Here is a 56,993-nt window from a genome sequence, read left to right on the forward strand (position 1 = left end):
GGTAAACCCGCTCCTCCAGGATCTCATTTCCCGTGTAGGAGCGGGTTTACCCGCGAAGAGGCCGGCACTGGAAAAAAATCTACATCGGCAACAGCCGATCCTGAATCACCTCTTTCATCACCAGCGTCGAACTCAGCCGTTTCACATTGGGAATGCTGGTCAACTGTTCGTCGTACAGCTTCTGGAACGCCGGCAGGTCCTTGGCCACCACATGCAGCAGGTAGTCCGGGTCGCCGAACAGCCGCTGCGCCTCGACGATCTGCGGGATCTCGCCCAGTGCCGCCTCGAAATCCGCCACCGGCTGGCGGGTCACCTCGCGCAGGGTCACGAATACCAGCGCGGCGAAGTTCAACCCCAGCGCCGCCGGGGCCAGGCGCGCGTGGTAGCCGAGGATGGCGCCGGACTCCTCCAGTGCCTTGAGCCGCCGATGGCAGGGCGACAGGCTCAGGCCCACGCGTTCGGCCAGGTCGGTCACGGACAGGCGCCCGTCTTTTTGCAGTTCGGCAAGGATCTTGCGGTCGGTGCGGTCCATTGAGAAGAATCTTCCAGTGATTGGTGAATGAGAGGCAATATACGAAAGAAATTCCCCGCGCGAAATGCGTAGGCTTTCTTCACGTACCCGCCCCGTGAAGGAAGACCCAAGTGGCAATCAGTGTATTGACGGCGTTCTGGGCCGTATCGATGTTGTTCGTCATCACCCCCGGTGCCGACTGGGCCTATGCCATATCGGCAGGCATGCGCGGGCGTTGGGTGATGCCTGCAGTGGCGGGGATGCTCTCCGGGCACTTGCTGGCGACCCTGGTGGTAGCGGCTGGGGTGGGTAGCCTGATCGCCGGCCATCCACTGGCGCTGACCCTGCTGACCATGGCCGGTGCCTGCTATCTGGTCTGGCTCGGTGGCAACCTGATGCTCAGCCCGGCAGTGCCGCAAGCTGCGCGCAGCGAGGCGGGCGAGACAGGCTCGCGCTGGGCGTTCAAGGGTTTCTGCGTGAGTGGCCTCAACCCCAAGGTGTTCCTGCTGTTCCTGGCCCTGCTGCCGCAGTTCACCGACCCGCAGTCGAATTGGCCGTTGCCGCTGCAGATCCTGCTGCTGGGCCTGGTGCACCTGTGTAGCTCGTTGATCGTCTATTCGCTGGTGGGCTATGGCGCCAAGGCGGTGCTCGCCAGCCGACCGCAAGCCGCCAGGTGGGTAGGCCGGGTATCGGGGGCGGCGATGATCCTGGTCGCCGTGGGTCTGGTGGCGGCGCAGATAGGCTAGCCGCTGAACGGGACGTTCCGTTGATCGTTTTGCCGCAGCGGGTGGAACGATTTGTTTAACGCGCATCTCCTATCCACAGATGGATGGCAATGTGCTCGGGACGCCCAGAAATGGTATTGCTGCAACAACCAGAAACCGACCTCGCTGACCCTAAGCTGAGCTTCCTGTCCAACGGGGGAGCCATCGGTCACCTGCTGCGTGCGATGGACTGGAGCGAATCGCCCCTGGGCCCACCTGCCGGTTGGTCCCCGCACCTGCAAGCGGTGATGGCCACGCTACTGCCGGCCCAGGCCCAGTTCGTGCTGTTCTGGGGCAGTGCCTACGTGGCGCTGTACAACGAAGCCTACGCACCGACCATCGGCACCAAGCATCCCCACGCCCTGGGGCAGCCTGCGCAGGAACACTGGAAGGAACTGTGGGATGACCTCGAACCGCTGCTGCGCGGCGTGCGCGAGACCGGCCAGACCTATGCGGCCAAGGACCGGGCCTTCTACATCGAACGTCGTGGGTTGGGCGAGACCGTGTACTTCGATGTGTCCTATTCCGCCGTACGCGAGGCCGACGGCTCGGTCGGCGGCGTACTGTGCCTGGTGACCGACACCACCGAGCGGGTGCGCTTCCAGCAGCACCAGGCGTTCTTGCTGGAGTTGGGCCAGACCTTGCCGGGCCTTGGCGAAGCAGAACGGATCGAAGCCTATACGGTGCGCCGCCTGGCCGAGCAGATGGGCGCGGCGCGGGTGTGCTTTGGCGAGGACCTGGGAGATGACATCAGCTTCCGGGTCACCCAGGATTGGGCCGAGGGCGTGCCGTCGCTGGTTGGCCAGCACTGCTACCAGGCATTCGGCAGCACCTTGCGCGAGCAGTTGCTGGCGGGGCAGGTGGTGCAGCAGGCATACGACGGCACGATGGCGCAACAGACCGGACTGAGCGCATCCCTGCATGTTCCGGTGTTGCGCGCCGGGCGCCTGGAGGCGATGCTGGGGGTGCATTTTTGCGCGCCGCGCCAGTGCCACGAGGACGAATGCCAACTACTGGAAGAAGCCGCCAAGCAGGCCTGGGCGGCCATCTCCCATGCCCGCGCCGAGCGCGCGCTGCACCTGCTCAACGAAAACCTCGAGGAGCGCGTGGTGGCGGCCCTCGCCGAGCGTGAGGCGGCGCTGCAGCAACTGCACGAGGCGCACAAGCTGGAAATGATCGGCCAGTTGACCGGCGGCATCGCCCACGACCTCAACAACATGCTCACACCGATCATCGCCTCGTTCGAGCTGATGCGCCGCCACCCTCATTCCGAGCGTGCGCCGCGCCTGATCGATGGCGGCCTGCAAGCGGCCGAGCGCGCGCGCAACCTGGTCGGGCGCCTGCTCAGCTTTGCCCGACGCCAGACCCTGAAGCCACAGGCGATCTCGTTGGCAGCGCTGGTCGAGGACATGCGCGAGCTGATGGCGCGCTCACTCGGCCCGACCATCACCGTGCAGTTGCAGCTCGACCCGGCCTTGCCGGCGGTGGTGGTCGACCCACACCAGCTGGAACTGGCCCTGCTCAACCTGGTGGTCAATGCCCGCGACGCCATGGCCGATGGCGGCACATTGCGCATTGCCGCCGGCGTCGGCAGCGGCGGGCCGGCTGTTCCCCCTGGGCTGGCGGCAACGACCCAGGCCTGGCTGCAAGTCAGCGACAGTGGTTGTGGCATGGACGAGGAGCAATTGCGTCGCTGTGTCGAGCCGTTCTATTCGACCAAGGGCGTGGGCAAGGGCACTGGCCTGGGCCTGCCGATGGTCCAGGGCCTGGCCATGCAGTCGGGCGGTGGCTTCGCCATTCGTTCCCGCCCTGGTCAGGGCACCGAGGCGACCCTGTGGTTGCCGGTCAGTGAGGGCGCCGCGACTTCTCCGGTCAGTGCGCCGGTCGAATTGCCGTTGGCCGAGCGCTGCAGCCGGGTACTGCTGGTGGATGACGAGGCCATCGTCCGCCACGCCACGGCATTGCAACTGGCCGACCTGGGTTATGAGGTGGTCGAGGCGTCCAGCGCTGGCGCTGCGCTGCAGTTGGTGGAGCAGGGGCTGCGCGCTGATGTGCTGGTGACCGACCACATCATGGCCGACATGACCGGCGTGCGCTTCGCCCAGAGCCTGCGGCTGCGTCAACCCGAGCTACCGGTGCTGATCATCACCGGCTACGCCAACCTCACCCCCCGTGAGCTGAAGGGCTTCGAGGTATTGCGCAAGCCGTTTCGCGGCGAGGAACTGGCACATAGCCTGGCGCACTTGCTGGCGCCCAGAGGCTAGGGTTCTTGGTACAAACGCTAGTCGTTCAACACCGCGCCCAGTGCCTGGCAGACCTGCTCGGCCGAATAGGGCTTGGCCAGGAAGGCAAATCCCTGATGGCCACCTTCGGCGATTGCATCGCTGTAGCCTGAGGTGAGGATCACCGGCAGCGTCGGTCGGCGCTCACGCAGTATCCTGGCCAGTGCGAGTCCGCCCATGCCCGGCATCAGCACGTCGGAAAACACCGCGTCGAACCGATCGTCGTCATCGGCCAACTGCAGCAGCGCCTCTTCGCCCGAGTTCGCCCAGCACACCTGATAGCCGTGATCTTCGAGAATCTGGGCGATGAACCGGCCTACCTCAGGGTTGTCCTCTACCACCAGGATGTGCCTGTGCGTCGGGGCCGCCTGGGGCTGCGTCGGGTGCTCGAGTGGCTTGAGAGGTTGCTCGGCCGGTGCCGCCACCTGCGGCAGGTACAGGGTGAACTCGGTGCCTGCGCCCGGCGTGCTGAGCACCTGTACGTCGCCACCGGACTGCTTGGCGAAGCCAAACACCTGGGACAAGCCCAGGCCCGTACCCTCGCCGGGCGCCTTGGTGGTGAAGAAGGGATCGAAGATCCGATCCAGCAGATCACTGCCAATGCCCACGCCGCTGTCGCGCAGCGATATCGCCACGAAGGGGCCGGCCTGCGCAGGCTGGCCACGCAGGCTGGGCAGGCGCTGGGCAGGCAGCAGGCTCAGGTGCAGGGTGCCCTGGCCACTCATGGCGTCGCGGCCATTGAGCATCAGGTTGATGACGGCGGTTTCCAGTTGGCTGAGGTCGGCGTGGACGTAGCACGGTGCCTGGGGCAAGGTCAGGGCGACGTGGATCCGGGCACCGGTGGTGGTGTCGAGCATCTCGGCGATGGCCTGCAACCGCTCGCCGGCCTCGAACACTTCCGGGCTCAAGGCCTGGCGCCGGGCGAAGGCGAGCAGTTGGCCGGTCAGCTTGGCGCCGCGGTCGACCGTATCGGACACAGTCTTGAGGTAGCGCTGGCGCAGCGGTTCATCAAGATTGGCGCGCTGCAGGAAGTGCAGCGATGAGCGGATGATGGTCAGCAGGTTGTTGAAGTCGTGGGCCACGCCGCCCGTCAACTGGCCGATGGCCTCGAGCTTCTGGGTCTGGCGCAGCACAGCCTCGGTATGTTGCAACTGGGCGGTACGTTCCTCGACCCGCTGTTCCAGGGTCGAGTTCAGCCCTTCCAGTGCCGCCATGGCGTCGCGCAGCTCGGCATTGGCCTGGACCGGCTGGATGTGCGCCCAGCAGCGCTCGGTGACGTGGCCGATCAACGATTGCTCGTAGGCGCTCCAGGTCCGCGGTTGCTTGTCGTGGATGGCCATCAGCGCGGTCAGGCGCCCGCCCTTGATCAACGGCATGCAAACGACCGCGGTGATGCCCATGGCCTGGAAGGTCGCCGCCTCGCTGGCGGCGATTTCCTGCAGGTTGTCGTTGATCACCAGTGGCAGGCCTGCCTTCAGGCGTTGCACCGCCAGCGCGCCGAAGTCGGCCAGGCGGTACTGGCCAAGCAAGTGCGGGGAGCCCGGCGCCACCCAGTCACCGCAGATGATGAAGCCGTCTTCGTCCGGGTCCATCACCGCATAGGCGCAACTGGACAAGCGCAGGTGCTCGCCGAGCAGGCGTGTGGTGATGGCCATGATCTGGTCGGCGTCGGTGGCGCTGTCCACGGCCCGGCTCAGATTGTCGAGAAAGCTCAAGCGTTGGTTGGCGAGCACGCTGGCGGTGGTTTCGGTCACGGTATCGATCAAGCCCAGCACATTGCCGTCCTGGTCACGGATCGGGCTGTAGCAGAAGGTGAAATAGGCGCGCTCGGGGGCGCCGTTGCGGTCGATGGTCAGCGGGAAATCCTGGATGAACACGGCCTCGCCGGCCAGGGCGCGCTCGGCGATGCTGCGGATCTCGTTCCATGCCTCCTGCCAGATTTCGCTGAAGGGCCGGCCCAACGCCAGTGGCTTGTTGCCGAGGATGGGGGCGAACGCATCGTTGTGCAGGGTGAGCAGGTCAGGCCCCCACATCACCGCCTGGGGGAAATGCGAGCCCATGCACAGCGCGACGGTGGTCTTGAGCACATCGGGCCACTGTTCCAGCGGGCCGAGGGGCGTGGCGGCCCAGTCGTGGTTGCGTATGCGCTCGGCCATCGCGCCGCCGCCGTCTAGCCATCTAGCCATGTGCTTTGCCGAATCCTTGCCTTGGGCTTACTAGAGTGCACTGTCAGCCAGCTGCTTTACCAGCGCCGCGACGGCTCAGCGCATGAAATGCACCTTGCCGGTGTCGTCATTGCCCATGTAAATGCCATACACCCCGGCCTGGCGTTCGAGGATATACCGCTCGAGGATCTGGCGGATGGCCGGGTAGTAGATTTCTTCCCAGGGGATCTCGTCGGGCTCGAAGAACTTGTAGGCCAGGGTCTCGGGCCCATACTGCCCGGTTTCCTCGGTGGCGATGGCGCGAAAGATGATGTACACCTCGCTGATCTGCGGCACGCTGAAGATCGAGTAGGGCGAGACGATTTCGCCACGCACGCCGCTTTCTTCCCAGACTTCACGCAGCGCCGCCTGTTCGGTGGTTTCTCCGGCTTCCATGAAGCCGGCCGGCAGGGTCCAGGTGCCCGGGCGGGGAGGGATGGCACGCTGGCACAGCAGGTACTTGCCTTCGCGCTCGATGATGCAGCCGGCGATGATCTTCGGGTTGATGTAGTGGATGTAGCCGCAGCCGGTGCAGTGCAGGCGCTCGTGGGTGTCGCCTGTGGGAACGCCCCGAGCCAGTTCCGTGGTGCAGTGTGGGCAGTAGCGCGGGGCGTTGGGCATGGTCAGCGGCCTATACGGGTCTTAGATACGTGGGTCCTTAAGGGCCAGGGGCTCGACCATGTCGCGCACCTTGGTGTTGCCGTCCTGCTTCTGGCGCAGGTAGTCCAGGGCCACCTTGGCGGCGGCGCGGACGTGATCGACCGAAGCCTGGTGGGCCACCAGCGGGTCGCCCCCCTTGATCGCCTCGACGATCTTTTCCATCTCACGGTTGCTGGCGCCGCGGCGGTTCTCCTGCGACACCGAGGTGGCGCGCAGGTAGCTGATGCGCGCTTGCAACTGGCGCAACTGCTGGGCCGCGACCTGGTTGCCGGAGCCTTCCAGGAGCACATCGTAGAAGCCTTGCACCGAATCCAGCACTTGTTGCAGCTCGCCTTCTTCCAGGGCTTCGCGGTTGACCTCCAGCGCACGCTCCAGGGCACGGATGTCCTTGGCCTTGGCGTTGAGGGTGAACAGCTGGACGATCAGGCCTTCGAGCACGCAGCGCAATTCGTAGATGTCGCGGGCGTCTTCAAGGGTGATGATGGCCACGCGCGGGCCCTTGGCGTCGGCGAACTCCACCAGCCCTTCAGACTCGAGGTGGCGCAGGGCCTCGCGGACCGAGGTGCGGCTGACGCCGAGACGGTCGCAGAGGTCGCGCTCGACCAGGCGGTCGCCAGGCAGCAGGTGGAAGTTCATGATCGCGCCACGCAGCTTGTCGAGCACGATTTCACGCAGGGTAACGGGGTTGCGGTTGACCTTGAAGCTGTCGTCGAGGGGCTGGCGTTTCATCAAGTGCGCTCTGAATGAGGCTGTACGCAGCCAGGGCCGGAGCACCGCGAACCACGGGTGCTCCTTGCAATGGTTCGAACAGCCCGCTGTTAACGGGTTGACTCCGCGTCGGCTTCGGCGAACGCTTCGCGGGCCAGGCGGAAACTGTCCACCGCCGCAGGCACGCCGCAATAAATGCCAACTTGGAGCAGGATCTCGCGAATCTGTTCACGGCTCAGGCCATTACGCAAGGCGCCGCGGATGTGCAGCTTGAGCTCGTGGGGCCGGTTGAGCGCGGAAATCATGGCCAAGTTTATCATGCTGCGCTCTTTCAGCGAGAGGCCTTCGCGGCCCCAGACGTGGCCCCAGCAGTACTCGGTCACCAGTTCCTGCAGGGGTTTGGTGAATTCGTCGGCGTTCTGGATCGAGCGATTGACGTATTCCTCGCCCAGCACCTGGGTGCGGATCTGCAGGCCTTTCTCGTACTTTTCATTGCTCATGCGCAGTACTCCGGAATTGAAACAGGGACATCGGTGTTGGCTTCTTCGCGGGTAAGCCCGCTCCTACAGGGAGGACCAATGCAATACCTGTAGGAGCGGGTTTACCCGCGAAGAAGCCAACACCGATTTCAGGTTCAGCCCAGCGGCGGCAGGCCGCCCAGCTTGCCCTTGTGGTACACCATGGGCGTCACCGGCTCGGCCGGCAGCACCAGGTTCTTCACCGCGCCGACGATGATCGCATGATCGCCACCGTCGTATTCGCGCCACAGTTCGCATTCGATGATCGCCGTCGCCTTGGGCAGCAGAGGGTTACCCAGCTCGCTCAGGTGCCACTCGATGCCTTTGGCCTTGTCCTTGCCCTTGCCGGCGAAGGCGTAAGCCTCGGCGGTCTGGTCGGCGGACAGCAGGTGGATCGCGAAGCGCTTGCTGTCACGCAGGATCGGGTAGGTGTCGGAGGCGTAGTTGGGGCAGAACAGCACCAGCGCCGGGTCGATCGACAGCGCGCTGAAGGCGCTGGCGGTGATGCCGACGATGCCGCCGTCGGCGTCCAGGGTGGTGACCACCGTGACGCCGGACGGGAAGGAGCCCATCACGTCTTTGTAGATGCCGGGTTCGATCATTTTCGTGCTACCTCTCAGCGCATCACAAACGGGTCGGGCATCGGCGCGGTGGACAGGTTGATCCACACGGTCTTCAGCTCGGTATAGGCGAGCACCGAGTCGATGCCGCTCTCGCGGCCGTAGCCGCTGTTCTTGAAGCCCCCGATCGGCGCCATGGCCGAGACCGCGCGGTAGGTGTTGACCCAGATGATCCCGGACCGCACGTCACGGGCCAGGCGATGGGCGCGGCCCAGGTCGCGGGTCCAGATACCGGCGGCCAGGCCGAACTGCGAGTCGTTGGCGATTTCCAGGGCCTCTTCCTCGGTCTTGAAGCGGATCACCGCAGCGACCGGGCCGAACACCTCTTCCTGCATGATGGTCATCGAATTGCTGTCGCACTCGAACAGGGTAGGCTCGTAGAACCAACCGTCACCCTCGACTTCGGCGCGCTTGCCACCCATGTGCAGCTTGGCGCCCTCGGCCTTGGCCGCCGCGACCAGGCCTTCGACCACCGCCAGCTGTTGCGCGGTGGCCATGGGGCCCATCTCGCTGGCGTCGTCCTGTGGGTTGCCGATGCGGATGCGCTTGGCGCGGGCGATCAGGCGCTCGACGAACTCATCGAAGATCTCGTCCTGCACCAGCAGGCGCGAGCCTGCCACGCAGCTTTGCCCCGAGGCGGCGTAGATGCCTGCCACCGCGCCATTGATGGCGCTGTCCAGGTCGGCGTCGGCGAAGATGATGTTGGGCGACTTGCCGCCTAGCTCGAGCGACAGCTTGGCGAAATTCTCAGCGCTGCTGCGTACCACGTGGCGGGCAGTGGCGGCGCCGCCGGTGAAGGCGATCTTGCGTACCAGCGGGTGGCGGGTGAGGGCGGCGCCGGTGCTCGGGCCGTAGCCGGTGACGACGTTGACCACGCCCGCCGGGAAGCCGGCCTCCAGAGCCAGGCGGGCCAGTTCGAGGATGGTCGCCGAAGCGTGCTCGGAAGGCTTGAGCACGATGGTGTTGCCGGCGGCCAGGGCCGGGGCGAGTTTGATCGCGGTCAGGTACAGGGGGCTGTTCCACGGGATGATCCCGGCCACCACGCCTATCGGCTCGTGCACGGTGTAGGCGAACAGGTCTGGTTTATCCAGCGGCAGAGTGCCGCCTTCGAGCTTGTCGGCCAGGCCTGCGGTGTAATGGAAGAACTCCGGCAGGTAACCGACCTGGCCGCGGGTCTCGCGGATCAGCTTGCCGTTGTCACGGCTTTCCAGCTGCGCCAGGTGTTCCTTGTTCTCGGCGATCAGGTCACCCAGGCGACGCAGCAGTTTGCCGCGCGCGGTGGCGCTGATGCTGCGCCAGGCCTTGCTGTCGAAGGCGCGTTGGGCGGCCTGCACGGCCAGTTCGACATCGGCTTCGTCGGCGTCGGGCAGTTGCGCCCAGGCCTGGGCAGTGGCCGGGTTGAGGCTGTCGAAGGTCTTGCCGCTCTGGGCATCGAGCCATTGGCCGTCGATGCACATCTGGAAACGAACGAGGGTCATGCAACAATCCCCTTGGCGGATTCGGTGAGGGTGCGGGCTTCCTTGAGGAAGTCCAGCAGCATCTTGTTGACTTCACGCGGAGCTTCGACCGGCATCATATGCCGTTGCTCGGCGAGGACCACGCTTCGCGCGCCAGGAATGCTGGCGGCCAGTTGGCGGGTCATGGCCGGGGTGGAGCCGGCGTCGAGTTCCCCGGTGGCGATCAGCGTCGGCACCTGGATGCTGCCCAGGTCGCCTGCGCGGTACATGTCCTGGGTGGCGAACAGCGAATACGTGGTGTGGTAGCCCTGCGGGTCGTTGTTCGCCAGCACCTGGCGAATCGCCGCGACCTGGGCCGGGTTGGCGGCCTTGTATTCACGGCTGAACCAGCGATCCAGTGCGGCGTCGACGTTGGCGTCGGGCCCCTGTTCAGCCGCCTGGGCGGCGCGGGCGATGACCCCGGCACTCTGCTCGGGGGTGCGGTTGAACACGCTGTTGAGCACCACCAGCGCGGCCAGGCGCTGCGGGTAGTGGAGGGCGAAGGCGCGAGCGACCAGGCCACCCATGGAGAAACCGATCACGGTGGCCTGCTTGATCTGCAGGTGGTCGAGCAGTTCGGCGAGCTGGGCGGCGTAGCCTTCCAGGCCGGTGTCGGCAGCAGGCAGCGCGCTCTGGCCGTGGCCGAGCATGTCGTAGGCGATGACGCGGTAGTCGTTGGCCAGGCCGACGAACTGCCCGCCCCACATTTCCTTGTTCAGGCCCACGCCGTGGATCAGTACCACGGGTTGGCCATGGCCTTGGTCCAGATAGCTGGTCCCGGCCGGTGTACGTTCAGCGACAGGCTGAATCATGGAGGGCGCTCCTTGAAGGTCGGGCGTGGCGCTTGCACGCAACGCCCCGGCCCGTCTGGTTGTCGTTATTGAGCGTTGGCTTTCTCGGCAGCCAGTTCTTCCAGGTCGATGTAGCGGTTGCCGATGCGTGGGTGCAGGCGGCCGCCGTCGGCAGCGCCCAGGACCACGACGATCTCGTCGGCACGTGGGGCGTCTTCGATCTGCATTTCCAGGGTGATGTAGTGCGAACGCAGGCCTTCGTCGTCCTTCTGCATCATCGGGATCTGGATCGAGGTGCCCGGGCCGCCGCGTTTGTTGGTGAAGCTCAGGTAGCTCTTGGCCTGTACCGCTTCGCGGTAGTGGTTGCCGAAGCGCAGGGTGTGGATCACCGCGGAGGCGTGCTCGATCTCGCCGTCGGCACCGACCACGGCAGCCTTGCCGTAGGCCTCAATCTTGTCGGCACCGCCGATGGCGGCAGTCAGGCGCTCGACCATCAGGGCACCCAGGTCCGAGCAGTTGGCGCGGATTTCCGGCTTCAGATCTTCAACGAAACCGCGACCGGCCCATGGGTTCTTGATCACGACGGCCAGGCCGACCATGGTCACCGGTTTGTCGGTGGCCTTGCCGCCTTCGATGCGGGTCTCTTCGGAGTAGGTGACGATCTTGCGGATTTCGAAACTCATGGGTGGCTCCTGGTGAGGGTTATCAGCTCTTGTTGTCTGATGGTATACCATAATATTTGTTGCGCAAGAGGGGGGTCGAAAAATCTCTTGCTGGGGGACGAAAGGTGGGCTGATCCCCTGAATTCTCTGGTGTCTGTGCTGGCCTCTTCGCGGGTGAACCCGCTCCTACAGGTGCGCCGAAGCCCTGACGGTATGTGCTGTACCTGTAGGAGCGGGTTCACCCGCGAAGGGGCCAGCACAGACACCACAAAAAAGCCCGCTCACGCAGGCCACAAGGCCCACGGGAGCGGGCGCGTCCCGCAACGACTCAGGTAATGGGAATTCAGGCGAACGCCGGCACCACTTCCTTGATGAACAGCTCGAGCGACTTCTTCTTCTCGGCGTGAGGCAGGCTGTTGTCGCACCAGAAGCTGAACTCGTCGACGCCCAGTTCCTGGTAGTACTTGATCCGCGCGATGATCTCTTCCGGCGTGCCGATCATGGTGTTCTTGCGGATGTTCTCCAACTGGAATGCCGGCACCTCGGCGAACTTCGACTCAGGGCTTGGCTCGAGGAAGCCATTGACCGGGGTGGTCTTGTTGCCGAACCAGGCATCGAAGGTGCGGTAGAAGCGCGAGATGGCTTGGGCGCCGACCTTCCAGCCGTCGGGCTCGGCCGGGCTGTGCACGTGGGTGTGGCGCAGCACCATCAGTTGCGGGCGCGGCACGTCCGGGTTGTTGTCGCAGGCGGCCTGGAACTTGTTCTTCAGGTCCAGCACTTCTTCGTCGCCCTTCATCAACGGGGTGACCATGACGTTGCAGCCGTTGGCCACGGCGAAGTTGTGCGAGTCCGGGTCGCGCGCGGCGATCCACATCGGCGGGGTGGCGTTGAACGGTTTCGGTACGCTGGTGGAGGTCGGGAACTTGTAGACTTCGCCTTCATGGGCGTAGTCGCCTTCCCACAGTTTGCGCACCAACGGCACCATTTCACGCAGGGCCTTGCCGCCGTCGGTGGCCGGCATGCCATTGGCCATGCGGTCGAATTCGAACTGGTAGGCGCCACGGGCCAGGCCCACTTCCATGCGACCGTTGCTGATCACGTCGAGCAGGGCGCATTCGCCGGCGACGCGGATCGGGTTCCAGAACGGCGCGATGATGGTGCCGGCACCCAGGCGGATCTTCTCGGTGCGCGCGGCCAGGTAGGCCAGCAGCGGCATCGGGCTTGGCGAGATGGTGTATTCCATGGCGTGGTGTTCGCCGATCCACACGGTGCTGAAACCGCCGTGCTCGGCCATCAGGGTCAGTTCGGTCAGGTCTTCGAACAGCTGGCGGTGGCTGACCTGTTCATCCCAACGTTCCATGTGCACGAACAACGAAAATTTCATGGGGCATTCCTCAACGCTTGAAAGTGTCAGGCGCCGGCCAGGGCAGGCGCCAGGTGTCTCGATTCAGGATAGGCTTCAGGCGAAGGCCGGCAGGCTGGCCATCTTGCCGCGGCAGTAGACCATCGGCCGTGGGGCTTCTTCAGGGACGATCAGGTTGTGCACCTTGCCGACCATGATGGCGTGGTCGCCACCTTCGTATTCGCGCCACAGTTCGCATTCGATGACGGCGGTGGCGCCGGCCAGGATGGGGTTGCCCAGCCCGCTCAAGGACCACTCGATGCCAGCGGCCTTGTCCTTGCCCTTTTTCGCGAACGCATAGGCCTGGGCCTGCTGTTCACCGGAGAGCAGGTGAATGGCGAAGCGCTTCTGCTTGATCAGCACGGGGTAGGAGTCGGAGGTGTAGTTGGGGCAGAACAGCACCAGCGGCGGGTCCATCGACAGGGAGGAAAAGGCGCTGGCGGTCAGGCCGACGACCGAGCCGTCGTCGTCCAGGGTGGTGATGACGGTAACGCCGGACGGGAAGGAGCCCAGGACGTTCTTGTAGACGGTTGCGTCGATCATCTGAAAGTACCTCTAAAAGGCTGCGGTGGTCCGCGGTTTTTATCGTTGATGTGTCTGATGGTATACCGTAATACCTATTTTGCAAGCGGAATTTTCAGCCCTGGTTTTTCACGATGAACGGCTCAACGCCGCGTAAACCGTGGGGTCGAGCGGTGAGACGGTTTGTCGCAGGGGTTGCGCGAGCAGATCAGCGGGCGTTTTTTACTGCGGATCAGTGTTGTCAAAAGTTTGGAATACCATAATATGGTCCGCAGCTGAGAGGCCGCCTAGATGCGGTTTCCTTACAAAGATAAAAACGACCTTTCGAGCTGAATCCTATGTCCCAACCGTCGTCGCAACACCAGTTTGTCGAGAATCACACGGTCGATTACGTTCCACCTGCCGAGCGCCATGGGAAGGCGCGCGACCTGTTCACCCTCTGGTTCAGTACCAACATCGCGCCACTGCCCATCGTCACCGGCGCCATGGTGGTCCAGGTGTTCCACCTGAACCTGTTGTGGGGGCTGATCGCAATCGTGCTGGGTCATATGATCGGGGGCGTGTTCATTGCCCTTGCCTCTGCGCAGGGACCGCAGCTGGGCATTCCGCAGATGGTCCAGAGCCGTGGCCAGTTCGGTCGCTACGGCGCCTTGCTGATCGTGTTCTTCACCGCGCTGATCTATGTCGGTTTCTTCATTTCCAACATCGTCCTGGCGGGCAAGACCATCCACGGCATCGCCCCGAGCGTGCCGATGCCGGGCGCGATCGTGATCGGTGCCCTGAGTGCGACGGCCATCGGCGTGATCGGCTACCGCTTCATCCACATCCTCAACCGCATCGGGACCTGGGTGATGGGTTCGGCGCTGCTGGCCGGCTTCATCATGATGTTCGTCCAGGCGCTGCCTGCCGACTTCTTCAGTCGCGGTGCTTTCAACCTGTCGGGCTTCATCGCCACCGTGTCGCTGGGCATCATCTGGCAGATCAGCTTCTCGCCGTACACCTCCGACTACTCGCGCTACCTGCCGCGTGAAGTGGGCATCGCCAAGCCGTTTTGGGCCACCTACTTCGGTGCCACGCTGGGCACCATCCTGTGTTTCAGCTTCGGTGCGATCGCGGTGCTGTGCGTGCCGGAAGGCACCGACGCGATGGACGCGGTCAAGCAGGCCACCGGCTGGCTGGGTCCGATCCTGATGGTGCTGTTTCTGTTCAACATCATCAGCCACAACGCCCTCAACCTGTATGGCGCGGTGCTTTCGATCGTCACCGCGATCCAGACCTTCATCGCCGAGTGGACGCCGAGCATCAAGGTACGGGTGATCCTGGCGTCGGTCATCCTGGTGGGTTGCGCGATGGTGGCGTTGAATGCCTCGGCAGGCTTCATCGGCCAGTTCATCGGCCTGATCCTGGCACTGCTGCTGGTGTTGGTGCCGTGGGCTTCGATCAACCTGATCGACTTCTACCTGATCAAGAAGGGCCAGTACGACATCGCATCGATCTTCCGTGCCGACGGCGGTATCTATGGCCGCTTCAACCACCACGCGATCATTGCCTATGCCTGCGGCATCCTGGTGCAGTTGCCGTTTGCCAACACGTCGCTGTATGTGGGGCCGTATTCGAACATCGTCGAAGGGGCCGACCTTTCGTGGCTGTTCGGGCTGTTGGTGACGGTGCCGCTGTACTACTGCCTGGCGACTCGCGGCAAGGCGGCGGAGAAGGTGGGGCGGGTTGTGAGCGTCAACGACTGATCGATTGTTGTTGCGTTAACTGGGGCTGCTTTGCAGCCCTTCGCGGCACAAGGCCGCTCCTACAGGTATCGCGCAGATATCTGGGATGTGCGCGGTACCTTGTAGGAGCGGCCTTGTGCCGCGAAGGGCCGCAAAGCGGCCCCGCTGTTCACAAGTTCAAACCTTGAACTGCGCCACCATGCCGTTCAAATCCACCGCCAACCGCGACAAATCCTGCGCCGCCGCACTGGTCTGGTTCGCCCCCGCTGATGTCTGCATCGCCAGGTCGCGGATATTCACCAGGTTACGATCCACCTCTCGCGCCACCTGCGCCTGCTCTTCCGAGGCACTGGCGATCACCAGGTTGCGCTGGTTGATCGAGGCGATCGCCTCGGCAATCACTTCCAACGCCTGCCCAGCCCCCTGCGCCACTTCCAGGGTACCGGTCGCACGCCCCTGGCTGCTGTGCATGGCGGTTACGGCACGCTCGGTGCCGTTCTGGATGCCGGCGATCATCTGCTCGATCTCGGCGGTCGATTGCTGGGTCCGGTGGGCGAGGGCGCGCACCTCGTCGGCTACCACGGCGAAACCACGGCCCGCTTCACCGGCACGCGCCGCCTCGATCGCGGCATTGAGCGCCAGCAGGTTGGTCTGCCCGGCAATCGCCCCGATCACATCCAGCACCCGGCTGATCTCGCTGGCGTTGCTGGCCAGCTGTTCGATCTCGGCAGAGGTACCGGTCACGTCCTCGACCAGTTGCTGGATCGATGCCAGGGCCTGGTTGACCTGGTCGCGGCCATCGCGGGTGCTGTGGTCGGCGCCTTGCGAGGCATCGGCGGTGCTCACGGCATTGTTGGCCACTTCCTCGACGGCTGCGGTCATCTGGTTCACGGCCGTGGCGGCCTGGTCGATTTCTGCGCTCTGCTGATGCAGGCCGCGGCTGGTGTCCTCGGTGACGGTGTGCAGCTCTTCCGAGGCGGAGGCCAGCTGGTCGGAGGAGGCGGCGATCTTGCGGATGGTTTCGCGCAGGTTCGTCTGCATGCGGCCCAGGGCGCGTAGCAGCAAGGCAGGCTCATCGCGGCCTACCACCTGGATGTCGCGGGTCAGGTCGCCGGTGGCCACGCGCTCGGCCACGGCCACGGCTTCGGCCAACGGTCGGACGATGCTGCGGGTGAGCAGGGTGGCGATGGCGACGAGGGCCAGCACAATCACCAGCAGCGCGCCTATCAACACTTCGAATGCTTCGTCAGCCACATTGCTGCTGCGTTGCGACGCCTGCTCGGCGCCCTTGCCGTTGTAGTCGATCAACGCGGCCATGGCTTTCATCATGTTGTCAGCATACTGGCTGAGCGGGCCGCTGATCTGCTGCTCGGCTTCGGCCATGCGGTTGGCGGCGATGTCCTGCAACACCTGGGCCTGCAGGCCGACGTACTGCTGGTGGGCCGCCGTGAAGGTGTTGAAGAGGGCCCGGTCGTCGGCTGCGATGATAGTGCTGTCGTAGCTTTTCAGGCTGGTTGTCAGGCGCTGGGTGATGCCCTTGAGCATCTCAAGGTTGCGGGTGCGCTCGCGTGAGTCGTTGTCCAGTGCCGCACGCAGGGTAACGGCGCGGGCGCGACCGAGATCGGTGCTGATTTCACTGAGGGCCACCACGGCGGGTATCCAGGTGATGCGGATCTCGTCGGTGGCTTTGTCCATCTGCCGGGTTTCGTACAACGCGGTCAGGCCCATGCCCAGGACCAATACCCCCAACAAGGCAAACACACTGGCTGCGCGCGTGCCGATCTTCATGTTCCTTAAGTACATCGAATGCTCCTTGGCGATGACGTGCAGGCGTCAAGAGCATGGACGAAGGCCGGGATCACCGGAGTGAAGCCAGGCTCTCGATGCGCTGCGGATTGAGTGGTTGCCTTACCCTCGGTAGGTTTTCTTTGGAATGATGACATATGGCCAGCAGCCGTGACCAGTCATTCACAGTAACGACATGTCTAGACAGATCCGTCAGTTTTAGGACGGACCTGACAGACATTTCCTATCAAACGATCGCGATCAGCGGATCCGCTGCCGCCAGTGCCACGTCGCGATCAGCGGCGGGAGGATAGATCCATACCGAGTTGATCTGGCGCTTGAGGTCCTTGCCCTCCTGGCCATGCAGTTTCAGCTCACGCTCCCAGCCTTCGCTGAACGCCGCGCCCCATTCGCCGAGGTCCAGGCAGGTGACGTACTTGGGTTGGCGGTACAGCACCGGCTGCACGCCGAGCAGATCGGCCATGGCGTTGTTACCGCAGTGGCGGCCCATGGGGATGGCGTGCTGGCAGGTCATCAGCGCGTGGTTGCCGGCATCGTCGACGGCGGCCCAGGCGGTGTCGCCAGTGGCGAAGATGTGGTCCTGGCCAATCACCTTCAGGTGGCCGTCGACCTTGAGCCTACCGAAGTTGTCACGTTCGCCGGCCACTTGCGCGGTCAGCGGGCTGGCCTTGACGCCCACGGTCCAGATCACCGTGTTGCTGGCGATGTGTTCGCCGTTGTCCAGGGTCACGCCGTCGGCATCGACTGCTACCACCGAGGCTGCGGCCAGCCACTCGACGCCAGCCTGTTCGCAGGCGGCGACGATCGACGGCGTGATCCCCGCGCCCAGCGCCGCGCCTACCTGAGCGCCACGGTCGACCACTACCACCCGTACCGGCGTGTCGGCGCCGAGGATGGCACGCAGGCGAGCGGGCATTTCAGTGGCGGTTTCGATCCCGGTGAAGCCACCGCCGCAGACCACCACCGTATTGCGCGCTGGCGTGGCGGGTAGGGCGGCGAGGCCGACCAGATGCTGTTCCAGGCGCATGGCCGACTCCATCTGGTCGACATCGAAGGCATGCTCGGCCAAGCCCGGTACCGCTGGCCGCGCCACTTGGCTGCCGGCAGCGAGGATCAGGCGGTCGTAGCCGATACGTTGGGCCTGGCCGTTGGCATCGGTATAGCTGACGCTGCGTGCCTGGCTGTCGATGGCCTCGGCATTGCCTGCGATGAAGCGCACGCCCACGGCTTCGAACAGCTCGGCCAAAGGCGCCTTCATGCCGTGCACGTCGGCTTCGTAGAAGCGCGGGCGGATGCGCAGCTCAGGCTGTGGCGCCAGGACGGTGATGCTCAGGTCGTCGCGCTGGGCCTGGTCGAGCAGGCGAGCGGCGCTCAGGGCGCTCCATACACCGGCAAAGCCGGCACCGATGATCAGGATGTTCGATTTCATGAAGATGCTCCGCAAGGTTCATGAGGGGGAATTATGGACTTCGAGCGACGCTGTCGTGCTGCCCGAATAACTACGACTGTAATTGTCGTAGTTATTGGCGGCAAGCGTTTTTCGTAGACGAGGGTCGACAGGGCGCTTGCAGGAATCGTTGGGAACCGCTTGTGCAGAGGCCGCAAAGGGCATCAAACAAGGTAGCGACGCCGACGAGTGGTTATGGCGTGCTTTGCCAATCCCTATGGTTGAGCGTAATATTTGCGACAGATTTGGTCGGAGATTGATATGTCGCTGTACAGTGCTGGCGTTGAATATGGCATCCATTGCCTGCTGTACCTGGTGGACGAGCGCGGAGACACCCGCGAGTCCAGCGTGCGTGACCTGGCGGCGTTGCAGGGTGTGCCCCAGGAGTACCTGGCCAAGGTGTTCACCAAGCTCGCCCGGGCCAGGCTGGTGGTGGCCACCGAAGGCGTGCGCGGCGGTTTTCGCCTGGCGCGGCCGTCGGACGAAATTACCGTGCTGGATATCGTCAACGCCATCGACGGACCGAAGAAGATCTTCGACTGCCGCGAGATCCGCGAGCGCTGCAGCTTGTTCGAAGGCTCGCCGCCCGGCTGGGCGACCGAGGGTACCTGTGCCATTCATGCGGTGATGCTGGGGGCGCAGAAGCGAATGGAAGAGGCCCTGGCGCAGCAGACCATTCTGGACCTGGCGCGGCGGTTCGGGCGCAAGGCGCCGGCGGCGTTCGGGCAGCAAGTCAATGAGTGGATGAGCGAGCGGCGGGAGGCCAAGGGCGGCGGGGATATTCCCGTAAGCCAGGTTTAAGGCCGGAACGGGTCAACGCCCCTCATGCTGGCGCCGATACGCCCCCGGCTGCACCCCGACCACCTTGGCAAACGCCCGGGTGAACGCCGCCACCGACTGATACCCCACCTGCGCGCCAACCTGCTCCACGGTATTGCCCGCCCGCAACAACTGGCAGGCATGGCGCATGCGCAGTGCCAGCAGCACCTGCCCCGGCGACTGCCCGGCCAGCTCATTGAAGCGCTTGAAGAATGCCGAGCGCGACAACCCCGTACAGGCTGCCATGCTCTCGAGCGTCCAGGCCTGCCCGGGCTGCTCGATCAACTGTTCCAGCAACCCGGCGAAGGCGGGCTGGCGGGCGAGGGCGACCAGCCCGCCCAGTGGCTGCCCGGTATGTACCTGTTGGCGCAACGCGTACAAGAACAACAGATGCGTCAGCCGCTCCAGTAGCGCTTGCGACGGAGCCGGTGCGCGTTCGCATTCCTCCAGGATCAGCCCGAACAACGCCCGTGCCGCATGTCCGGCTGGCTCGTCGGCGCGCAGCAGAATCCAATCGGCCAGCCCCTCGACGATCAGTGACGACAACCCGGGGCGAAAGTCAAAGAACCCACACACCAGACCCACGCCATCTGTCGCGTCCGGTTCCAGCGGCTGCATGGCCTGGCGCGGTCGGGCGCAGGCGTCGCCCAGGTCCTGCTCGCTGGAAAGCCGATACCCCAGGTCGCGCAGCAGGAATACCGCATCCCCGGCCACAAGAGACACGGGCTCGGCCCGCCCATCGAGGTGCAACCAGCATTGTCCCTGCACCACCAGATGGAAACTGGCCCGGCCCATGCCCTGGGTGCTGGCATGCCAGCCGCCGCAGTAGCGGCCGACATGGAACAGGCTGGCATCGAGTTCGAGGCCTTCTAATAACCAATCGACGAGATGGCTGGATGAAATCATCTAATGCAAAGACTCAGGAGCAAGGAAAGGCGACTGATGAATATGGAGGGTAATTCTTATAACCAACAGACTGTACAGACACACATCAAGGAGACTACTCCATGTCCTCGCGCATTACTTTACACACCCTGCAGAGCGCCCCGGAAGCAGCCCGTCCTTTCCTCGAGAACGCGAAGAAGAATTCAGGCTTCATTCCCAACCTGCTGGGGGTCCTGGCCAACGCACCTGCGGCGCTGGAAACCTACGTGACCGTGTCGGCACTCAACGGCAAGTCCGAGCTGACCCTGGCCGAGCGCGAAGTGGTCCAACTGATCGCCGCAACCCAGCACGGCTGCGACTTCTGCGTGGCCGGCCATACCGCCGTGGCGCTGAACAAGGCCAAGCTGCCGGTCGAGGTGGTCGATGCCCTGCGCGCCCGTGGCGAGCTGCCGGATGCCCGCTACGAAACCCTGGCCGAGTTCGCCCGTGAAGTCATCGCCACCCGTGGCAATGTCAGCGAGGCTACCTACCAGGCGTTTCGCGAGGCCGGTTTCAGCGAGGGCAACGCCCTGGAAGTGATTCTGGGCGTGAGCCTCGCAACCTTGTGCAACTTTGCTAATGTGTTCGCCCAGACGCCACTCAACGACGAACTGAGCAAGTACCGCTGGCAGCCTGACGCGTAACCAGCCTCGGTGCCGGCCCGGCCGGCGTTTTCAAAGGAGTAGGGACATGCTTGATGCTGCATTTCGACAATGGCTGGATGCCAATGCCGAGGCAATCGACCAGGGCCAGTGCGACCCGCACCAGGTCCTGGCGCAAATCGCCGAGTCACAGTTGCTGCGAGTCGGGGTCGACCCGGCTCAGGGCGGCAGCGGCGGTGAGATCACCGACGCGGTCGAGGCCATTGCCGCCATCGCCAACCGTTCACTTGCCGCGGCCTTCGTCTGCTGGGGGCAGCGTGCCTTCATCGAGTACCTGCTGCAAAGCCCCAACCACGCGCTGCGCGAGCGTCTGCTGCCGGGCCTGCTGACGGGTGAGCTGGCGGGAGCCACCGGCTTGTCCAATGCCATGAAGTTCCTTTCCGGGATCGAGGCGCTGCAGGTACGTGGCCGTCCGGATGCCGCAGGCTGGACGCTGGAAGGCCGCCTGCACTGGGTGACCAACCTGCGCAAGTGCGGCTTCGTGGTGGCAGCGGCCATCGAAGATGACGCCGGGGGCTCGCCCTTCGTGCTGGCCATTCCCTCCACCAGCCACGGCCTGGAACGCTCCGACGACCTTGAACTGATGGGCTTGCAATCGACCAATACCGCAGCGCTGGCCTTCCATCAGGTGGAACTGGGGCGCGACTGGCTGTTGCACGAAAATGCCCGGGAATTCCTGCCCCAGGTACGCCCGGCGTTCCTGGCACTGCAATGCGGCATGGCCATCGGCCTGGCCCGGCGTTCGCTGGACGAGGTGCACGAGCACCTGCACGGGCGTCTGTCATTCCTGGAGGAGCATCGCCAGGTACTCAAGGATCGCCTTGACAATACCGTGGCCGAACTCATGCACGGCTTGTTGGAAGGGCGCTTCCAAAGCCAGCCGGCGGCGTTGTTCAAGTTGCGCATCACCCTCGCCGAGAGCGCTGCCGATGCCGTACAACTGGAATTGCAGGCCAGCGGTGGCAAGGCCTACCTCAATGCCTTCGGCGAAGGCTTCGCGCGTCGCTGGCGCGAGTCGGCCTTCGTGCCGATCGTCACGCCGAGCCTGGTGCAACTGCGGGCCGAGCTGCATCGCCAGGCGGCTGGCGCATGAGCCAGGTGTTGCTCGAGGCGTGCGAGATCAGCCTGGGCTACCCGCGCGATGGCGGCTGGCAGGAGGTGCTGGCGCGGTTCGACCTGCAACTGGCGCCGGGCGAGGTGGTGACCATCCTCGGCCCCAGTGGCGTCGGCAAGTCGAGCCTGTTGCGGGTGCTGGCCGGCCTGCAGGCGCCGCGTGGGGGCCGCGTGACCTTGCACGGCGAGCCGTTGCAGGGCCCGCATCCGCGCCTTGCGGTAGCCTTCCAGGACCCCAGCCTGTTGCCTTGGCTGAGCCTGGAAAAGAACGTCGCCTTCGGCCTCGACTTCGCCCGCCAGCCCAAGCTCGCCGCCGCCGAGCGGCGTGCGCGCATCGACCATGCGATCGAGGCCGTGGGCCTGGCCCATGCGCGCAACCAGTACCCGGCGCAGCTGTCCGGCGGCATGGCCCAGCGCACGGCGCTGGCGCGCTGCCTGGCTCGCCAGCCAGAGGTGTTGCTGCTCGACGAACCCTTCGGCGCGCTGGACGAAGTGACCCGCGCCGACATGCAGCAATTGCTGCTGCAGTTGATCGCCACCCACAACACCGCGGCGGTACTGATCACCCACGACATCGACGAAGCCCTGCTGCTGTCCGATCGCGTCCTGCTACTGGGCAACCACCCAGCGCAGGTGCTCGGCCAGTGGCCCATCGACCTGCCGCAACCGCGTGCGCAGCGGGTCGAGGAACTGGGCGCGCTGCGCATCGAGATTCTCAAAACCCTTCGGCGGGCAAGCCGCACAGCCGACCCTTCACCTTCCCCGTTGCCTTCGGAGCCTGTCCATGTGCATGGATGACTGCTGTTCCTCTTCTTCGCGTCGCGACTTCCTCAAGCTCAGCGCCATGCTCACCGCCGCCGGCGCCTTGCCATTGCTGTCGAGCCTGCAGGCGCGGGCGGCCGCCGAGCCGGACGCGCCGGTGCGCATCGGCTACCTGCCGATCACCGACGCCACGCCATTACTGGTGGCGCACAACAACGGCCTGTTCGAGGCCGAAGGCATCAAGGCCGAGCGCCCGGTGTTGTTGCGCAGTTGGGCGCAAGTGATCGAAGCGTTCATTTCCGGGCAGGTCAACGTGATTCACCTGTTGTCGCCGATGACCGTATGGGCACGTTACGGCAGCAAGGTGCCGGCCAAGGTGGTGGCCTGGAACCACGTCGGCGGTTCGGGCCTGACCGTGGCTCCCGACATCACCGAGATGAAGCAGCTCGGTGGCAAGACCGTGGCCATCCCGTTCTGGTATTCGATCCACAACGTGGTATTGCAACAGATGCTCGACGACAACGGCCTGACCCCGGTGTCGAAACCCGCCAACGCGCAGCTGGCGGCCAACGAGGTCAACCTGCTGGTGCTGCCGCCTTCGGACATGCCGCCGGCCCTGGCCAGCAAGCGTATCGCCGGCTACATCGTCGCCGAACCGTTCAATGCCCTGGCCGAGAACCTCAAGGTCGGCCGCGTGCAACGCTTCACCGGTGATGTCTGGCGCAACCACGCCTGCTGTGTGGTGTTCATGCACGAGCACGACCTGAACAACCGCCCGGAGTGGTCGCAGAAGGTGGTCAATGCCATCGTCAAGGCCCAGCAGTGGACCCGCGACCACCGTGCCGAGGCTGCCGCACTGTTGTCCAAGGCCGGCCCCAACAAGTACACCCCGCACGAGCCCGCGGTGCTGACCAAGGTCCTCGCGCCAGCTGCCGAGGACCGCGCCAGCTACATCGCCAGCGGTGCCATCGTGCACCAGCAATGGGATGAAAAGCGTATCGACTTCCAGCCTTACCCGTTCCCCAGCTACACCGAGGAGCTGGTCAAGCGCCTGAAGAACACCCTGATCGAAGGCGACAAGGCGTTTCTCGCCGAGCTGGACCCGGCGCATGCCGCCCGCGACCTGGTAGACGACCGCTTCGTGCGCAATGCCATCGCCGCAGTCGGTGGGCCGTCGGTATTCGGCATCGCCGACAACTTCGAGCGTAGCGAGGAGTTCGGGGTCTGATGCGCAAGCACGTCGTACACGCCGGTCTGGGTTTGGCCGGCCTGCTGGGGTTGTTGCTGTTGTGGTGGGCCGGGGTGCGTTTGTTTGGCGAGGCCGATGGCCTGTCGGCACGCTTCGCGCCTCAGGCGACCTTGGCCAGTCTGGTCGAGTTGCTGGGGCAGGGCGAGGTCTATGGGCACATCTGGGTGAGCCTCAAGCGCATCCTCGTCGGCCTGCTGCTGGCGCTGTTGATCGGTGTGCCGCTGGGCTTGCTGGTCGGCAGCTACCGGCACCTGGAAGCTGCCACCACGCCGGCGTTCCAGTTTTTGCGGATGATTTCGCCGCTGTCGTGGATGCCGGTGGTGGTGATGCTGATGGGTGTGGGCGACCAGCCGATCTATTTCCTGCTGGCCTTCGCCGCGCTGTGGCCCATCCTGCTCAACACCGCTGCCGGGGTGCGCCAACTCGATCCGCGCTGGCTGCAGCTGAGCCGCAGCCTTAGTGCCACGCGCTGGGAAACCCTGTGCAAGGTGATCATCCCCGGCGTGATTGGCCATGTGCTGACCGGCGTGCGTCTGGCCATCGGCATTCTGTGGATCGTGCTGGTGCCGTGCGAGATGCTGGGTGTCAGTGCCGGGCTGGGCTATTTCATCCTCGATACCCGCGACCGCCTGGCCTATTCGGAACTGATGGCGATGGTGCTGTTGATCGGTGTGCTGGGCTTCATGCTCGACGCCCTGGCGCGGGGGTTGCACCGTCGTTGGGTGCATGGTTGAAATTGAGGGCGGTTGTCTTGGGATAGGCGGCGACGCTGAGATCGAGCGCCGCCACGTCACCCACGGCGAACCCCAAAAACAGACCCACAGCATCAGATCGACAACCGCACCACGCGATTGTCCAGCGAAGCCGGCTCCTGCGCCCGCCGCTTGTTCACCACCAGCTCGCCGATGGCGATCAGCCGGGTCCGCGTGACGTTGCGTGAAAGCCCCAGCAACTGCGCGGTGTGCACCTGGTTGTAATGGCAGAAGTGGTACGCCGAACGCAGCAGCGCATGCTCCACTTTCTCGTACAAGTCGCCAGGCTGCTCCTCGTACAACCGGCTGAACGCTTGTTGCAGCAAGTCGTCGATGGCATTGCCGGCGGGCGCTTCGTCCTGGCGCTCCAGGCGCAGGTGGGACAGGCGCAGGTCTTGCGCCTGGATCACCCCGTCGCCGCAGGTCAGCAGGCTGTGATGGATGACGTTCTCCAGCTCGCGGATGTTGCCAGGCCAGGCATAGTCGACCAGCTTGGCCTGGGCCTTGGCGCTCAGCTCCACCGGGCCGTAGCCCAGGCGCTCGCTGTAGCTGCGGATGAAGTGCCGGGCCAATGGCAGGATGTCGCCGGGGCGTTCGCGCAACGGGTGCAACTGCAAGGTCACGACGTTCAGGCGGTAGTACAGGTCTTCGCGGAAATGCCCGGCATTGATGGCCTTTTCCAGTTGCACGTTGGTGGCGGCCAGCACCCGCACGTTGATCGGGATGCTCTTGCGTGAGCCCAGGCGCACCACCTCGCGCTCCTGCAGCACGCGCAGCAGCTTGACTTGGATCGGCAAGGGCAGGTCGCCGATTTCGTCGAGGAACAGCGTGCCGCCGTTGGCCTCCTCGAACCAGCCCGCCTTGGCCGCCAAGGCGCCGGTGAAGGCGCCTTTCTCATGGCCGAACAGCTCGGCCTCGACCAGCGATTCGGAAAACGCGCCGCAGTTGACCGCGACGAAGGGCCCGTTGCGCCGGCCGCTGAGGTTGTGGATATGGCGTGCGACCAGCTCCTTGCCCGTGCCGGTTTCGCCGATGATCAGGACGCTGGCCTCGCTGGGGGCGACCTGTTGCAAATGGGCGAGCAGCGCCTGCGACCTGGGGTCTTCGAAGACCTGTGCGGTCGCCCTGATCGAGGTAGCCAGTGTCGGTGACGGGGGAAGGGTCAGCAGCTGCATGGGGAACCTCAGGAATAGAAGGACGGTGCCGGGCGCTGGCCGCTGAGCGCCCACTCGCCGAGCTCGTGGATGCGGTAGTCCACCGGGTCGTGCAGGGTTTGCGTGCGCAGGTTGCGCCAGTGCCGGTCGAAGCGCAGCGATGCATGGGTGGCGCGGGCGCCAGTGACCTCGAACAGGCGGTTGCAGATATCCAGGCCGTGGCGGGTCGCCGCGACTTTGGCGGTGCCGATGGCCAGCGCCAGGTCGCCACGTTCCTCGGCGCTCAAGGCCTGTTCCTTGGCCCAGGCGGCGTCGAGCTGGCGCGCAGCGCGCTCGATCAACAGGCGCATGCTCTCCAGGCCCACCCAGAACTCGCCGTAGTGCCGCAGGATGTAGGGGTCCTGCTCGGGCGTTGCGGCGCCGGAGCGGTACCATGGGCGGCTTTCCTTGAGGGTGTACTGGCGGGCCTCGTTGAAGGCGCCCTCGGCGATACCGAGGAACAGGTTGCTGAAGTGCAACTGGGCGATCAGCGGGCGCAGCGCGGCGAACGGCGTGCTCAGCGGGCCGGGATCGAGCAGCAGTTCGTTATGCTCGACCCGCACCCGCTCGAAGGTGGCGCTGCCACTGTCGGTCTGGCGCTGGCCGATGTTGTTCCAGTCGCTGTGCAGGGTGATGCCGGTGCGCCCGCTGGGGATCGCCGCGATCAGCAACTTGCCGCCGGCGCGCTCGTCCACTGCCGAGGCGATCAGCATTTCCGAGTCGCTGGCACCGGAGCAGAAGCTCTTCTTGCCCGAGAACTCACACCAGCCATCGAAGTGCTTGACCTGGGTACGGGTGTCCAGCGGGTTCAGCGCATTGCCCCAGAACCACTGCTTGCGCGCGGTCTGCTCGAACCAGGGTTGCCACTGGTCGGGCCTGGCGAACAGGCGCACGGTGGCCAGCATCAGGTGGTGGAAGCCGAACACGTGGGCCAGCGAGCTGTCCACCCGGGCGAATTCGCGAACGACTTCGAAGGTGTCGTGCCAGCTGGCGCCTTGGCCCCCGAATGCCTGCGGGATGACCAGCGACAGCAGGCCGCTGTCACGCAGGGCATCGCGCTCGGCCTTCGGCGTGCCACCGCGCTCGTCGCGCTCGACAGCGGTTTGCGCGAATTGCGCGGCGAGGCCTCGGGCGATGCTCAGTGCGGGGCGGCGGGTGGCGGTTACAGGTGCATTCATGGCCGCTCCTCAGGCGCTCTTGCGCAGCGCGTGGTGGGCGCCGGGCAAGGCGACGACGATCAATGGGATGCTCATGGGCAGGTCTCCGGTTCTTGATGAGTGGGGACTTTGCTTGAGCAATCGTCGTGCCGTGATTGGATTTTCTTTTGGATCAACAGGTTGCATCCTTTTTATGGTGCAACCGGTGTTGCCAGGTGGGCGTTGGGTGTTGACCGAGTGTTGCGCTGCGGACAGTTGGCCGGGTGTTGGCGGCTGTACAGTTGGGAGTGTTATAGAGGATTTGCGGTTGGTTAAAAAAGAATAAGAAAGAATATTCTTATGGCTTTTTTCGGTTTGGCTTGGGTGGTGTAGGGGGGCGGATATCGAGCGCCGCCCGCGCGGCGCTTCGCGGGTAAACCCGCTCCTACAGATTGGTCCGAGGGTCAATCATGCCTACGAATGCGGCCCCGGTTTGGCCGCCGCCACCCCGGCATACTCGGGCTTGAGGTGCCCCTGGTCATCCAGCAGGTAGGCATCCATCACTTCGCGCACCACCGGCCCGGCGACGCGGCCACCGGCCTCGCCGTTCTCGATCATCACCGCCACCACCACGCTGGGGTGATCGGCCGGGGCGAAACCGACGAACAAGGCATTGTCGCGATGTCGCTCGAGGGTCTTGTTGCGGTTGTAGCGCTCACCCTGCTTGATCGCCACCACCTGCGCCGTGCCGCTCTTGCCGGCGATGCGGTACTGCGCGCCGGCAGCGGCGGCGCGGGCGATGCCGCGCGGGTCGTGCATGACCATCTGCATGCCCTGGCTGACCTGGTCCCAGGCGTGTTTGTCGTGCAGCACGATGTCCGGCATCGGGTTGGGGTCGATCGGCGTCTCGCCGCCCACGGTCATCGCCAGGTGCGGGCGATGCCACACGCCCTTGCTCGCCAGCAGGCTGGTGGCCTGGGCCAGCTGCAACGGTGTGACCTGCATGTAGCCCTGGCCGATGCCGAGGATCAGGGTCTCGCCCGGGAACCAGGCCTGGCGGCGGGTGGCGCGCTTCCACTGGGCCGACGGCATCAGCCCGGCGGCTTCCTCGAACATGTCCAGCGAGACCTTCTGGCCCAGGCCGAACTCGGCCATGTAGTCATGCAGGCGGTCGATGCCCAGCTTGTGCGCCAAGTCGTAGAAGTAGGTGTCGTTGGAACGCATGATGGCGGTGTACATGTCCACCCAGCCATCGCCGCTGCGGTTCCAGTTGCGGTACTTGTGGTCGTAGTTGGGCAGCTCGTAGTAGCCGGGGTCGAACACCCGGCTGCCCGGCGTGATCACACCGCTGTCCAGGCCGGCGATGGCCACCTCCGGCTTCACCGTCGAGCCCGGTGCGTAGAGCCCGCGCAGTACCCGGTTGAACAGTGGCCGATCGATCGAGTCGCGCAGCGCGGCGTACTGCTTGAAGCTGATGCCCTTGACGAACAGGTTGGGGTCGAAGCTCGGGTTACTGACCATGGCCAGCACGTCGCCATTGGCCGGGTCCAGCACCACCACCGAGCCACGGCGGTCGCCCAGGGCCTTCTCGGCGGCCAGTTGCAGGTGACTGTCCAGGCTCAGCACGATGTCCTTGCCGGGGGTCGGGGCCTGGTGGTTGAGCACGCGCATCACCCGGCCCTGGGCGTTGGTCTCGACCTCCTCGTAGCCGACATGGCCGTGCAACTGGCTCTCGTAGAAGTGTTCGATGCCGGTCTTGCCAATGGACTGGGTACCCCGGTATTCGGTGCTGTCGAGGGTCTTGGCTTCTTTTTCGTTGATGCGCCCGACGTAGCCCACCGAGTGGGCGAAATGCTCGGCCAGCGGGTATTCGCGGATGAACTGCGGCTCGACGTCCAGGCCCGGCAGGCGGAACTGGTTCACCGCCACCAGGGCGATCTGCTCTTCGGTCAGGCCCACCATCAGGGTCACCGGCTCGAAGGGCTTGCGCCCGCGGCGCAGGTCCTTGTCGAACTGCTTGCGGTCATCCTCGCCCAGGCCAAGCACCTGGGCGAGGGTGTCGAGCACCTTGGCCGAGTCGCCAGCGCGCTCGCGGGTCATGGTCAGGTCGAAGCTGGGCTTGTTGTCGGCCAGCACCACGCCGTTGCGGTCGTAGATCAGGCCGCGCTCGGGGGCGATGGGCAGTACGTGCACGCGGTTGTTTTCCGACACGGCGGACTGCTGGTCGTGCTGCACCACCTGCAAGACGTAGAGACGGCCAATCAGGATCGCGACAAGGCTGAACACCAAGGCAGCGCAGGCCAGCAGGCGGCGGTTGACCAGGTGCTTCTCTTTCTCATGGTCCTTGAGGGGGATCGGTTGCGGCATGGGAATTCTGTGCGGTATCGGCAGGGCAGGAACGATGCCCAGCGGCCCCAGGGGCCGGGAATGCTACGCAACCCTGGGGCACCCCTCAAGGCGAGGCATCGAACGGCATGGGGCCAGCAAGCGCAGAGCGCCCGCGAACAGGGCGCTCACCGGGAATATGAAGATTTGTTCATATGCAGCTTCAAGCTCGCCTTGCAAGCGCGAAGCCTGCCCCTGCGCTAACGTGAGAGCTGCATGCCTACAGAAGGCATTGACCAGGACGTAATGGGGGCGGGTGGCGCTGGAGTGATTAATAGCTCTGTGCCACTATTCGCCGTCGCGAAGCGGAGTCGGCAGCCATGAACAACCCTGGGCGCGGGATATCCCTGCAATTGGTGGTGGCGCTAGCCATCATGCTCGGCATCTTGCTGCTCGGCGCGGGGCTGGCCTGGCAGGGCTACCAGGGCATGCGCCAGGCGCTGGTCGCGGCTGCGGGCGATACCGCCCAGCAAGTGGCCAGGACCATCGACGAACGCGCCCGGCGGCTGATCGAACCGGCCCAGAGCAGCATCCGCATGCTGGCCTTCAACCCCGCCGCCAGCAACCTGGCACAACGCCTCGAAGGGTTGCCGCAACTGGTCGAGAGCCTGGCGGCCAACCAGATGGTCAGTTCGGCCTACATCGGCCAGCCCAATGGCGAGTTCTTCCTGGTTCGGCGGCTGCGCGATCCGCAGTTGCTGCAGCAGTTCGAGGCCCCGGCGGGCACCGTTTACCTGGTGCAGAGCATCACCCGCGGTGACGACGGCGCGATGCATGGCGAGTGGCGCTTCTACGACCATGCACTGCACTTGCTGCGTGCCCAGCCCAAGCCGGACTACCACTACGATCCACGCCACCGACCCTGGTTCATGGCGGCCTCGGCGCGCTCCACCATCGTCCTGACCCGGCCGTACGTCTTCTTCACCACTCGCGAGGTCGGGGTGACTCTGGCCCAGCGCAGCATCGATGGCGCGTCGGTGATCGGCATGGATGTCTCGGTCAACGACCTGGCCACCGAGAGCCGCGACCTGCGCATGACCGCCGGCACCGAGATTGCCTTGATCGATGACCAGGGGCAGGTCGTCGCCTACCCGGATCTGCAGCGAATGATCGTGCGCGAAGGCGAGGATGTACGCCTGTCGAGCGTCGCCGAGCTGGGCATCCCGAGCCTGGCGCAGATCCAGGCGGCGCCGCCCGAGAGCAAGCAACCGCAGCTGTATGAGGTGCAGGGCCAGCTGTGGTATGGCATCCGCGTGCCATTGATGAACCTGGCCGGGCATAACCTGCAGGTATTGCTCGCCGTGCCGGCCCGGGAACTGTTGGCCGGCGCACGCCAGGTGTTGTTCGAGCAGCTGTTGTGGACGGTGGCGCTGATGGGCGTGCTGTTGCTGCTCGGTGGGTTGCTCGGGCGCCGTATCGGCCAGCCGCTGCGCACGCTGGCGGCCCAGGTGCGCAGCTTGGCCGGGTTCGACTTCAGTCGAGAGGTCGGGGTGCAGTCGCGGGTCAACGAGGTGCGTGAACTGAGCCAGGTGCTCAGCCGCATGTCGGGAACCATCCGCAGCATGCAGGCGATCACCCTCACACTCAGCCAGGAAAGCCAGCTCGAACGCATGCTCGATGGCGTGCTCAGCCATCTGGTCGAGGCGGCGCGGGTCAAGGCCGGCGGCATCTATCTGTTCGATGAGGACCAGGCCCGACTGCGCCTGGCGGCCACCTGTGGCGTGGCGGATTACCCGGCCGAAGTGGCGGTCGACGCGAACCAACAGGCCGAACTGGCCAGTGCCGTCACCCGGGCGCTGGCACTTCCCGGTGGCAGTCTTGCCGTACCGCTGGCGGACCGCGGGCAGGCGTTGCTGGGCATTCTGGTGTTGCAACTGGAGCAGCCCGCCAACGGCGAGGAGGTGGGGCAACCGTTCCGCCGCTTCGTGTACGAGCTGTCCGGTGCGGCAGCAGTGGCCATCGAAACGCGGCAGTTGATCGAGGCGCAGCAGCGCCTGCTCGATGCCATGATCAAGTTGCTGGCCGACGCCATCGACGCCAAGAGCCCCTACACCGGCGGCCACTGCGAACGGGTCCCGGAGCTGGCGCAGATGCTGCTGGACCGGGCCGTGCGGGCCAACAGCGGGCCCTACGCCGACTTCACCATGAACGACGCCGAACAGTACGAGTTCAGGGTGGCGGCCTGGCTGCACGACTGCGGCAAGGTCACCAGCCCAGAGTACGTGGTAGACAAGGCTACCAAGCTGGAAACCTTGTACAACCGCATTCATGAGATCCGTACCCGTTTCGAGGTGCTCTGGCGCGATGCCGAGCTGGCCTACTGGCGAGCGCTGGCCGAGGGTGCCGAGGGGCAGGCGTTGCAGCAGGCACTCGAGCGCACCAGGGCCGAATTGCAGGAGGAGTTCGCCTTCGTCGCCAAGGCCAACATCGGTGGCGAGTTCATGCAGGAAGAAGACATCGAGCGCTTGCAACGCATCGGCCAGCGCCCCTGGCAGCGTTATTTCGACAACCGGCTGGGTATTTCCCGCGACGAACAGGAACGTTTTACCGGCGTGCCTGCCGAGGTGCTGCCTGCGCCCGAGCGACTGCTCGCCGACCGCCCCGAGCACCGCCTGCCATGGGGGCCGCGCAAACCGCCGGTAGTGCGCGACGATCCGCGCAACGTCTGGGGTTTCGACATGCGCCTGCCAGAGGATGCCAGCAACCTGGGCGAGCTGTACAACCTGTCGATTCGACGCGGCACGCTCACCGACGAAGAGCGTTTCAAGATCAACGAGCACATCGTCCAGACCATCATCATGCTCGAGTCGCTGCCGTTCCCGCGTCACCTCAGGCGCGTGCCCGCGATCGCTGGCCATCACCACGAGAAGATGGACGGCACCGGCTACCCGCGTCGCCTGGGCCGCGACGCGCTGAGCCTGCCCGAGCGGGTCATGGCCATTGCCGATATCTTCGAGGCGTTGACCGCCGCCGACCGCCCGTACAAGCCGCCGAAAACCCTGTCCGAATCGGTGAAGATCATGGTGTACATGGCCCGTGACAACCACATCGATGGGCAGTTGCTGCGGTTCTTCCTAAGCAGCGGCGTTTATCGTCAGTACGGCGAGCGCTACCTGCGGCCCGAGCAGATCGACGAGGTGGATGTGGCGTATTGGCTGGAGCAGATACCGGCGGGGTGATGCCGGGTAGACACCGATCCGCAGGTTATGCCCGCCGTCGCTGGCATAACCGAAAATCATCTGTAGCGTCCCGGAAATGTCGCTGTAACCCTACCGGACCAGACCTTAGGCTTTTGCATGGAGCCCTGAACGCTCAATGCCTTGGCAGGAACCTGCCTGCCAAAAACAATAAGGAGTTGCCTAATGTCTGCATTCAAGTTTTCCGGCGTGAACCTGGCCATCACCACCCCCTTCGACGCGCACGGCAAGATCGACTACGACCGGTTCGAAAGCTTGATCGAGCGCTACATCGCCGCCGGCGTGCAGGGCTTCGTGCTCAGTTCCGGAACCGGGATGCATGTGTACCTGAGCAAGGACGAGTCCAAGCAACTGGTGGCGTTCGGTGCCAAGGTCATCAATGGCCGCGCCCGGGTGATCGCCCAGACCTCGGCGTTGCTGGTCGAGGAGGTGGTGGAGCGAACTCGTCACGCCAAGGACTGCGGCGCCGATGGCGTGATGGTGCTGCCGCCGTTCTTCGAAGGCCCGACCGATGACCAGAGCATCATCGATTTCTATGCGAGCGTGTCCGAAGCCGGTTTGCCGATCATCGGCTACAACGTGCCGCAGGCGGTCGGCGTGGAGGTCACCCCGAGCCTGTTCAAGCAACTGAGCCAGATCCCCAACTTCGTCTCGGTCAAGGACAGCAGCGGTGACCTGGCGGCCCAGGCGTCGCTGTCGCGCACTGGCTTGCCGACCATGAACGGCGCCGACCCGCTGGTGCCGTACGCGCTGTTCGCCGGTGCGGCGGGGCTGATCTGGGGCGGCGCGAACCTGGCGCCGAAAACCTGCGTGGCACTGGCCAATGCAGCCAGCGAAGGGCAGTGGGCCGAGGTACAGCAGATCTGGAAGAGCCTGGCGCCGGTGATGTCGCTGATCTGGCAGGGCGACTACGTGCAATCGGTGTACGCCGGCGCGCAGATCATGGGCTTCGACGCCGGCCATCCGCGTCGCCCGTTGGCGCGCCTGGCCGAAGACAAGCTTGGCGCCCTGCGTGAAGCGTTGGCACCGTTGATCGAACGTGAAGCCTCGACTCGTTGACCGGTTGGAGCATTGGCCATGTACGTTGCTTCGAAAATACCTGGCAACAACGGCAGTTGCGGATGGGTCGAGATGCTGCCACAGCGGATCCCCAGGGCCGCGCTGAACGAGGCGGTCACTGCCGATGTGGCGATCATCGGCGGCGGTTTCGCGGGCTTGTCCGCGGCGCGCCAGCTGGTTCGCCGCGATCCGAGGCTGAAGGTCGTAGTGCTGGAGGCTGGCGTGGTAGGCGAAGGCGCTTCCGGGCGCAATTCGGGTTTTATCATCGACCTGCCGCACGAGGTGTCCGCCGAAGGCCTGGGTGGTGGTTCGCTCGACCGCGCCAAGCGCGACATCACGATGTACCGCACGGCCATCGAACTGGGCCGGGAAATGGCCGAACTGCATGGCTGGGGCAGGGACGTGTTCGACCCCTGCGGGCGCTACAGCGTGGCCCGCGGCGCCCAGGGCGATGCGCATATCCTGGCCTACGGCAAGCAGCTCGATGCGCTGGGCGAGCGTCATCAATTGCTCGACACCCGGCAGATCGCCGAGATCACCGGCAGCCCGGCCTACACCTCGGGCATGTTCATGCCGGGCACTGTGATGATCCAACCGGCGGCCTACGTGCGGCGCTTTGCCGATGCGCTGGGCGAGCCGGTGCGGGTGTATGAACAGACCCCGGCACTGTCGTTCAGGCAGGTGGGCGCTGACTGGGTGATCAAGACCCCGAAGGGTGTGGTCAGCGCCGGCAGGATCATCCTTGCCAACAATGGCCACGCGCAGAGCTTCGGTTTCTTCAAGGGCAAGCTGCTGCACGTGTTCACCTACGCTTCGCTGACCGAGCGCTTCGACCCCCGGCGCCTGCCAGGGCAGCGCACCTGGGCGGCCACGCCGGCCTTGCCCATGGGTACCACGGTGCGCCGCATCCGTGATGGTGATGGCGACCGCATCCTGGTGCGCTGGCGCTACAGCTACAACCCGAGCCTGACCATCGGCGATGGCCAGGTGAACCGTGCCGGGCGGGTGCATGACGGCAAGTTTCTCACCCGTTTCCCGGGGCTCAAGGGGCTGGGCATGGAATATCGCTGGGGCGGGCCGATGGCATTGACCTGGAACAGCGTGCCGGCCTTTGGCGAGGTCGAGCGTGGCGTCTTCTCGGCCTGTGGTTGCAATGGCCTGGGAGCGTCGAAGTCGAGTGCCGCCGGTATCGCGGCAGCCGACCAGGCGCTCGGGGTGAACAGTGAACTGCTGGACATCTTCACCGGGTTCGACAAGCCCAGGCAGTTACCGCCGCAGCCGTTCCTCACCCTGGGGGCCAAGGCCAACATGAAGTTCAAGGAGCTTCGGGCGGGGGATGAGTAGCCGGCAAGGGCTGGTGCCAGTCAGTTGAAGCGGTATGGGGCGCATTGCGCCCCCAATTTGTTTGGAAGAGGGGCATCAGCCCAGCGATGCCGCTTGTTGCAGGTTCAGCGTGCGGGTTTCCGGGGCTAGCATCATCGACACCAGCAAACCGACGATGCAGATGCCGGCGGCTACATACAGGGTCTGGGCGATGCCCATCTGCGACAGTGACACCGGCACGAAGTAGGTGCCCACCGCCGCACCGATGCGCGAGATCGAGGTGCCGAAGCCCACGGCGAAGGTCCTTAGCTCGGTGGGGAAGATTTCGTTGGGGTAGACCAGGATCAGCACCTGCGCACCGCCGGTGAACAGTGCGTAGGCAGCGAACAGGGCGAGGGTCAGCGCGCCCGACTGGTCGTGGAAGTAGCCCAGCCCGAGCAGGGCGATGGCCGACAGCAGGAAGCTGTAGCCGAGCATGCTGCGCCGGTCGATGCGGTTGATGATCCGCGTGGCGATGGTACAGCCGGCGAAGAACAGGAAGGTGATCAGGGCCGAGCCCAGCGAGGCGAGGTCACCCGTGAGGTTGAGCGCGGCCAGGACCTTGGGCGCGAACGAGTAGACGGCGAAGATCGGCACGATGGCGCAGGTCCAGAAGGTCAGGACGAACAACATGCGTTTGCCGTAGCCTGAGTGCAGCAGGCTGGAGAAGCCGAGGCTGGGGCCGGTCGTTTCCTGCGCCAGGTTACCCAAGCCGAAGTCATCGCCATAGACCGCCTTGATCACCGCCTCGGCCTCTGCGTCGCGGCCTTTGCTCAGCAGCCAGCGTGCCGACTCCGGCGAGCCGAGGCGTACCACCAGCAGGAACAGGCCGACCACGGCAGCGCTGGCCAGCACCAGCGGCCAGGCGTCGCTGCCCAGGGTTCGCAGCATCACCTCGCCGACCAGATAAGCGCACGCGGCGCCGGCGAACCACAACAGGGTCAGCATGGCCAGGCGCGAGCCGCGGTACTTGCGCGGCATGAACTCGACCAGCATCGAAGTGGCCACCGGGTACTCGATGCCCACGCCAATGCCGATCAGCAGGCGCAGCAGGAACATGGCCACCGCCGAATCCGCCCACAGATGCGCCAACGAGGCGACGATGAACAGCAGCGGCCCGAGGAAGTACACCTTGCGCCGCCCCAGGCGGTCGGTGAGCCAGCCACCGAGAAAGCCGCCGAAGAACACGCCGATCAGCGAGGAAGCGGCGATCATGCCTTCCCAGAAGGCGTCGAGGTGCAGCGCCGAGGAAATCTGCGCCAGGGCGACACCTATCACGCACAGCACATAACCGTCGGCAAAGCCTCCACCGCCCGAACGCAGGGTCAGTGTCTGGTGAAACTTGTTGAGGGGTACATCTTCGACCGTGATTAAAGGATTTGTCATTGTTGTCTCCGTGTTTAATTCAGGGCAGTTTCAATGTGCGAGTAGCCTGGCGTACGCGACCAACCTTGTTGTTGGGTGATGGGTCTTGCCCAGGCAGTGGAAAACGACCTCCCATTCAAGCCGTGGAAGTGGCGGTTGGTTGGAATTCGGGAAATGACGGCGCAGGCAAACGGCACGTTCTCGCCGTGGCGATTGTTCAGACTTCGTAGCGGGTTTCTTTCGAAGGCGGCCGGCCGAAGAACTTGCTGTAGGTACGGCTGAAGTGCGTGGCGGCAACGAAACCACAGGCCAGGCCAACTTCCATGACCGACAGTGCCGTGTGTTGCAGCAGGCGGCGCGCCTCGGTAATGCGAAGTTGCAGGTAGTACTGCTGCGGCGTGGCTCCGGTCTGGTCGCGGAACAACCGTTGTATCTGGCGTGGCGACAGGCCGACACACTGCGCCATCTGCTGGATGTCCAGCGGCTCTTCCAGGTTGGATTCCATCAGGCGAATGATTTCGCGCAGGGGCTTGGTCATGTTCGGGTGGCGGGTCTTGGTCGCGCTCTGGAAGCGCGACTGGTCGTAGTCGAGCAGGTCGACCACGGCCTGTGCCAGGGTCGGGTCACAGCGCTCGCGCAACCATTCGATCATCACCTGGAACGCGCCTGCCGGGGTGGCGGCGCTCAGCCGGGTGCGGTCGATCACCACGCTGTCCTGGCTGACCACAGCGTTTGGCACATGCTCGGCCAGGGCCCGGCGTTGCTCGGGGTGGATGGCACAGCGATAGCCGTCGAGCAGGCCGGCATGGCCGATGTACCAGGCGCCATTCCACAAGCCGCCGAGGGCCATGGGCGCGGTAGCCAGGTTGCGCAGCAGGGTATTCAACCAGGCCGGCGCAACGCGCGGCGTGCGCAGGCCGCCGCAGACCACCATCAGGTCGATCTGCGCGACACGGATATCCGTCAGCGGGGTATCGGGCCTGATGGGGATGGCGAGGTCGCTCGTCACTTCGGCGCCGGTGTGGCTGAAGGTGTGGGTGCGTACCGAACCCGGGCGGATCAGGTTGGCCGTGGCCAATGCATCCAGGGCCTGGGTGAAACAGGGCAAGGAGAAATTGTCCAGCAGCAGGAAACCGATGGTCGACGTCTTGCGCGCCACTTTCCGTTCGAGAAACCGCAGGTTTCGCCCTTCGAACTTTTCATTGAAGCAGGTGTTCACGGTGTGCATGGTCGTTCCGTGGCGCGCAGCGCAAGGACTGGGGAATTTCGACGGCGGGGGCGGAGGCTGCGAAGGGACAAGCCCTTCGCGAAAGGCATCAGACGATGCGCCTGGCCGCCGATTCGTTCAGCCGCCGGGTCATCAGCTCGCAGTACCAGTCGACGAACTGGCACACACCGGTCTCGATGATCGAAGAGTAGGGGCCGGGTACGTAGGCCGGCGAGGTGACGCCGACCTGGGTGCCTTCGACCAGGCGCCGGTCCTGGTCGTTGGTGGCCATCCACACCTTGGTCAGACGGTCGATGTCGTAGTCGACGCCTTCCTGGGCATCCTTGGGCACCAGCCACTTGGTAGTGACCACGGTTTCGCCCGGGCCTGCCGGCAGCACGCGAAAACTCAGGGCGTGGTCGCCGAGGAAGTGGTTCCAGGTCGAGGGGTATTTGAAGTACAGCAGGGCGCCGATGTTCTCCACCCCGCTGCGGTCCAGGCGCCGGGTCACGGCCGGCTTGCCGTCGAGGGTATAGCTGCTGGCGCCGGGGTTGAGCGGAATGCGGGTCATGCGGAACTGGCCGTTCGGGTCCATCACCTGGCGGCTGGCGAGGCCTGCGGCCTCCAGGGTATTGCAGTACTCGGCGAACAGCGGATCCTCGGCTTCGTCGCCACCGCGTACCGAAGCCAGCTCGGTGTAGCTGCACAGCAGCTCCGGGTGGGTACCGTCGCAGTGGTAGCACTCGCGGTTGTTCTCGAACACCAGCTTCCAGTTGCCTTTCTCCACCAGGTTGGACTCGAAGGCCACCTTGCAGTCTTCCAGGTAATGCGGACCGATGAACGGGGAAACGGCGCTGCGAAACTTCTCGAAGTCTGGCGCCACCTTGGCCACGCAGACATAGATATAGCTGTGCACCACTTCGCAGTGCAGCGGTGTCAGGTTGTGTTGGCTCGGGTCGAATTCCGCGCCCATGTTGCCGGCATACAGCAGCTTGCCGTCGAGCTCGAAGGTCCATTTGTGATACGGGCAGACCAGCTTGGCCACTTTGCCCTTGGCCTCGGTGCACACTTTCGAACCGCGGTGGCGACAGGCGTTATGGAAGGCGCGGACAGCGCCGTCCTTGCCACGCACTACCACCACGGGATATTCGCCGATTTGCAGGGTCAGGTATTCACCGGGCTTTTCCATTTCGAATGTATGCCCGGCGAAGATCCACTCCTGGTACCAGATATGTTCCAGTTCGAGTTGATAGAGCGCGGTATCCCTGTACGCCGCACCGGGCAGCCCGTGTTGCGGCCTGCGTTGTTTGATCAAGTCTAATCCAGCGCTGATGTTATGCATTTTTATTGATACTCCTGAAACAACTCGATGTAACTTGGCCGCTTTCATGCGCGCGAGCGAAGACCGGCGCAAGGCCAACTTGAGCAGGTGGCCGTGCGCGACGTGCAATTAATGAATAACGTTGTGGAAGCCAGTCTAGAGTTAGCCCGGTTTCAACGAAATCAACTTTTTATGGGCGACTCTGATAACCAAATGTCATGGCGCTTCAGAAACTCGCCAGCGCTGCGCCGAACTGTTCGCGGTCCGGTTCGATACCCAGGCCAGGCCCTTGCGGCAGCGCGATGTGGCCGTTGTCGATGTGCAGGCCGTTGCGTGCGTCGTAGTTGCCTTCGATGTAGGGCGCGGCGATCCAGGCACCTTCGTTGAGGTCCGGTCGCACCGTCGCGCCCAGGTGCACGCAGGCAGCGGCGATGATGTCACCACCCCAGGCGTCGTCGCTGGTGTGCGGCAGGTTGCGTGCGGCGCAGATGTCGCGGAAGGTGCGCATCGGGTGCAGGCCGCCGATGCGCGTCACCTTCATGCCGAAACCATCCACCAGGCCAGTACCGGCAGCGGTGATGACGGTGCTCAGGTTGACGCCATTCTCGTCCATGTAGATCGGGTGCTGGACTACGTTGCGCAGCACCGCGAGCTCTTCGATGCTGTTGCACGGCTGCTCGAGTATCAGCGGGATGTGCGGGCATTCACGGCTCAAGCGGATTACGTCGCGGGTGTTCCAGCCACGGTTGCCGTCGGCCGCCAGGCGCATGCCCGAGCCGCGGATGACTTCCCAGACCTTGTGCAGGGTCTCGATATCCGCTTCGACGCTGCGCCCGCCCAGTTTCACCTGGATGCGCGGGTAGCCCTGGGCCAAGCGCTCCTTGGCGATACGGGCGATCTCGTCAGGTTCGCCGACGCCGGTGGAGTAGTAGGTGGGCACGGTCTCGGTCAGTGCACCGCCCAGCAGGTCGGCCACGCGCACGCCGAGTTTCTTGCCGATCAGGTCGTGGGCAGCGATGTCGATGGCGGCCTTGGCGTAATGGTGGCCGTTGAGCAGCGAGTCCATGCGTCGGTGCAGCGCAACCGGCCACAGGTCGCTGCCGATCAGGTCCGGGGCCATTTCGACCAGCGCTGCGCGGGCGCCGTTGGCATAGGCTTCGGCATAGGTCGAGCCGACCGGGCAGGTCTCGCCCCAGCCTTCCAGGCCATCTTCCGAGACGATGCGCACCAGTGTGGTGTCCAGCGACCAGACGGTGCCGCTCGACATCACACGCGGCGGGTTCTTCACCGGGAGGTCGTGGGCGTAGATGTGAATTTCGCGGATCTTCATTTGTTGTTGTCTCCAGCTCACGTGCTTGTCAGATGATGTTCTCCGCGAGCAGCGCAGCACGTGCAGCGCGGATCGCAGCGTTGGTGGCTTTTTCGCGGCCTTGCAGGCGGGCGGTCTGGGTCATGCCTTCGTGCAGCAGGAACAGGGTATCGGCCAGTTGCTGGATATCGCGCCCTGGCGCGATACGCTGCAGACGCACCCTGAACTCATCGGCCAACTGCGCCTTGTGTGCCTTGACCACCTCGGTGATAGCCTGGCTTTCGGGGTATTCGGCCAGGGCGGTCATGAACAGGCAGCCGCTGTTGGCCACCTCGGCCAGCCACTGGTCCAGGCGTTCGAGAGGGTAGAGCACGTGCTCGATGCCCTCGCCGGGGCCGCCGGCGAGCCATTCGAAGTAGGTGCGGTGACGGTATTCCAGGGCGCCGACGATCATCGCCTCGCGGCTGGGAAAGTATTTATAGAGGGTGCGCAGCGAGACATCGGCTTCGGCTCGCAGGGCTTCGACGCCCTGTTCGGCAAAGCCCTGCTCGGAGAAGCTGCGTTCCAGATCACTGGCAATCTTTTCTCGGGTATCGGACATGGGAGGTCTCGGTCGAATGCAACGCCATCGGGCGGACGTCGGCTGGCGAGCGTCCATGTGTCGATGGTAGAGCGATCGTTCTACCTGTGTAAAGTGGCAGGTACAATGATCGTTCTACCTTGTCGCGAATGGCTATTCACGACATGCCTCGATGCGTCATCGACGTGCTGTTTCAAGGCTCGCGCAGGCGCGACGGCATGCCGCCATGCAGGCTTGGCATGCCGCTTGGCGGAGGGTGGGATCAGTGTCGGGCCGGCCTTCTGGACAAGGTCGCCGTGGGCGTTTCGCCGAACAGCTGCTTGTAGTAGCTGCCGAACATGCCCGAGTGGTAGAAGCCCCAGTGCGCGGCGATCTCGAAGATCGGCTGGGCCCCGGGGGCGCAGGCCAGCAACATCTGCCGCGCGCCGTGCAGGCGGATGTAGCGCAGGTAGCTGATCGGGCTGATGCCCAGCACCTTGTTGAACGCATAGTGCAGCGTGCGTCGGCTGATCCGCAGCTGCTTGCAGACTTCCAGCACCGTCGGCGGCAGGGTATGCCGGGCCAGGATGAACTCGCGGGCCTTCTCGACGATGTGCCGGTGCACCAACTGCCCGGGGTTGTGCGGTCTGGCGCTGCTCAAGTGGGTGAGACCGGCGCAGATGATGTTCAGGGTTTCGCTCAGCAGGTTACGGCGGAACAGGTCGTGCTGGAGTGCCTGCGGGTTGGCACTCACGCCGCCGAACAGCAGCCCCATGTTCGCCCGAAAGGCGCTGCACAACTCATGGGACGCTGCACTGGCGCCGCTGATCGCGGTGATCCTGGCAGCGTCCAGCTCGCCCACGGTCTCGGCGTACTCGCTGAGCAACTGCATGTCGATCACCGCCACGAAGATATCGGAGCGGGCAGGCGTGCGGAACTTCAGTTCGGAATTGGGCTTGAGGAACAACACCGAATCTGGCTCGAGCTTGTCGCCGCACCAGAAACCGTCGCCGTACATTTCGTTGGCGACGCCGATGGCGAAGCTGTCCGGCCAGGGCAGGCCGTGCTGGTCGACGGCCTTGTCCATCGATTCGCGAAACAGCTGGATGGGCCCTAGCGAGAGGTCCTGCAGGGTGCCGGAGAAGGCCCCCTCGCTGATTTGCACGTACTCCTGGTTCCATTTCGGGAGTGCCGAGGCTTGCAGCAATACGTCAGTCAGTTCATGGGAGATGAAGGAGGGCACGGCGGTTGCCTCCACACGGCATTGCTCATTGCTAGCGCGCATAGCTACCTCACGGACAACTGATTGTTCTTGTTGTTGTGCTGGGCCCGCAGTCCGCGTTGCCTGATCCTTCAAGGGCCTTACGGCGGCTCCGCGCCCAGGAAAAGTATTTTGTAAAAAAAGATAACCGCACAAGCTCTGTCTGTCGAACCCGGCCACGGCTTGCCGATTCTTGATAGGCGAACGCCGCCCCTTGCCGATTCTCGATACGGCCCTTGGCGCCGCCGACATAGCCTTTGGGCAGCCTGAATCAAAACACAAGAAAACAGGGAGCCCACGAATGCGCTTATCCCGTGCATTTCCTACCCCCGCGCGCCCGTTGGCGCTGTCACTCGCCGTCGCTCTAGCCCCCTTGCTTGCCCAGGCCGACCCGGCCGCCGATCCCCCGGCCGATGCCAGGGCGTTGCTCACGACCAAGTGCGGCGCCTGCCACCTGCCGGTCGAAGGCGGCGGCCTCAACCGCATCGATCAGTCACGCCGCAGCCCTGAGGGTTGGGACATGACCATCGGCAGGATGATTGCCGCCCATGGCCTGACCTTGACCGCGAACGAGCGCCTGACCTTGGTCAAGTACCTCGCCGACAGCCATGGCCTGGCACCCGAGGAGTCCGCTCCTCGGCGCTACCTGCTGGGACGTGACTTCACCCGCGTCGAGACTCCTGACGACAAGCTGGTGGCGCAGACCTGCGCCCGCTGCCATTCGTACGGACGCATCGCCCTGCAGCGGCGCACCGAAGACGACTGGCGCAAGCTGGCCAACTTCCACGTCGGCCAGTTCCCGACCATCGAGATCCAGCAGGCCGGCCGCGACCGCAACTGGTGGGAAATCGCCTCGCAGCAGATTCCCAAGCGGCTGGGTTCGCGCTATGCGTTCGAGTCCGAGGCCTGGAGCGACTGGCTCAAGCACCAGGTCGTGGCGCCGACCGGAAGCTGGCGGATCACCGGCCACCGCCCGGGCTGGGGCTTTTATGAGGGGGTGGCGACGGTGGCCGCCGATGGCACCGACCACTTCAAGGTTTCGATGCAGATGAACTATGCCAATGGCCAGCAGGAGACCGCCGAAGGCAAGGCCGTGCTGTTTACCGGCTACGAATGGCGGGCGACCGTGCGCCAGGGTGGCCAGGAGATCCAGCAGGTATTCGCCCTGACCGCCGACGGCCAGACCCTCAAGGGGCGCTGGTTCCAGCCTGGAATCGACTCGATCGGTGGCACCCTCGAGGCGGTGCGGGCCGATGCCGGCAGCATGGCGCGTCTGCTGGCCGTGCAACCTGCCGCCATCAAGGCCGGTACCACGCAGAAGGTCACGCTCTACGGCAGCAACCTCAAGGGAGAGGTCGCGCTGGGCGATGGCATCAGCGCCAAGGTGCTGGAAAGCACGGCGGACAAGGTGGTGGTCGAGGCGACTGCCGCCCGGGGGGCCGAGGCCGGTGCGCGCGCAGTGCGTGTTGGCAGTGCGAAGCTGGCGGCTGGCCTGGCGTTGTACCAGACCGTCGACTTCATCGTCATCGAGCCTGGGCAGGCGATGGCTCGCGTCGGCGCCAACCAGGGCGCCATGCCCAAGGTACCGGTGCAGTTCGAGTCGGTCGCCTACGCCTACGGCCCGGACGGTAAGCCTGGCACCGACGATGACATCCGCCTGGGCTACATGCCGGCCACCTGGTCGGTGGACAACGCCACCCCCTATGCCGTGTCGATGAACGACGTGCACTTCGCCGGCAAGCTCGACGCCAACGGCCTGTTCGTGCCGGGCGAGGCGGGACCCAACCCGCAGCGCAAGTTCCACACCAACAACGCCGGCGACCTCGAGGTCACCGCGGTGGTGCAGGACGGCGAGCGCAAGGTGCAGGCCAGCAAGCCTCTTGTCGTCACCGTGCAGCGCTGGAACGACCCACCCGTTCGCTGAATCATCGAGGAGCACGCCATGGGCAATCTATTCGTCAATCGCTTCAGTTTTCACGATGTCAAACTCGGTGATCGGCATGTGCTGTTCCATATCCCGTCCAGCGGCCTGTTCGAGCTGGACGAGGTGGGGGGTGAGCTGATCGACTACCTGAAGACCCACGAGGAGATATCCTTCGCCGGCCTGCAGGCAACCTTCAACGGCTCGGTGCAGCCCGCCGACCTCGCGCAGACCCTGGAGAACTTTCGCGAGCTGTCGATCCTCGGCGAGGCACCGGGCCAGCCCGACGCGGGGATGGACGTGCGCATCACCGAGTTCCCCATCAGCACGGTGGTGCTGAACGTCAACACCGGCTGCAACCTGAGCTGCACCTACTGCTACAAGGAAGACCTCGACGTGCCCACCAAGGGCCGGCGAATGACCTTCGACACGGCGCGCAAGAGCATCGAACTGTTGCTGGCCGAGGGCGCCATGCATGCCCGCATCAATGTGATCTTCTTCGGCGGCGAGCCGCTGACCAACCTGCCGCTGATCAAGCAGGTGGTCGAGTATGCTGAGGGGCGTTGCCGCGAGCTGGGCAAGCAGGTCGACTTCTCGATGACCACCAACGCCACCATGCTCACCGAAGAGATCGTCGACTACCTCGATCGCCACCGCTTCGGCATCTCCATCAGCATGGACGGGCCGCAGGCGGTGCACGATCGTCGGCGCATCACGGTCAGCGGCCAGGGCACCTACGCCGTGGTCGCGGCCAAGTCGCGGATGCTGCTCGAACGCTACCGCTCCAAGCCGGTTGGCGTGCGCGTTACGCTGACCTCGGGCTTCACCGATGTGCTGGCCATCCATGCGCACCTCAAGGACGACCTGGGCTTTGCCGAGGTCGGCGTGGCGCCGGCCACTTCGGGGGCAGTCACGGCCTTCAACTTGCAGGCGGACGAACTGCGCCAGGTGTTCGACAGCATGAAGACTCTGGGGCTGGCCTACCGCGACGCGGCCCTGGCTGGACGCAACAATGGCTTTTCCAACATGCACCAGCTGATGAGCGACCTCTACGAGGGGCGCAAGAAGGCCTTGCCTTGCGGGGCGGGAGTGGGCTTGCTGGCGGTCGATCACAAGGGCGACCTGAACCTGTGCCATCGCTTCACCGGTTCCGACATGCCGTTGTTCGGCAATGTCGACGACGGCATCGCCAAGCAGGCGCTCGGCAGCTTCCTCGAAGACGCCACCCAGCGCACCGGCAAGGGCTGTTCTACCTGCCAGATCCGCAACCTCTGTGTCGGCGGTTGTTACCACGAGTCCTACGCCCGCTTCGGCGACCCGCACTCACCGACCTACCACTACTGCGACCTGATGCGCGAGTGGGTCGATTTCGGCATTGCGATCTACATGGAGATCCTGCAGAAGAACCCGCGCTTCTTCCAGACCCACCTGAGCAACCGGAGTGCCCAGCCATGAACCATATGAAACCGATGAACATGAAGGCGCACCAGGTCGAGGTGGCCGTGGAGCAGGGGGCGGCCGACGAGGTCGTGGCGATGTCGGCGGTGGTCGGCTGTTCGACCACCTTCGACCCCGGTTGGGAGGTCGACCCGTTCCTTGGCGTCGCCGGCCTGTGCCAACCGATGGAGGCCGACCTGTACGGCTGCTCCGACCCGTGCTGGTGGCCAGCCCAGGTGCCGGACTCGATGCATACCTACCCGCAGTGGAGCGAGGGGCAAGACTCCGCGCCGAACGACTGGGCCAATCTCAAGGCGGTCTTCCCCAAATAACGCCCGAGCGGAGCGATCTCATGAACGATCACAAGACATTGCAAGCACTGCTGGGCTTTGTTTGCCTGGGGTTGGCCCTGCTGAGCCAATCGGCCGTGGCCAAAGACTACCTGGTGACCGCAGCCAGGCCCAACCTGGTCATCGTCGCCGATGCCGCCGAGCGAAAGGTGGTCAAGACTTTCCACATTCCCAACACCTCGATGGGCAACAGCCCCGGCGCGTTGGCCGTATCGAAGGACGGCAAGGTCGCCTACGTCATCCACAACCGTTGGGAGACGGTGTCGGGAATAGACCTGGAAACCGGCAAGGAGGTATTCCGCGCCGAGCTGTCGTCGCCCGGTATCCGCGCCAAGGCACCTTACGCCATCGATGTCAGCCCTGATGGCAAGGAGCTGGTGGTGTTCGTCAATCCGACCCAGATGCTGCCGGGTGAATACCATGTGCAGGACTCCTACGTGGCGGTGTATGACACCGCCAGCGGGCTGAAGGCCGAGCCGGTGCGCAAGTTGCAGGTACCACGGCGGGTGACCACCCTGATCTATTCGCCGGATGCCTCGCGGCTGTATGCCTTCAGCTGGGAGATGCTGGTGCTCGATCCCAAGACCGGCAAGCAGATCGGCGAGCACCCGTGGCGCAGCTGGAAGCGCCCTGGGTACGGCGAGCCCGATACCCTGGCGATCTGGCCGCAGTTCGAGCAGTCGGGGGAATACGCCACCCCGTACTACATCAACCATACCGGGGCGGATGGCAAGACCGTGCAGAAGGCCGGGGTCTGGGCGCTGGACCTGGCCAAGGACACGGTGCGCTTCCACGAATTCGAGGATGCGTCGGTGGTGCTGTTCAGCACGGCGATCAACCCGGTGCGGCGCAACGAGGCCTATACCGTGTATACCCAGCTGACCAAGACCGATGTGGACACCGGCAAGCTGATCAAGCGCATCGACCTCGACCATACCTACTACAACGTCAACGTCTCCACCGATGGCAAGGAGCTGTACATCGGTGGCACGGTGGACGATATCGCGGTGTACGACTCCGAGACGCTGGAGCAGAAGGGCAAGATCATGATTCCGGGAGGCGGTGACCAGGTACTGACCTCGCTGCGGGTGGTGCAACGCTGAACCGCTCCTACAGGGGGCGCAAGCGGCGTATCATGTCGGCACTCCGCCAACCGATCGAGGTGCGCGTGTTCCGTTTCCTGGTCATCGTCTTCCCGTACTTCAATGCCGCAGCCACCACGGCGTTCGTCGACCCTTTCCGCGCTGCCAACTACCTGGCGGGAGAGAGCCGTTTCCACTGGGAATTCGCCTCGGTAGAGGGCGGTGGCATCCGCGCCTCCAACGGCATGGACCTGTTCACCCAGTCGCTGGCCAACCTACGCGAGCAGCCCTGGGATCTGGTCATGCTGTCGTGTAGTTGGTCGCCCGAGCAGCACCATAGCCCCTACCTGCAGGGCCTGCTGCGTACCTGGGCAAGCAAGGGTTGCATGCTCGCCGGGTTGGACACCGGCACCTTCCTGCTGGCCGAGGCGGGCCTGCTCGCCGGGCGCAAGGCCACCGGGCACTACGAGCACATCGATGCGCTGATCGAGCTGTACCCGGATGTCACCATCGTCGAGGACCTTTACGTCTTCGACCAGAACCGTATCACCTGCTGCGGCGGCGCGGCCGCTACGGACACCGCCTTGCAACTGATCCGCAACCTGCACGGCGAGACCCTGGCCAACGAGGCGGCGCGCTACGTCTTCCACCAGCAGTTCCGGCCCGGCAGCACGCAGCAGAACCCTGAAGCGCAGCAACCGCTTGGCCATACCATTCCGCTGGTGGTGAAGCAGGCGATCAAACTCATGGAGACGCACCTCGAAGAGGTCATCAGCATTCCGCAAATCTGCGAACGAGTGGGCATCTCGCAACGCCAGCTGGACCGGCTGTTTCGCCAGGTGGTGCACAAGACGCCGGCCCTCTACTACCGCGACATCCGCCTGGATCGCGCGCGTGGGCTGGTGACCCAGACCGACCTGGCGCTGACCAAGGTCGGCGTGGCGGCCGGCTTTCCCAATCAGTCGCACTTCAGCCGCATCTACCGCGAACGCTTCGGCCTGACGCCGCGCAAGGACCGCCAGGAAGGGCGTGTGCCGTTCGACTATCGGGCCTGGCCGATGCACCAGGCCGGCAAGGAGCGCTGAACGCATGTCGTTTTTCGCGCGATTGTGGCGAGCACATACCTAAAAACGACAATGGCCGAATAAGCACAAAGCGCGGCGGTTTTTAAACATTTCCGCTCGCGAACTCAGACGAATATCAACCCCACAGAACGGGCAGATCCCCAAGCCCGTGATAATAAAAGGGCCGTTGATATGACTGAGTTGCTGCATCCTCGCCAATTCGAATCGATCAAGCAGGGGTACGACCCGGACCCATTGCGCTCCCAATCCCTGCGCGCCGACGCCTATGTCGACCCCGAGTGGTTCCGCCTCGACCAGCAGGCGATCATCGCCCAGTCGTGGCAGTGGGTCTGCCACGTCGAGAAGGTCCGCGAGCCTGGCAGTTACACCACGGTGAACGTCGCCGGCATGCCCATCGCCGTGGTACGTGACCAGGACGGCACCCTGCGCGCCTTCTACAACGTGTGCAAGCACCGCGCCCACCCGGTGCTGCAAGGCGAGGGCAAGACCCGGCGCATCGTCTGCCCCTACCATTCCTGGTGCTACGGCCTCAACGGCAGCCTGGTGGCTGCGCCGCATGTGGGCGGGCTCAAGGACTTCGACAAGGAGGAAATCCATCTCACCCCGGTACAGGTCGAGGTGTTCTGCGGCTTCGTCTACGTCAACCTCGACCCGCAAGCCGCGCCGCTGCGCGAGCAGTCCGGTGACCTGGCCAAGGAAATCCTGCACTGGGCGCCGGACATCGAGAAGCTCACCTTCGGCCACCGCCTGACCTACGAGATCAAGTCGAACTGGAAGAACGTGGTCGACAATTTCCTCGAGTGCTACCACTGCCCGACGGCGCACAAGGACTTCTGCACCCTGGTCGACATGGACACCTACAAGGTGCAGACCCACGGTATCTACTCGAGTCACATGGCCGAGGCCGGCAAGGGCCAGAATTCGGCCTACGACGTGTCCAAGGCCAGCGTGCGCACCCATGCGGTGTGGTGGCTGTGGCCCAACACCTGCCTGATGCGCTACCCAGGGCGCAGCTCGATGATCGTACTCAACATCGTGCCCATGGGCCCGGACCGCACCTTCGAGACCTACGACTTCTTCCTCGAGACGCCCGAGCCCGACGACATGGAGCGCGAGGCCATCCGCTACCTGGATGAAGTGCTGCAGGTCGAGGACATCTCGCTGGTGGAGAACGTCCAGCGCGGCATGCAGACCCCGGCCTTCGACCAGGGCCGCATCGTCACCGACCCCAATGGCTCGGGCAAGTCCGAACACGCGCTGCACCACTTCCACGGCCTGGTACTCGAGGCCTATGCACGGAGCGTGAAACCATGAGCGGCGCATTGGCGGGCAAGGTGGCGCTGGTCACCGGGGGAATCGGCGGCATTGGCAGGGCGGTCTGCGAGCGGCTGATCAGGGAAGGGGCGGTTGTCTACGCCGCGGACTTGTCCGACGGCGCGCCAGTGGTAGGTGCACGCGGCGCGCGCCTGGATGTCAGTGACGAAACCCAGGTGCAGGCGCTGATGCAGCGGGTGCAGCAGGCTCACGGGCGCCTCGATGTGCTGGTCAATGCAGCCGGTATCGAGGTGGAGCAGACCATCGAGCACACCAGCCTGGAGGTGTGGAACAAGGTGTTCGCGGTCAACGTCACCGGCACCTTCCTGGTCAGCAAGCATGCCTTGCCACTGCTGCGCGAGAGCACGGGGGCCAGCGTGATCAACTTCGGCTCCTACGACGGCTTCATCGCCGACCCTGGCCTGGCCGCCTATTGCGCCAGCAAGGGCGCGGTGCATGCCCTGACCCGGGCGATGGCCTGCGACCACGGCCCCGAGGGCATTCGCGTCAATGCCGTGTGCCCAGGCTACATCGACACGCCGATGCTGCGCAGTTTCTTCCAGGGCCACGGCGACATCGCCAGCCTGGAAAGCGCCGTGCGCGACGTGCATCCGACCCGCCGCTATGGCACGCCAGAGGACGTGGCCAACCTCGTCTACTGGCTGGCCAGCGACGAGGCGCGCTACGCCAGCGGCCAGTTGTGGATTCTCGATGGTGGTCTGACCGCCCAAGTCCAACAAATGAAACTGTGAGCCTTGCCATGCCCAAATCCGTGATCATCACCTGCGCCACCACCGGTGGCGTGCACACCCCGACCATGTCGGAATACCTGCCGATCACCCCGCAGCAAATCGCCGATTCGTCCATCGAGGCGGCGCAGGCGGGGGCTTCGATCATCCACCTGCATGCGCGCAACCCGGAAACCGGCAAGCCCGACCCGCGCCCGGAGCTGTTCCAGGATTTCATGGGGCAGATCCACCGCCAGAGCGATGCGGTGCTCAACGTGTCCACCGGCGGTGGCCTGGGCATGACCCGCGAGGAGCGCCTGCGTGCGGCGCTGGCGGTAAGCCCGGAAATGGCCTCGCTGAACGTCGGCTCGATGAACTTCGGCATCTTCCCGATGAAGGCCAAGTACAGCAACTGGAAGCATGACTGGGAGCCGGCCTTTCTCGACAGCACCCGCGACTTCATCTTCCGCAACACCTTCGCCGACATCGAGTACATCGTCAAAGAGCTGGGCGAAGGCCATGGCACCCGTTTCGAGTTCGAATGCTACGACCTGGGCCACTTGTACAACCTGGCCTGGGTCATCGACCAGGGCTGGGTCAAGCCGCCATTCCTGATCCAGATCGTGTTCGGCGTGCTGGGCGGGGTGGGGGCCGACCTGGACAACCTGATGCACATGCACACGGTGGCGCAGAAGCTGTTCGGCAAGGACTACGAATGGTCGGTGCTGGCTGCGGGCAAGCACCAGATGTCTTTCGCCACGCAGGCGGCAATGCTCGGCGGCAACGTGCGCGTCGGCCTGGAAGACAGCCTGTTCATCGGTGCTGGCGAGAAAGCCAGGAGTAACGCCGAGCAGGTCCTGAAGATCCGCTCGATCGTCGAGAACCTGGGCTTGAAAGTGGCAACGCCTGAAGAAGCCCGGGCGCGCCTGGGCTTGAAAGGACGCGACAAGATCACCCTGTGATTCGTGATTGGGGAAACACCATGCATACCAGAATGTTGATCAACGGTGAGCTCGTTGAAGGCGCCGATGTGCCGCTGGCTGTGATTGATCCAGCAACGGGGGAGGAGATCGTCAGCGTTCGCCAAGCTGACGATGCTCAGTTGGACAGTGCTGTGCGTTGTGCGCATGAAGCGTTCGAGTCCTATTCGAAGACCACCCCAGGGCAGCGCTCTGCTCTGTTGCAGGACATCGCTGGGGTGATAGAGCGACACGCCGAGGAATTGGCTGCCCTGGAGAGCCTGAATGTCGGCAAGCCATGGCCATCGGCGCTCGACGATGAGATGCCGCTGACCCTTGACACATTTCGCTTCTTTGCCGGCGCAGCGCGCACCTTGGCGGGTGTCGCGGCAGGCGAATATGTGGCAGGGCACACCAGCCTGATCCGGCGCGACCCGATCGGGCCGGTGGCGGCCATCGCGCCCTGGAACTACCCACTGATGATGGCGGCCTGGAAGCTGGCGGCGCCGCTGGCGGCCGGTTGTACCGTGGTGCTCAAGCCTTCCGAGGTGACCCCGCTGTCGACCCTGCGCCTGGGCCAGCTGTTGGCGGACGTCGTGCCCAAGGGGGTTGTCAACATCGTGCACGGGGTCGGCAGTTCGACCGGGGCGCGGCTGATCAATGCCGAGGGTATCGAAGCGGTGAGCATCACCGGCTCGCCGGCGACCGGCAGTGCGGCGATGCGCGCCGCTGCGCAGCAGATGCGTCAGGTTCATGTCGAGCTGGGCGGCAAAGCGCCAGTGATCGTCTATGAAGATGCCGACGTCGAGAAACTGGTGGCGACTCTTCGGGCCACGGCATTTTTCAATGCGGGCCAGGATTGTGCGCAGCCCTGCCGGGTACTGGTTGCCAGCAAGCGCTATGACCACGTGGTCAGCGCCCTGGCCGAAGCCGCTGCATCGATCAAGGTCGGCGCCCCACGGGCCAACGGGACAGAAATGGGACCGCTCGTGACCGAGGTGCATCGCCAGCGGGTGGCGGGGTTCGTCGATCGTGCGCGTGCCTACGCCGAGGTCGTCACAGGTGGCACGATCGAGCCTGGCGGTGGGTTTTTCTATCGCCCTACCGTGGTAGCCGATGTCGACCATCATGCGGAAATCGCGACCCAGGAGCTGTTCGGTCCGGTGATCTCGGTATCGCGATTCACGCCGGATCAGGACCCGGTCGCCATCGCCAACGCGACCCGTTATGGCCTGGCGTCGTCACTCTGGACGCGCGACAGCGGCCGAGCCATGGAGGCCAGCAGCCGGCTGCGCTACGGCTTCACCTGGGTCAATACCCACAGCGTGGCCACGCCGGAAATGCCTTGGGCCGCGATGAAGGGCTCCGGCCATGGCTGCGACATGTCGGTGTTCGCGCTCGATGCCTACACCAGTATCCGCCACGTCATGCTGGCCCATGGGTGACCGACCATGAACAGACCTGTAGTGATCGTCACCGGCGGCAGCCGGGGGATTGGCCGGGCCATCGTCGACACCTTCGTCGCCCAGGGCAGCCAGGTGCTCACGTGCGGCCGCGGTGCACGGCCGCATGACCTCGACCCGGTGGTCGAGTGGGTCCAGGCTGACGTCGCCCGGCCGGCGGATGCGCGGCGCGTGGTGGCGCGTGCCGAGCAGCGTTTCGGCCGGGTCGGGGTGCTGGTCAACAACGCCGGCGTGCAGCTGGAGAAGACCGTGCTCGAAACCAGCGACGACGACTGGGACCAAGTGATGGGCATCAACGCCCGTGGCACCTTCAACCTGTGCCGCGCGGTGCTGCCGGGCATGCTCGACGGCGGCGGGGTGATCGTCAACCTGGGCTCGATATCCGGCTTGGCTGCCGACCCGTCGATGGCCGTGTACAACGCCTCGAAAGCCTTCGTCCATGGCCTGACGCGCTCCATCGCCGTGGATCATGGGCCGCAGGTGCGCTGCAACGCGGTCAGCCCTGGCTGGATCATGACCGCCATGGCCGAGGACGGTTTCGCCATGGCCACAGACCCCGCCAAGGCCAAGCATGACGCCCTGGCCCGGCACCCCGCCGGGCGCTTCGGGCAGCCCCAGGACATCGCCGAGACCGTGGCCTGGCTGGCCTCGGACGCTGCGCGCTTCATCACCGGGCAGTGCCTCGTCGTCGATGGCGGCCTGACCAGTGCATCCCCATTACAACCGAGGTTCTTCTGATGAGTGAATTCGAAAACGTTGCGGTGATCGGCGCCGGGGTCATCGGTGCCAGCTGGGCCGCGCTGTTCCTGGCGTCGGGGCGCAATGTGGCGGTCTACGACCCAGCGCCGACGATGGAAGCCGATGTGCGCGCGTATATCGACAATGCCTGGCCGACGCTACGCGAGCTGGGCCTGGCCGAGGGAGAGCCGGGCGCGTTGAGCTTCCATGCCGATGTGGCCAGTGCCGTGCACGGCGCCGACTTCGTGCAGGAAAGCGTGCCCGAGCGGATCGCCATCAAGCATGAACTGTTCGCCAAGCTCGAAGCGGCGCTCAAGCCAGGGGCCATCGTCGCCTCTTCAGCCTCGGGGCTGCGCTTGGGCGAAATGCAGGCCGGCTGGAAAGACCCTTCGCATTTCATCCTGGGTCACCCCTTCAACCCGCCGCACCTGATTCCGCTGGTCGAGGTGATGGGCAACGAGAAAACGGCCGCCGGCGTGGTTGAACAGGCAGAGCGTTTCTACGCACTGGTGGGCAAGGTCACCATCCGGGTCAACCGGGAAGTGAAGGGCCACGTCGCCAACCGCCTGCAGGCCGCCCTGTGGCGCGAGGCGATTCACCTGGTGAAAAGCGGCGTGGCCAGTGTCGAGGACGTCGACAAGGCCGTTTGGGCCGGCCCCGGCCTGCGCTGGGCGGCCATGGGCCCGACCCTGCTGTTCCACCTGGGCGGTGGCTCGCAAGGCCTGAGCTCGTTCTGCCAGAAATACACCGAGAGTTTCCACGGCTGGTGGGATGACCTGGGCGATCCGCGTCTGGATGAGCAGACGGCTTCGCTGCTGGTCCAGGGCGTACATGACGAGGCCGGCAGCAGCAGCTGGGCGTCACTGGCGAGCGACCGTGACGAGCTCATCACGCGGATGCTCAAGGCCACCGCACCCCTGCGGCGCCGTTGATGGTCGGCCCGGGATGGGCAGCGTCCCGGGCCTGTTTGCCGTTGCGCGAGGTATGCCATGCCAGAAGAATTGACTCTACGAATCACCGACCTGATTGCCGAAGCCAAAGGCGTCATCGTCGTCGAACTGCGCTCGCCGGCAGGTGACGCGCTGCCACCTTTCGAACCGGGTGCTCATATCGAGCTGCACCTGCCGGGCGACATCGTTCGTCAGTACTCGCTGTGCAACGACGCTCGGGAAACCCATCGCTACTGCGTCGGTGTCGGCCTGTCGCCGACCAGTCGGGGAGGCTCCAGGCATGTCCATCAATCGCTTCGGGTCGGCGATACGTTGAAAATCAGCCCACCGCGCAACCACTTCCCGTTGGCAGAGGACGCGCCTGGGTTCGTGTTCTTCGCAGGAGGGATCGGCATCACGCCGGTCTGGTCGATGATCCAGTGGTGCGAGGCGAACAAGCGCCCGTGGCACTTGTTCTATCTGGTGCGCAGCCGTCAACGGGCGGCATTCCTGGAGGCGCTCCGGCCCTTTGGCGAGCGTGTCACGCTGCATGCCGACGACGAAGCCGGTGGCGTGTTCGACATTGCTTCAGCCATCGCTCAGCAGCCAGCCGATGTGCATGTCTTCACCTGCGGGCCAACGCCGCTGATGCTCGCTGTGGAAGCGGCTGCCGCGGGTTTTCCCCAGGAGCAGGTGCATTTCGAATGGTTCACCCCGAAACAGCCCAGCTCCACTGCAACGGACGAGGCCTTCCACATTCAACTGGCCCGAAGCGGCGAAGCCTTCGAGGTGCCGGCAGACAAAAGCATTCTGCAGGTACTCGAGGACAACGGGTTGCGGGTAGAGAGTTCGTGCCGGGAGGGCACATGCGCCTCATGCGAGGTCTGTGTCCTGGACGGCATCCCAGACCATCGCGACAGCGTGCTGACGGCAGCCGAGCGCAAGAACAACGACGTGATGATGATCTGCGTCTCCCGATCGCTTTCCAAAACCCTCGTACTCGATCTCTGAAGCGCACCCATGACTTCTGGAAGGGTTTATTCGTGAACAATCTTTTACTCATTCACCAGGCCACCATCGTCGAAGACTGGATCGATTACAACGGGCATCTGCGCGATGCCTTCTACTTCTTGCTCTTCAGCCATGCCACCGATGCCCTGATGGATCACATCGGTCTCGACGCGCAGGGTCGAGCGATCTACGGCCATACGTTGTACACGCTCGAAGCGCACATCAATTACCTGAGCGAAACCCGGCTGGGCGAGGACGTACAGATCTTTACCCAGGTGATCGACCATGACAGCAAGCGGCTGCACATCGTCCACAACCTGTATCGCCCCAAGGACGGGGAGCTGCTGGCCGCCAGTGAGCAGATGCTCATGAACATCGCGGTGGAGGCCGGACGCGCGGTGACGTTCGCCACCTCGGTGGAGGCCAGCATCCGTTCTGTGTTTGCAACCCATCGATTGCTGCCTCGGCCCGGCTATTGCAGTCGTGTCATCGGGATCCGTCGCTGAAAGAAACGCCACTCGCTGCATAGAAAAACAAGATCGCTTTACCTCTGGAATAACAACAACTGCCGCTTATCAGAGCTGCTCAATAGAGGATTCTGCGTCATGAAACATGCACTTTGCGTTGGTCTTTGCACCGCCCTGGCTGTATCCGTGAGTGCCCACGGCGCTGAGCCGTCCCAGTGCCGGCTGGTGAGGATGTCCGACCCAGGCTGGACCGATATCCAGACCACCACCGCCATCGCCACCACCTTGCTGAAAAGCCTGGGCTACCAGACCAAATCGACCCTCGTGGGCGTCCCGCTGACCTTCAAGGCGTTGTCCGAAGGCCGCAGCATGGATGTGTTCCTCGGCACCTGGCTGCCGACCATGGAGCCAGACCTGAAGCCCTACCGCGATGCCGGTAGCATCGACATCGTGCGGGTCAACCTCAAGCACGCCAAGTATACCCTGGCGGTGCCCCAGGCCCTTTGGGACCAGGGGCTCAAGGACTTCGCCGACATCGCCCGTTTCAAGGACGCCCTGGGCGGCAAGATCTACGGCCTGGAACCGGGTGACGGCGGTAACAACGCCGTGCTCAAGGCCATCGGCGACAACGCCTTCGGCCTCAAGGACGCCGGTTTCTCGGTGGTCGCCTCGAGCGAGTCGGGCATGCTCGCCCAGGTGGAGCGGGCGCAGCGGCGCAAGCAGGCGATCGTCTACCTCGGCTGGGAGCCGCATCCGATGAACACGCGCTTCGACATGCAGTTCCTCACCGGCGGCGATGCCTACTTCGGCCCCGACTTCGGTGATGCCACGGTCTACACCAGCACCCGCAAGGGTTACGTCGACGAATGTCCGAACGTGGGGCGGCTGCTGAGCAACCTCAGCTTCACCCTGGACATGGAGAACCACATCATGGGCGCCATCCTCTACGACAAGATGGAGCCGGAAGCGGCGGCCAGCGCCTGGTTGAAGCAACATCCCGAGGTGCTCGAGGGCTGGTTGGCGGGCGTCACCACCTGGGATGGCGCGCCAGGCCTGGCGAAGGTCCAGGCGGCGCTGGGCACGGAGGTGGCGCAGCAGTGAAAGCCACGACAGGCGGCATCGACTGCGTGCCCCACGGCGAGCGTTACGGCCAGCCACGCGCGCCGTTCACCTAGGTGATCGGGGGATGTGGACCGTTGAAAACGCCATACCTAAGATGACCTCAACTGATCGAGTCTGCATCGAGGCCTGGCATGAGTACTGTCGCACACGACCTGAAGTTCAACACCGGCGGCCAGGCCAGGGGCGCGCACATCGGCATTGGGCTGTGCTTGTTGTCGATGTTCGTGTTCGCGGCACAGGACGGCATCACCAAGACCTTGGTCAAGGACCTGCCCATAGCCCAGTTGGTCATGGTGCGGTACTGGTTCTTCCTGTTGTTCGCCATTGCCTTCGTGACCTTGAAAGGTGGCGTGAGCAAGGCGATGAAGAGCGCCCATCCATTGCTGCAGGTGGTTCGAGCGTTGCTGGGAGCCTTCGAGATCGCCGTGTTCGGCTTGGCCCTGCGTTACCTGGGGCTGGCTGAAACCCACGCAATCTATGCGATCTTCCCGTTGCTGACCCTGGTCCTGGCCGGGCTGGTGCTGCGTGAGCGCGTCAGCCTGCGCCAGGCGCTGGCGGCGCTGGTCGGTTTCACCGGCACGCTGATAATCTTGAGGCCGGGCCTTGGGGTGTTCAGCGTGGCGTCGCTGATCCCG

The 56,993-nt window shown here is 64.5% G+C and carries 51 protein-coding genes (1 of these 51 running past the window's edge); 28 read left to right on the forward strand and 23 right to left on the reverse strand.

Annotation, left to right across the window (positions count from 1 at the left end):
* Positions 1–79 precede the first annotated feature (79 nt).
* Complete coding sequence (locus IAE37_RS21070; protein WP_201176611.1) at positions 80–532, reverse strand: Lrp/AsnC family transcriptional regulator; 453 nt, start codon at positions 530–532, stop codon at positions 80–82.
* A gap of 110 nt (positions 533–642) precedes the next feature.
* On the opposite strand from IAE37_RS21070, the gene IAE37_RS21075 reads away from it, so the two are divergent.
* Together IAE37_RS21075 and IAE37_RS21080 are read left to right on the forward strand one after the other, a co-directional pair.
* Positions 643–1,257 carry a LysE family translocator gene (locus tag IAE37_RS21075; protein WP_201176613.1) on the forward strand — a complete coding sequence of 205 codons (615 nt, stop codon included), beginning with the start codon at positions 643–645 and terminating at the stop codon, positions 1,255–1,257.
* A 110-nt stretch (positions 1,258–1,367) separates the two neighbouring features.
* Positions 1,368–3,539, forward strand: coding sequence for an ATP-binding protein (locus IAE37_RS21080; RefSeq protein ID WP_201176616.1), 2,172 nt, complete (start codon positions 1,368–1,370; stop codon positions 3,537–3,539).
* Between the two features lie 17 nt (positions 3,540–3,556).
* Here IAE37_RS21080 and IAE37_RS21085 read toward each other — a convergent pair whose 3' ends face one another.
* The 10 genes from IAE37_RS21085 to IAE37_RS21130 form a co-directional block, all read right to left on the reverse strand.
* Entirely contained in the window at positions 3,557–5,743 is a 2,187-nt protein-coding gene (locus IAE37_RS21085) for a GAF domain-containing hybrid sensor histidine kinase/response regulator (protein WP_201176618.1), read from the reverse strand.
* A gap of 75 nt (positions 5,744–5,818) precedes the next feature.
* Positions 5,819–6,382: an NUDIX hydrolase gene (locus tag IAE37_RS21090; RefSeq protein WP_201176619.1), complete on the reverse strand. Its 564-nt coding sequence runs from the start codon at positions 6,380–6,382 to the stop codon at positions 5,819–5,821.
* A gap of 21 nt (positions 6,383–6,403) precedes the next feature.
* A complete protein-coding gene (locus IAE37_RS21095) occupies positions 6,404–7,150 on the reverse strand; it encodes a GntR family transcriptional regulator (RefSeq protein WP_201176620.1) in 747 nt (248 codons plus the stop codon).
* A gap of 89 nt (positions 7,151–7,239) precedes the next feature.
* Positions 7,240–7,629 carry a carboxymuconolactone decarboxylase family protein gene (locus IAE37_RS21100; protein WP_152957680.1) on the reverse strand — a complete coding sequence of 130 codons (390 nt, stop codon included), beginning with the start codon at positions 7,627–7,629 and terminating at the stop codon, positions 7,240–7,242.
* Between the two features lie 134 nt (positions 7,630–7,763).
* Positions 7,764–8,249, reverse strand: a complete 486-nt coding sequence (locus IAE37_RS21105; RefSeq protein WP_201176621.1) for a flavin reductase family protein — start codon at positions 8,247–8,249, stop codon at positions 7,764–7,766.
* A gap of 14 nt (positions 8,250–8,263) precedes the next feature.
* Positions 8,264–9,745: an aldehyde dehydrogenase gene (locus tag IAE37_RS21110; RefSeq protein WP_201176622.1), complete on the reverse strand. Its 1,482-nt coding sequence runs from the start codon at positions 9,743–9,745 to the stop codon at positions 8,264–8,266.
* The gene (locus IAE37_RS21115; protein ID WP_201176623.1) at positions 9,742–10,575 is read right to left on the reverse strand and encodes an alpha/beta fold hydrolase; all 834 of its coding nucleotides are present in this window, start codon (positions 10,573–10,575) and stop codon (positions 9,742–9,744) included. Before IAE37_RS21115 ends, IAE37_RS21110 begins: the two co-directional genes overlap by 4 nt.
* Before the next feature lie 65 nt (positions 10,576–10,640).
* Positions 10,641–11,237 carry an amino acid synthesis family protein gene (locus IAE37_RS21120; protein ID WP_016715710.1) on the reverse strand — a complete coding sequence of 199 codons (597 nt, stop codon included), beginning with the start codon at positions 11,235–11,237 and terminating at the stop codon, positions 10,641–10,643.
* 322 nt (positions 11,238–11,559) lie between these two features.
* The gene (locus tag IAE37_RS21125) at positions 11,560–12,600 is read right to left on the reverse strand and encodes an LLM class flavin-dependent oxidoreductase (protein WP_201176624.1); all 1,041 of its coding nucleotides are present in this window, start codon (positions 12,598–12,600) and stop codon (positions 11,560–11,562) included.
* A gap of 75 nt (positions 12,601–12,675) precedes the next feature.
* The gene (locus IAE37_RS21130; protein WP_201176625.1) at positions 12,676–13,161 is read right to left on the reverse strand and encodes a flavin reductase family protein; all 486 of its coding nucleotides are present in this window, start codon (positions 13,159–13,161) and stop codon (positions 12,676–12,678) included.
* Between the two features lie 317 nt (positions 13,162–13,478).
* On the opposite strand from IAE37_RS21130, the gene IAE37_RS21135 reads away from it, so the two are divergent.
* On the forward strand, positions 13,479–14,885 hold the full coding sequence (locus tag IAE37_RS21135) for a purine-cytosine permease family protein (RefSeq protein WP_201176627.1): 1,407 nt from the start codon (positions 13,479–13,481) through the stop codon (positions 14,883–14,885).
* 156 nt (positions 14,886–15,041) lie between these two features.
* Here the strand turns inward: IAE37_RS21135 and IAE37_RS21140 are convergent, their stop codons facing one another.
* Both IAE37_RS21140 and IAE37_RS21145 read right to left on the reverse strand, forming a co-directional pair.
* Positions 15,042–16,667, reverse strand: a complete 1,626-nt coding sequence (locus tag IAE37_RS21140; protein WP_201176630.1) for a methyl-accepting chemotaxis protein — start codon at positions 16,665–16,667, stop codon at positions 15,042–15,044.
* A 229-nt stretch (positions 16,668–16,896) separates the two neighbouring features.
* Complete coding sequence (locus IAE37_RS21145) at positions 16,897–18,099, reverse strand: NAD(P)/FAD-dependent oxidoreductase (RefSeq protein WP_201176632.1); 1,203 nt, start codon at positions 18,097–18,099, stop codon at positions 16,897–16,899.
* Between the two features lie 279 nt (positions 18,100–18,378).
* Here IAE37_RS21145 and IAE37_RS21150 point away from each other — a divergent pair, with 279 nt between their 5' ends.
* The gene (locus IAE37_RS21150; RefSeq protein ID WP_201176633.1) at positions 18,379–18,918 is read left to right on the forward strand and encodes an RrF2 family transcriptional regulator; all 540 of its coding nucleotides are present in this window, start codon (positions 18,379–18,381) and stop codon (positions 18,916–18,918) included.
* A gap of 12 nt (positions 18,919–18,930) precedes the next feature.
* Here IAE37_RS21150 and IAE37_RS21155 read toward each other — a convergent pair whose 3' ends face one another.
* A complete protein-coding gene (locus tag IAE37_RS21155) occupies positions 18,931–19,842 on the reverse strand; it encodes an AraC family transcriptional regulator (protein ID WP_201176635.1) in 912 nt (303 codons plus the stop codon).
* A 101-nt stretch (positions 19,843–19,943) separates the two neighbouring features.
* On the opposite strand from IAE37_RS21155, the gene IAE37_RS21160 reads away from it, so the two are divergent.
* From IAE37_RS21160 to IAE37_RS21180, 5 genes are read left to right on the forward strand one after another with little or no spacing between them, the layout of a single operon-like run.
* Positions 19,944–20,504, forward strand: coding sequence for a carboxymuconolactone decarboxylase family protein (locus tag IAE37_RS21160; protein ID WP_201176637.1), 561 nt, complete (start codon positions 19,944–19,946; stop codon positions 20,502–20,504).
* 46 nt (positions 20,505–20,550) lie between these two features.
* Positions 20,551–21,615, forward strand: coding sequence for an acyl-CoA dehydrogenase family protein (locus tag IAE37_RS21165; RefSeq protein WP_201176638.1), 1,065 nt, complete (start codon positions 20,551–20,553; stop codon positions 21,613–21,615).
* The gene (locus IAE37_RS21170) at positions 21,612–22,433 is read left to right on the forward strand and encodes an ABC transporter ATP-binding protein (protein WP_201176639.1); all 822 of its coding nucleotides are present in this window, start codon (positions 21,612–21,614) and stop codon (positions 22,431–22,433) included. Before IAE37_RS21165 ends, IAE37_RS21170 begins: the two co-directional genes overlap by 4 nt.
* Positions 22,420–23,625, forward strand: coding sequence for an ABC transporter substrate-binding protein (locus IAE37_RS21175; protein WP_201176640.1), 1,206 nt, complete (start codon positions 22,420–22,422; stop codon positions 23,623–23,625). The genes IAE37_RS21170 and IAE37_RS21175 overlap by 14 nt, the downstream gene beginning before the upstream one ends.
* The gene (locus tag IAE37_RS21180) at positions 23,625–24,380 is read left to right on the forward strand and encodes an ABC transporter permease (RefSeq protein WP_201176641.1); all 756 of its coding nucleotides are present in this window, start codon (positions 23,625–23,627) and stop codon (positions 24,378–24,380) included. The genes IAE37_RS21175 and IAE37_RS21180 overlap by 1 nt, the downstream gene beginning before the upstream one ends.
* Before the next feature lie 92 nt (positions 24,381–24,472).
* Here IAE37_RS21180 and IAE37_RS21185 read toward each other — a convergent pair whose 3' ends face one another.
* Together IAE37_RS21185 and IAE37_RS21190 are read right to left on the reverse strand one after the other, a co-directional pair.
* A complete protein-coding gene (locus IAE37_RS21185) occupies positions 24,473–25,573 on the reverse strand; it encodes a sigma-54 interaction domain-containing protein (protein WP_201176642.1) in 1,101 nt (366 codons plus the stop codon).
* Between the two features lie 8 nt (positions 25,574–25,581).
* A complete protein-coding gene (locus tag IAE37_RS21190; RefSeq protein ID WP_201176643.1) occupies positions 25,582–26,769 on the reverse strand; it encodes an acyl-CoA dehydrogenase family protein in 1,188 nt (395 codons plus the stop codon).
* Between IAE37_RS21190 and IAE37_RS21195 the strand changes: the two genes are divergently transcribed.
* On the forward strand, positions 26,768–27,073 hold the full coding sequence (locus IAE37_RS21195; RefSeq protein WP_201176644.1) for a hypothetical protein: 306 nt from the start codon (positions 26,768–26,770) through the stop codon (positions 27,071–27,073). The two genes, IAE37_RS21190 and IAE37_RS21195, sit on opposite strands and share 2 nt — an antisense overlap.
* 128 nt (positions 27,074–27,201) lie before the next feature.
* Here the strand turns inward: IAE37_RS21195 and mrdA are convergent, their stop codons facing one another.
* Positions 27,202–29,094 (reverse strand): penicillin-binding protein 2, encoded by a 1,893-nt coding sequence (gene mrdA, locus IAE37_RS21200; RefSeq protein WP_201176646.1) that lies wholly within the window; start codon positions 29,092–29,094, stop codon positions 27,202–27,204.
* 338 nt (positions 29,095–29,432) lie between these two features.
* Between mrdA and IAE37_RS21205 the strand changes: the two genes are divergently transcribed.
* From IAE37_RS21205 to IAE37_RS21215, 3 genes are all read left to right on the forward strand, one after another.
* The gene (locus IAE37_RS21205) at positions 29,433–32,291 is read left to right on the forward strand and encodes an HD domain-containing phosphohydrolase (protein ID WP_201176648.1); all 2,859 of its coding nucleotides are present in this window, start codon (positions 29,433–29,435) and stop codon (positions 32,289–32,291) included.
* Positions 32,292–32,474: 183 nt separating this feature from the next.
* The gene (locus IAE37_RS21210) at positions 32,475–33,368 is read left to right on the forward strand and encodes a dihydrodipicolinate synthase family protein (protein WP_201176650.1); all 894 of its coding nucleotides are present in this window, start codon (positions 32,475–32,477) and stop codon (positions 33,366–33,368) included.
* Between the two features lie 18 nt (positions 33,369–33,386).
* Positions 33,387–34,712 (forward strand): NAD(P)/FAD-dependent oxidoreductase, encoded by a 1,326-nt coding sequence (locus IAE37_RS21215; RefSeq protein ID WP_201176652.1) that lies wholly within the window; start codon positions 33,387–33,389, stop codon positions 34,710–34,712.
* 75 nt (positions 34,713–34,787) lie between these two features.
* Here IAE37_RS21215 and IAE37_RS21220 read toward each other — a convergent pair whose 3' ends face one another.
* The 6 genes from IAE37_RS21220 to IAE37_RS21245 form a co-directional block, all read right to left on the reverse strand.
* Positions 34,788–36,116 carry an MFS transporter gene (locus IAE37_RS21220; RefSeq protein WP_201176654.1) on the reverse strand — a complete coding sequence of 443 codons (1,329 nt, stop codon included), beginning with the start codon at positions 36,114–36,116 and terminating at the stop codon, positions 34,788–34,790.
* A 196-nt stretch (positions 36,117–36,312) separates the two neighbouring features.
* Positions 36,313–37,323 carry a GlxA family transcriptional regulator gene (locus tag IAE37_RS21225; RefSeq protein WP_201176656.1) on the reverse strand — a complete coding sequence of 337 codons (1,011 nt, stop codon included), beginning with the start codon at positions 37,321–37,323 and terminating at the stop codon, positions 36,313–36,315.
* Between the two features lie 88 nt (positions 37,324–37,411).
* On the reverse strand, positions 37,412–38,644 hold the full coding sequence (locus IAE37_RS21230) for an aromatic ring-hydroxylating oxygenase subunit alpha (protein ID WP_201176658.1): 1,233 nt from the start codon (positions 38,642–38,644) through the stop codon (positions 37,412–37,414).
* Positions 38,645–38,849: 205 nt separating this feature from the next.
* Positions 38,850–39,953, reverse strand: a complete 1,104-nt coding sequence (locus tag IAE37_RS21235) for a mandelate racemase/muconate lactonizing enzyme family protein (RefSeq protein WP_201176660.1) — start codon at positions 39,951–39,953, stop codon at positions 38,850–38,852.
* A gap of 28 nt (positions 39,954–39,981) precedes the next feature.
* Complete coding sequence (locus IAE37_RS21240) at positions 39,982–40,533, reverse strand: TetR/AcrR family transcriptional regulator (RefSeq protein WP_201176662.1); 552 nt, start codon at positions 40,531–40,533, stop codon at positions 39,982–39,984.
* Positions 40,534–40,774: 241 nt separating this feature from the next.
* Complete coding sequence (locus IAE37_RS21245) at positions 40,775–41,734, reverse strand: helix-turn-helix domain-containing protein (RefSeq protein WP_328822764.1); 960 nt, start codon at positions 41,732–41,734, stop codon at positions 40,775–40,777.
* 319 nt (positions 41,735–42,053) lie between these two features.
* Between IAE37_RS21245 and peaA the strand changes: the two genes are divergently transcribed.
* The 15 genes from peaA to IAE37_RS21320 all read left to right on the forward strand — a co-directional run.
* Positions 42,054–43,676, forward strand: coding sequence for a quinohemoprotein amine dehydrogenase subunit alpha (gene peaA, locus IAE37_RS21250; RefSeq protein ID WP_201176666.1), 1,623 nt, complete (start codon positions 42,054–42,056; stop codon positions 43,674–43,676).
* An 18-nt stretch (positions 43,677–43,694) separates the two neighbouring features.
* Entirely contained in the window at positions 43,695–45,128 is a 1,434-nt protein-coding gene (gene peaB / locus IAE37_RS21255; RefSeq protein WP_201176676.1) for a quinohemoprotein amine dehydrogenase maturation protein, read from the forward strand.
* The gene (gene qhpC, locus IAE37_RS21260) at positions 45,125–45,442 is read left to right on the forward strand and encodes a quinohemoprotein amine dehydrogenase subunit gamma (RefSeq protein ID WP_201176678.1); all 318 of its coding nucleotides are present in this window, start codon (positions 45,125–45,127) and stop codon (positions 45,440–45,442) included. The genes peaB and qhpC overlap by 4 nt, the downstream gene beginning before the upstream one ends.
* Before the next feature lie 20 nt (positions 45,443–45,462).
* The gene (gene peaD, locus IAE37_RS21265; protein ID WP_201176681.1) at positions 45,463–46,563 is read left to right on the forward strand and encodes a quinohemoprotein amine dehydrogenase subunit beta; all 1,101 of its coding nucleotides are present in this window, start codon (positions 45,463–45,465) and stop codon (positions 46,561–46,563) included.
* 32 nt (positions 46,564–46,595) lie between these two features.
* Positions 46,596–47,627, forward strand: coding sequence for a GlxA family transcriptional regulator (locus IAE37_RS21270; RefSeq protein ID WP_201176683.1), 1,032 nt, complete (start codon positions 46,596–46,598; stop codon positions 47,625–47,627).
* A 171-nt stretch (positions 47,628–47,798) separates the two neighbouring features.
* Positions 47,799–48,941 (forward strand): aromatic ring-hydroxylating oxygenase subunit alpha, encoded by a 1,143-nt coding sequence (locus IAE37_RS21275; protein ID WP_201176685.1) that lies wholly within the window; start codon positions 47,799–47,801, stop codon positions 48,939–48,941.
* On the forward strand, positions 48,938–49,693 hold the full coding sequence (locus IAE37_RS21280; RefSeq protein WP_201176687.1) for an SDR family NAD(P)-dependent oxidoreductase: 756 nt from the start codon (positions 48,938–48,940) through the stop codon (positions 49,691–49,693). Before IAE37_RS21275 ends, IAE37_RS21280 begins: the two co-directional genes overlap by 4 nt.
* 8 nt (positions 49,694–49,701) lie before the next feature.
* On the forward strand, positions 49,702–50,631 hold the full coding sequence (locus tag IAE37_RS21285) for a 3-keto-5-aminohexanoate cleavage protein (RefSeq protein ID WP_201176689.1): 930 nt from the start codon (positions 49,702–49,704) through the stop codon (positions 50,629–50,631).
* A 20-nt stretch (positions 50,632–50,651) separates the two neighbouring features.
* Positions 50,652–52,073, forward strand: a complete 1,422-nt coding sequence (locus IAE37_RS21290; protein ID WP_201176691.1) for an aminobutyraldehyde dehydrogenase — start codon at positions 50,652–50,654, stop codon at positions 52,071–52,073.
* A 6-nt stretch (positions 52,074–52,079) separates the two neighbouring features.
* A complete protein-coding gene (locus tag IAE37_RS21295) occupies positions 52,080–52,829 on the forward strand; it encodes an SDR family NAD(P)-dependent oxidoreductase (protein WP_201176693.1) in 750 nt (249 codons plus the stop codon).
* A complete protein-coding gene (locus IAE37_RS21300; RefSeq protein WP_201176695.1) occupies positions 52,829–53,761 on the forward strand; it encodes a 3-hydroxyacyl-CoA dehydrogenase NAD-binding domain-containing protein in 933 nt (310 codons plus the stop codon). The genes IAE37_RS21295 and IAE37_RS21300 overlap by 1 nt, the downstream gene beginning before the upstream one ends.
* 57 nt (positions 53,762–53,818) lie before the next feature.
* Positions 53,819–54,769: a PDR/VanB family oxidoreductase gene (locus IAE37_RS21305; protein ID WP_201176698.1), complete on the forward strand. Its 951-nt coding sequence runs from the start codon at positions 53,819–53,821 to the stop codon at positions 54,767–54,769.
* Between the two features lie 32 nt (positions 54,770–54,801).
* Positions 54,802–55,275 (forward strand): thioesterase family protein, encoded by a 474-nt coding sequence (locus IAE37_RS21310; protein ID WP_201176699.1) that lies wholly within the window; start codon positions 54,802–54,804, stop codon positions 55,273–55,275.
* A 99-nt stretch (positions 55,276–55,374) separates the two neighbouring features.
* The gene (gene choX / locus IAE37_RS21315; RefSeq protein ID WP_201176700.1) at positions 55,375–56,337 is read left to right on the forward strand and encodes a choline ABC transporter substrate-binding protein; all 963 of its coding nucleotides are present in this window, start codon (positions 55,375–55,377) and stop codon (positions 56,335–56,337) included.
* A gap of 152 nt (positions 56,338–56,489) precedes the next feature.
* Positions 56,490–56,993, forward strand: partial view of a DMT family transporter gene (locus tag IAE37_RS21320; protein WP_201176701.1) — the 5' portion only. It continues 393 nt past the right edge of the window; only the first 504 of its 897 coding nucleotides appear in the window; the start codon lies at positions 56,490–56,492; the stop codon falls past the right edge of the window.

This window comes from Pseudomonas sp. S31, assembly GCF_016648105.1.
Taxonomy (GTDB): Bacteria; Pseudomonadota; Gammaproteobacteria; order Pseudomonadales; family Pseudomonadaceae; genus Aquipseudomonas.

Bases quoted from the DNA above. Each gene is read 5' to 3' on its own strand.
- IAE37_RS21195 (WP_201176644.1), top strand. From the start codon at position 26,768: ATGGCCGCTCCTCAGGCGCTCTTGCGCAGCGCGTGGTGGGCGCCGGGC.
- IAE37_RS21130 (WP_201176625.1), bottom strand. From the start codon at position 13,161: ATGATCGACGCAACCGTCTACAAGAACGTCCTGGGCTCCTTCCCGTCC.
- IAE37_RS21155 (WP_201176635.1), bottom strand. From the start codon at position 19,842: ATGATTTCATCCAGCCATCTCGTCGATTGGTTATTAGAAGGCCTCGAA.
- IAE37_RS21210 (WP_201176650.1), top strand. From the start codon at position 32,475: ATGTCTGCATTCAAGTTTTCCGGCGTGAACCTGGCCATCACCACCCCC.
- IAE37_RS21235 (WP_201176660.1), bottom strand. From the start codon at position 39,953: ATGAAGATCCGCGAAATTCACATCTACGCCCACGACCTCCCGGTGAAG.
- IAE37_RS21105 (WP_201176621.1), bottom strand. From the start codon at position 8,249: ATGATCGAACCCGGCATCTACAAAGACGTGATGGGCTCCTTCCCGTCC.
- IAE37_RS21085 (WP_201176618.1), bottom strand. From the start codon at position 5,743: ATGGCTAGATGGCTAGACGGCGGCGGCGCGATGGCCGAGCGCATACGC.
- peaA (WP_201176666.1), top strand. From the start codon at position 42,054: ATGCGCTTATCCCGTGCATTTCCTACCCCCGCGCGCCCGTTGGCGCTG.
- IAE37_RS21285 (WP_201176689.1), top strand. From the start codon at position 49,702: ATGCCCAAATCCGTGATCATCACCTGCGCCACCACCGGTGGCGTGCAC.
- IAE37_RS21190 (WP_201176643.1), bottom strand. From the start codon at position 26,769: ATGAATGCACCTGTAACCGCCACCCGCCGCCCCGCACTGAGCATCGCC.
- IAE37_RS21120 (WP_016715710.1), bottom strand. From the start codon at position 11,237: ATGAGTTTCGAAATCCGCAAGATCGTCACCTACTCCGAAGAGACCCGC.
- IAE37_RS21300 (WP_201176695.1), top strand. From the start codon at position 52,829: ATGAGTGAATTCGAAAACGTTGCGGTGATCGGCGCCGGGGTCATCGGT.
- peaB (WP_201176676.1), top strand. From the start codon at position 43,695: ATGGGCAATCTATTCGTCAATCGCTTCAGTTTTCACGATGTCAAACTC.
- IAE37_RS21185 (WP_201176642.1), bottom strand. From the start codon at position 25,573: ATGCAGCTGCTGACCCTTCCCCCGTCACCGACACTGGCTACCTCGATC.
- IAE37_RS21230 (WP_201176658.1), bottom strand. From the start codon at position 38,644: ATGCATAACATCAGCGCTGGATTAGACTTGATCAAACAACGCAGGCCG.
- choX (WP_201176700.1), top strand. From the start codon at position 55,375: ATGAAACATGCACTTTGCGTTGGTCTTTGCACCGCCCTGGCTGTATCC.
- IAE37_RS21115 (WP_201176623.1), bottom strand. From the start codon at position 10,575: ATGATTCAGCCTGTCGCTGAACGTACACCGGCCGGGACCAGCTATCTG.
- mrdA (WP_201176646.1), bottom strand. From the start codon at position 29,094: ATGCCGCAACCGATCCCCCTCAAGGACCATGAGAAAGAGAAGCACCTG.
- IAE37_RS21135 (WP_201176627.1), top strand. From the start codon at position 13,479: ATGTCCCAACCGTCGTCGCAACACCAGTTTGTCGAGAATCACACGGTC.
- IAE37_RS21160 (WP_201176637.1), top strand. From the start codon at position 19,944: ATGTCCTCGCGCATTACTTTACACACCCTGCAGAGCGCCCCGGAAGCA.
- IAE37_RS21165 (WP_201176638.1), top strand. From the start codon at position 20,551: ATGCTTGATGCTGCATTTCGACAATGGCTGGATGCCAATGCCGAGGCA.
- IAE37_RS21290 (WP_201176691.1), top strand. From the start codon at position 50,652: ATGCATACCAGAATGTTGATCAACGGTGAGCTCGTTGAAGGCGCCGAT.
- IAE37_RS21220 (WP_201176654.1), bottom strand. From the start codon at position 36,116: ATGACAAATCCTTTAATCACGGTCGAAGATGTACCCCTCAACAAGTTT.
- IAE37_RS21280 (WP_201176687.1), top strand. From the start codon at position 48,938: ATGAGCGGCGCATTGGCGGGCAAGGTGGCGCTGGTCACCGGGGGAATC.
- qhpC (WP_201176678.1), top strand. From the start codon at position 45,125: ATGAACCATATGAAACCGATGAACATGAAGGCGCACCAGGTCGAGGTG.
- IAE37_RS21295 (WP_201176693.1), top strand. From the start codon at position 52,080: ATGAACAGACCTGTAGTGATCGTCACCGGCGGCAGCCGGGGGATTGGC.
- IAE37_RS21095 (WP_201176620.1), bottom strand. From the start codon at position 7,150: ATGAAACGCCAGCCCCTCGACGACAGCTTCAAGGTCAACCGCAACCCC.
- IAE37_RS21080 (WP_201176616.1), top strand. From the start codon at position 1,368: ATGGTATTGCTGCAACAACCAGAAACCGACCTCGCTGACCCTAAGCTG.
- IAE37_RS21100 (WP_152957680.1), bottom strand. From the start codon at position 7,629: ATGAGCAATGAAAAGTACGAGAAAGGCCTGCAGATCCGCACCCAGGTG.
- IAE37_RS21140 (WP_201176630.1), bottom strand. From the start codon at position 16,667: ATGTACTTAAGGAACATGAAGATCGGCACGCGCGCAGCCAGTGTGTTT.
- IAE37_RS21070 (WP_201176611.1), bottom strand. From the start codon at position 532: ATGGACCGCACCGACCGCAAGATCCTTGCCGAACTGCAAAAAGACGGG.
- IAE37_RS21170 (WP_201176639.1), top strand. From the start codon at position 21,612: ATGAGCCAGGTGTTGCTCGAGGCGTGCGAGATCAGCCTGGGCTACCCG.
- IAE37_RS21150 (WP_201176633.1), top strand. From the start codon at position 18,379: ATGTCGCTGTACAGTGCTGGCGTTGAATATGGCATCCATTGCCTGCTG.
- IAE37_RS21175 (WP_201176640.1), top strand. From the start codon at position 22,420: ATGTGCATGGATGACTGCTGTTCCTCTTCTTCGCGTCGCGACTTCCTC.
- IAE37_RS21145 (WP_201176632.1), bottom strand. From the start codon at position 18,099: ATGAAATCGAACATCCTGATCATCGGTGCCGGCTTTGCCGGTGTATGG.
- peaD (WP_201176681.1), top strand. From the start codon at position 45,463: ATGAACGATCACAAGACATTGCAAGCACTGCTGGGCTTTGTTTGCCTG.
- IAE37_RS21225 (WP_201176656.1), bottom strand. From the start codon at position 37,323: ATGCACACCGTGAACACCTGCTTCAATGAAAAGTTCGAAGGGCGAAAC.
- IAE37_RS21270 (WP_201176683.1), top strand. From the start codon at position 46,596: ATGTCGGCACTCCGCCAACCGATCGAGGTGCGCGTGTTCCGTTTCCTG.
- IAE37_RS21240 (WP_201176662.1), bottom strand. From the start codon at position 40,533: ATGTCCGATACCCGAGAAAAGATTGCCAGTGATCTGGAACGCAGCTTC.
- IAE37_RS21305 (WP_201176698.1), top strand. From the start codon at position 53,819: ATGCCAGAAGAATTGACTCTACGAATCACCGACCTGATTGCCGAAGCC.
- IAE37_RS21215 (WP_201176652.1), top strand. From the start codon at position 33,387: ATGTACGTTGCTTCGAAAATACCTGGCAACAACGGCAGTTGCGGATGG.
- IAE37_RS21275 (WP_201176685.1), top strand. From the start codon at position 47,799: ATGACTGAGTTGCTGCATCCTCGCCAATTCGAATCGATCAAGCAGGGG.
- IAE37_RS21205 (WP_201176648.1), top strand. From the start codon at position 29,433: ATGAACAACCCTGGGCGCGGGATATCCCTGCAATTGGTGGTGGCGCTA.
- IAE37_RS21110 (WP_201176622.1), bottom strand. From the start codon at position 9,745: ATGACCCTCGTTCGTTTCCAGATGTGCATCGACGGCCAATGGCTCGAT.
- IAE37_RS21180 (WP_201176641.1), top strand. From the start codon at position 23,625: ATGCGCAAGCACGTCGTACACGCCGGTCTGGGTTTGGCCGGCCTGCTG.
- IAE37_RS21090 (WP_201176619.1), bottom strand. From the start codon at position 6,382: ATGCCCAACGCCCCGCGCTACTGCCCACACTGCACCACGGAACTGGCT.
- IAE37_RS21125 (WP_201176624.1), bottom strand. From the start codon at position 12,600: ATGAAATTTTCGTTGTTCGTGCACATGGAACGTTGGGATGAACAGGTC.